This is a genomic window from Streptomyces sp. NPDC057424 (genome assembly GCF_042803315.1).
GTDB lineage: Bacteria > Actinomycetota > Actinomycetes > Streptomycetales > Streptomycetaceae > Streptomyces.
Genome location: NZ_JBHVCP010000004.1, coordinates 26502 through 83200 on the forward strand (window position 1 = coordinate 26502; position 56699 = coordinate 83200).

The window sequence follows — 56699 nt, forward strand, 5'->3', positions numbered from 1 at the left end:
GCCCGAAGCCGAGGCCAAGCCCACAGCCGACGCGAAGCCGAAGGCAGAGTCCGAGCCCGAGCCCGAGCCGACGCCCGAGGCCAAGCCCACAGCCGACGCGAAGCCGACGCCCGAGCCCGAGCCCGAGCCGACGCCCGAGGCCGAGCCCACAGCCGACGCGAAGCCGACGCCCGAAGCCGAGGCCAAGCCCACAGCCGACGCGAAGCCGAAGGCAGAGTCCGAGGCGAAGCCGAAGCCCGCGCCGAAGGCCGCCGCCAGCACGAAGGCGAAGCCCGAGACGACCTCTGAGGCCGTGGCCGAGGCCGACGCCGTGCCCGCCGAAGAGGCGTCCGCCGAGGCGAAGCCGAAGCCCGAGCCCAAAGCGAAGCCGAAGGCCGCCCCCAAGGCCACGCAGGCGGCCGAGGCCGATGCGGCCCCGGAACCCGCGGCCCCCGCACCCGCGGCCGCCGACGGCGACCAGGCCCCGCAGGGGCCACCCGCACCCGACGACGAAAGCAGCACGGGTGGTGCGGGTGGGAAAGACACGGCCGAAGGCGAAGCCGAGGCCGGCCCCGCCCTCCCCCTCACCCGCGTCAAGACCCACGCCCCCGGCCTCACCACCGCCTACAAGGCCGCCACCACCACCCTCGAGACCAACGCCCTCACCGGCACCCGAGCCAAGGTCTACCTCGTCCTCGACCGCTCCGCCTCCATGCGCCCGTACTACAAGGACGGCTCCGCCCAGGCCCTCGCAGAGCAGACCCTCGCCCTCGCGGCCCACCTCGACCCCGAGGCAACCGTCCCGGTCGTCTTCTTCTCCACCGAACTCGACGGCACCGGCGAGATCACCCTCACCGACCACGAGAACAAGATCGACGACCTCCACGCCGGCCTCGGCCGCATGGGCCGCACCAGCTACCACGCAGCGGTGGAAGCGGTCCTCGCCCACCACGGCAAGACGGCAGAACCCGCCTCCCCCGCCCTGGTGATCTTCCAGACCGACGGTGCCCCGGACGCGAAGACCCCCGCCACCCAGGCCCTCACCGACGCGGCCAAGACCCACCCCGCCGTGTTCTTCTCCTTCGTCGCCTTCGGAGACCCGGAGAACAAGGCCTTCGACTACCTCCGCAAGCTCAAGACCCCCAACACGTCCCACTTCCTCGCCGGCGAAACCCCCCGCGAGCTCACGGACAAGGAGCTCTACGAGGGCGTACTGGCGAACTGGCGCCCGTAACCCTCCCCGGCCCACCCGACGCCGCCCGCTTCCCACCTCGTAAAAGGGGAGGCGGGCGGCGTAGCCGTGTCAGCTACGATTTCAAGGTTCCGTAGACGACCGAGACCACGAGATCGTCACCCCGCGTAGCGACTTGGGAGCAGCCCGCGATGGCTCGACACCTCATCACCAGCGCCCTTCCGTACATCAACGGGATCAAGCACCTGGGCAACATGGTGGGGTCCATGCTCCCGGCGGACGTCTACTCCCGCTACCTGCGCCAGCGGGGCCACGAGGTCCTCTACATCTGCGCGACGGACGAGCACGGCACCCCGGCGGAGCTCGCCGCGAAGGAACAGGGCGTGCCCGTGGACGCGTTCTGCACCGAGGCACACCACCAGCAGAAGGCGATCTACGACGGCTTCAACCTGGCCTTCGACTACTTCGGCCGCAGCTCCTCCCCGCAGAACCACGAGATCACGCAGGAGATCGCCCGCGAGCTGAAGGCGAACGGCTTCATCGAGGAGCGTTCGATCCGCCAGGTGTACTCGAACGCCGACGGCCGCTTCCTGCCCGACCGCTACATCATCGGCACGTGTCCACACTGCGGCTACGACAAGGCCCGCGGCGACCAGTGCGAGAACTGCACGCGCGTCCTGGACCCGACGGACCTCATCGACGCCCGTTCCGCGATCAGCGGCAGCAGCGACCTGGAGATCCGCGAGACCAAGCACCTCTTCCTCCTCCAGTCGGCGCTGGCCGGCGAGGTCGAGGCATGGGTCGACGAGCGCGCCGACAACTGGCCGGTGCTGGCCTCCTCCATCGCCCGCAAGTGGCTCACGGAGGGCCTGCACGACCGCGCGATCACCCGTGACCTGGACTGGGGCGTCCCGGTCCCCGCGGACACCTGGCCGGACCTCGCCGCGGAGGGCAAGGTCTTCTACGTCTGGTTCGACGCCCCGATCGAGTACATCGGCGCGACGAAGGAGTGGGCGGACCAGGACCCGGAGAACCGCGACTGGCGCTCCTGGTGGTGGGAGTCGGATGCGAACGTCCACTACACGCAGTTCATGGGCAAGGACAACGTCCCCTTCCACAGCGTGATGTTCCCGGCGACCCTGCTGGGCACCCGCGCCCCGTGGAAGAAGGTCGACGTCATCAAGGCCTTCAACTGGCTGAACTACTACGGCGGCAAGTTCTCCACGTCCCAGCGGCGGGGCGTCTTCACGCACGACGCCCTCGACATCCTGCCCGCCGACTACTGGCGCTACTTCATGATGGCGAACGCCCCGGAGTCGGACGACTCGTCCTTCACGTGGGAACACTTCACCGCCACGGTGAACAAGGACCTGGCCGACACCCTCGGCAACTTCGTCAACCGCGTCCTGTCCTTCTCCAAGAAGCGCTTCGGCGAAGAGGTCCCGGCGGGCGCCGAGCCCGGCGATGCGGAGGCGAAGCTGGGTGAGGAGATCGCCCGGCTGCTCGCGGAGTACGAGTCCCAGATGGAGGCCATCCAGTTCCGCAAGGCGGCGGCCGCGCTGCGCGCCCTGTGGTCGGCGGGCAACTCCTACCTGGAGGAGAAGGCCCCCTGGCTGGAGATCAAGACCAACCCGGAGGGTGCCGCGCTCACCCTGCGTACGGCGATGAACCTGATCCACCTCTACGCGGTGGTCTCCGAGCCGTTCATCCCGACGTCGGCGAAGAAGATGCGCGAGGCGTTCTCCCTGGAGAACGACACGGCGGTCTGGGTCACCCAGGACGAGGCGAAGTCCCTCACCGCCGTCCCCGCCGGCACCCCCTTCACCATCCCGCCGGTCCTGTTCGCCAAGCTCACGGACGAGGACCTGGAATCGTACAAGGAGCGCTTCGGCGGCGAGTCCGCGTAACCCGCGCCGCACACCCACCCCCGGTCAGGGGCCTCTGTCCGTAGGATGGCGGAGGCACCTGGCCAACCACAGGGGGGATCACCCATGGCGCTCTTCGGCAACGCACACACCGTGAACCCGGCCTCGGCCCAGCAGGACTACGCCCGGCTCCTCGGCCACGGCGAGCAGGTCCACGCCGCGTTCCTGCTGATCCGCGACACCATCCTCTTCACCGACCGCCGCCTGATCCTGATCGACAAGCAGGGCATCACCGGCAAGAAGGTCGAGTACCACTCGGTCCCCTACCGCAGCATCACCCACTTCGCGGTGGAGACGGCCGGCACCTTCGACCTCGACGCCGAACTGAAGATCTGGATCTCCGGCACCCCGACCCCCATCGAGAAGACCTTCACCAAGGGCGTCGACATCTACGAGGTCCAGGCGATCCTGACCCAGTTCGTGGCGCGCTAACGGCTTTCCGCGGCGCAGGGCAGGAAGTCCGCCCACGCGCGGGGCGTGATCGCAAGCTGAGGACCCTCGACGTTCTTGGAGTCGCGGACGTGCACGGTGCCGGGGGTGACGGCAATCTCGACGCAGGAGTTGCCGTCATTGCCGCCGCTGTAGCTGCTCTTGAACCACGCCAGCTCGGAGGTGTCCCCGGCGGTGCTCTTGCGGATCATGTCTCTCCCAGCAGTAGCTCGATAAAGGCCAGCGACTCCCGCGGAAAGAGCGCCTGAGCCCGGATGGTGCCATACCGCAACTCAAGGACGCGCAGGTGTTTGAATTCGGAGATCGGCCGACCGTTGAACGCACCATCGGAGCGCCCCACGGCCGTGCCATCCGGGAACTTCAGCAACTCAATCCGACCGTCCAGGCCGGAGTGGGTGTCGCAGTCCATCGGCATCACCTGAAGCACGACCTTGTGCAACCGCCCCACCTCCAGCAGACGTTCAAGCTGCTGACGCCACGCCATTGTGCCTCCGATGGGACGCCGCAGGACCCCCCTCTTCCAGGACGAACCTGAGCGCTGGTGCGGGTGACCGATCGAAGACCGACTGCCGGGCGAGTCGAGCGGCCACCATGCGTTCCACATCGTCTGGTGAGTACGGCGGTTGCGCTGCCCCTATCACCGATCGTGCGTGTTCCGGCGTCTGCAGCAGCCCAGGGATGATGTGGCACTCGTACAGAGCGATCTCGACCGCCTTGGCCTCCAACTTGCCCAGCTCCCGAACCCTCTTCGGATACCGGACCTTCTTCACGTCCTCCCAAGCCGCAGCGACAAGCCCGCCCGCGTCCAGCACCTCGTCGGCCCGCTCCAGGTACTCCTGCCGCGGAAACCGCTTCCCGCCCTCGACCTTGTAGACCAGGTCCTCCCCGTATCCGACCGCCACCGCGAAGTCGGCTGCCCGCATCCCCACCGCCTCCCGCCGCAGCTTCAACTGCCTTCCCACCGTGGCGAGTACCGCCACGCCCCACTCGTCGTCCGGGTCCACCTCCCACCCCGGCTCATCGGCCTCGCTCTTGAGCCGCTGCACCTCTCCATCGACCGACATACCGCACCCCTCCGTCGTACCGCCGTGCCGTGCCGCAACGTCCTTACCCGTAGGCCCGCTTCCGGCTGTCCGGACAACGGCCGACAAGCCCTGGACAGTCACCCTACGTATCGACTTTGTCACTGGGCGCGGTAAGCAGGCACCCCCACGCTCAGTGACGTGAACCAGGAACAGTCGACCCAAGTCCTCGCGCCCACCGACCACTCCAGCGCCCAGGCGGAACGCGATCCAACACCTGGACCAGCGGAAACGGCACGAGAACCGGAACCCGACCGCGTGTGCTCCGGTGCCGTCGGCGGTCTTCTCAAGGACCACTGGAGAGAAAGAAACCGCACCAAGCCCCACCCCACCCGCCCACGGCTCACGCTCACGGCTCACGCTCACGGCTCGCCCTCACCCGCCCGAGTGAACATCACCAACTGAGCTGGATTCGGCACCGGTTGCCTGCCCTACGCTCAGCGCAACACCAAGCAGCACGGCACGACAACCCCAGACATGCAACGGCCCTCGCCGGGACTGGCATCCCAGTGCGAGGGCCTGACCACCAAGGAAAAGCACCTTCCCGATGGACACCCAAAACACTAGCGTGCGCCCGCACGCCCAGTCCCGTAACAGCGGCAAAAACCACCCGCACCGGCGGACTCAGCACACGCAGACGAACGCCCGCCCCGGCGGCGTCATCCACGACAACGCCCGCCACACCACCCGCTTCACGGTGATCGGCAACCACCTCACCCAGCACCCGGACCTGTCGCTGCTGGCGATCGGCCTGGCCTGCCACATCCAGTCGCTGCCCACCGGCGCCGGCGTCGGCATCAAGACCCTCGCCGCCCGTTTCCCCGAGGGCCCGACCCGGATCTCCGCCGCCCTCCGCGAACTCGAGGCCCATGGCTATCTCCGCCGCACCCGCGAGCGCACGGCGACCGGCCGCATCGTCACCCGCACCGTCTCCTGCAACCAGCCGGGCCGCCGACGCGACGGCGACCCGTCCGAAACGGCACCGGCCAGGCCCCCTGCCCGCCGAGCGGCCGGCGCCCCGCAGCAGGAACCCGCACGCCGCCGGGCCCTCCCTGCCGTACCGAAGCCCGCGTACAGCTCCCCCGCCCTGCTCCAGGCGGCCACCGACGTCCTCGCCGGCCTCCGCCGCACGGACCCCCGCCTGCTGCTCTCCGCCACCGACGCCGAACACCTCGCCCCCGGAGTCGCCGCCTGGCTGGAGCGGGACCTCACCTCCACCGCCGTACGTCAGGCCCTGACCAGCGACCTGCCGGCAGAGCCCTTGCGCCGCCCGGCCGCGCTCCTCGCCCACCGCCTCACCGCCGGGCTCCCGCCCCTGCCGCCGTACCGCACGCCCGAACCGCCCCCGCCCGCCCGGCACCCACTCCGCAACTGCGACTCCTGCGACCGCGGCTACCGCGGCCCCGACCCACACAACTGCCAGGGATGCGCGGAGAAGCGAACGCCATGACCATCACACCGGACACCACACGGCAGGCCGCCTGTCGCCACTACCGCCCCATACGGGACTTTCTCCCTCCATGGACGGCACCGGTCTGCCACTCGGGCGGCGCCGTACAGCCTCGGGCGCGAGGGCCGCGACTTCCTCGAACTCGGCCCCCTAGATGGCCAGCAACGCCGCGAGACGGGCAGCGGTCCGCTCGCCCGCCCGCTGCCTGATCAAGCCCTCCTTGGCAGCAGCGCGGAGCCTGACACCCGAGGTGGACACCTCACCCCTCGTCACCCGTGCAGTGACCACGACGGGGTTCATGCCGCCATAGCCACCGCCGGCAACGACACGGATCGTCCGCTGGTCCGCACCGGGTTCAGAGACGGCGTCGACCGTTCGCCCTGCTCGTCCCAGCACTTGGGCGACGCGCTCGACGGCGTCTTCGAACGGCAACGCGACGACCAGGTCGATCTCGTGAACGTTCTTCCTCATCAGCTTGGCGACGAACCGGGTCAAGCCGCCGCCACCCCCACCGGCAGCAGCCAGAGCGGCAAGCTCATCGGCCAGGATCTCGTCCTCACGCTCGTCCACGCGCCCCCCATTTATCGCTTCGCCGACCGCGCTTCCCATGTAACCAGCTGCCCGCCCGCCCCGCACCGCCCGATCGGGGCGCGGCCTTCGGTCTCCCACCCCGGACCACCGCGCGACCCCGATCCAACGGCTCATCAATTCCCCTGGCACATCGAGTACTTGATGTAGGGCGGAAGGCCGGCGGGCCGGTCCGGGCAGGGGCCCGCGCACGATGTGCGCGGGCCCTCTCGCCGTGCCTCAGTCCGTCCCGGTCAGCCGAAGGGCCTTCAGCACGCCAGGGCTCAGAGCCACGTCGTTGTGCCGCTCCCGGAAGAGTGAACGCAACCAGTTCATCGGATGCGCCCTCTCCGCTGGACCTAGCTTGCGCACATGGTCACATCAACCCATGAGAGCTCGCACCGGATCTTCCAGGACCATCCGGAGGTTCTCGCTCCCGTCTTCGAGGCATTGGGTCTGCCACCGCCCGCAAAGGCGACCATCGAGGCCCTCACGCCCGACGCCACGGAGATCAAGCCGCTGGAGCGCCGGGTGGATACGGTGCTCAAGGTCGAGCCGTCCGAGGGAGACGGCTTTCTCATCGCCGTCGAGGCACAGACCGCTCGGACCCCTGGCAAGGGATTCAGCTGGTCCTATTACGTGGCGCACCTGCACGCGAAGTACGGCATGCCCGTGCTGCTCGTCGCCGTCTGCAAGAACCGGTCGACCGCGTCCTGGGCGGCGGGACCCTTCGAGTGTCGCGTCCGAACGTGGACGACGCAGAGCACCCGCCCCTTCGTGCTGGGCCCCGACAACGTTCCGGAAATCACCGACGAGTCCGTGGTAGCACGGCAACCGGCGCTGGCCACCTTCTCGGCCATCGTCCATAGCGACAGCGCGAACGCGGCCGCCATACTGGAATTGCTGGCCCGCGGGATGCGGTCGTTCGACAGAGCCACAGCGAAGTACTGGTGCGAATGGCTGGAAGTCGGACTGGAGAACACTCCGGTCCGGGAGACATGGAGAGAGCTGGAGAAGATGGTCGCCACTTACTTCCCGGGCAGGGGAACCCTCTTCGAGGAGACGTACCTGGAGGGCAAGGCCGAAGGCAAGGCCGAAGGCAAGGCGGAGGGCAAGGCCGAGTCCATCCTGAGCGTGCTGGACAAGCGCGGCATCCCCATCCCCGAAGCCATCCGCGACCGCATCACCACCTGCACCGACCTCGACACCCTCACCCTCTGGTTCGACCGCTCCCTGACGGCCACCACCGCGGAGGACCTGTTCGCCGACGGGTGATCGGAGCGCCCACAGCCCGGGCCCGCCCGGCTGCCCCGTCACCGCCACGCTCTCCGCACCCGAGCCCCTTCCGGGTCAACGGGTTGGATAGAAGTCCATTTATGTGACTATGGGGCGGACGACTTGTACGCGTCCGCCCCACCCGTCTCCCTCACCGGCGAACGCGCCCGCCGCGAACGAACCGCCGACACCTGCCGCGACCACCGCACCGGCGCCCGCGGCGACGCCCTTGCGGCGTGTCAGATCCCTTTTGGGTTTCGGCCCTTGGGCCGTCTCCTGTCCCGTCATGGGAAGGGAAGCTGGGGAGCGTGCCCGTCAGGATCCTGAGTGAGGGCTGGGTATGAACCCTGGGTACGAAAGCGGCTCGGAACCGGCGCCGGTTCCGAGCCACTCCCGAGCGGTCGCCTACTTCGGCTGTGGCTTGCGCACCGACAGGTGCAGCTCCTTCAGCCGCGCCTCCTCCAGCTCCGTCGGCGCGCCCATCATCAGGTCCTGGGCGTTGCCGTTGAGCGGGAAGGCGATGGTCTCGCGGATGTTGGGCTCGTCGGCGAGCAGCATGACGATGCGGTCGACGCCCGGGGCGATGCCGCCGTGCGGCGGGGCGCCGAAGCGGAAGGCGCGCAGCATGCCGGCGAACTTCTCCTCGACGGTCTCGCGGTCGTACCCGGCGATCTCGAAGGCCTTGAGCATGATCTCCGGCTCGTGGTTCCGGATCGCGCCGGAGGACAGCTCGACGCCGTTGCAGACGATGTCGTACTGCCAGCCGAGGATGTCCAGCGGGTCCTGGGTCTCCAGGGCCTCAAGACCGCCCTGCGGCATGGAGAACGGGTTGTGCGAGAAGTCGATCGCGCCGGTGTCCTCGTCCTTCTCGTACATCGGGAAGTCGACGATCCAGCAGAACCGGAAGACGCCCTCCTCGAAGTGCCCGGCACGCTTGGCGGCTTCCACCCGCACCGCGCCCATGATCTTGGAGACCTCGTCGAACTCGCCCGCGCCGAAGAAGACCGCGTGGCCGGCGGCCAGGGAGAGGCGCTTGGTCAGCTCGGCGACGTTCTCCTCGGTGAGGAACTTCGCGATCGGGCCGGTCAGCGAGCCGTCCTCGGCGACACGGACCCAGGCCAGGCCCTTGGCTCCCTGCGAGACGGCGTAGTCACCGAGCTGGTCGAAGAACTTGCGGGGCTGGCCGGACACGTCCGGCACGGGCAGGGCCCGCACGTGCTTGCCGGCGAACGCCTTGAACTCCGAGCCCTCGAAGATGTCGGTGATGTCGACGAGTTCGAGCTGGGCGCGCAGGTCGGGCTTGTCGGAGCCGTACTTCAGCATCGCCTCGCGGAACGGGATCCGCGGGAACGGCGAGGTGACGTGGCGGCCGTTGCCGAACTCCTCGAACAGCTCGGTCATGAGCTTCTCGACGGGCTGGAAGACGTCCTCCTGCTCGACGAAGCTCATCTCGATGTCGAGCTGGTAGAACTCGCCCGGCGAGCGGTCGGCGCGCGCGTCCTCGTCCCGGAAACAGGGCGCGATCTGGAAGTACCGGTCGAAGCCGGAGATCATCAGCAGCTGCTTGAACTGCTGGGGCGCCTGGGGAAGGGCGTAGAACCTGCCCGGGTTCAGGCGGGAGGGGACGACGAAGTCACGGGCGCCCTCGGGGGAGGTCGCGGACAGGATCGGCGTCGCCATCTCGTTGAAGCCCAGCGCCGTCATCTTGTGGCGAATCGCCGAGATGACCGACGTGCGCAGCAGGATGTTGCGGTGCATGCGCTCGCGGCGCAGGTCCAGGAAGCGGTACTCCAGGCGCCGCTCCTCGTTGACCCCGTCCTCGGTGTTGATCGTGAACGGCAGCGGGGCGGCCGCGCCGAGCAGTTCGACCTCGCCGACCTCGACCTCGATCTCACCGGTCGGCAGCTCGGGGTTGATGTTCTCGGCGCCCCGGGAGACGACCTTGCCGTCGACACGGACGGTCGACTCCTTGGAGAGCTTGTCGAGGGCCTCGTAGGCGGGGGTGCCGGGACGGGCCACGAGCTGCGTGATGCCGTAGTGATCGCGCAGATCGATGAAGAGGATGCCGCCCAGGTCGCGCCGATTGTGCAGCCAGCCACTCAGCCGGACGTCGCTGCCGACGTCAGAGGAGCGGAGCTCGCCGCAGGTGTGGGACCTGTACCGATGCATCGTCGTTCATCCAGTCTTCGCTGATCGGGGTCTGTGTTTCACGTGAAACGCGTCCCCAGCGTACCGGGCAGGCGAAGATCGGCTCTCCACAGTTGTCGATCGAGCACCCGGTCACCGTTGTTCGGGCGCGCGTCCACTATCAGTGGCAGTGTTCGACCGCCTCTTCTTAAAGTAGGGCAATGCGCACTGGCGAGCCTCTGCCCGCCGTGGGGGAGGCTCTCGCCGCCCTCGCGACCGGCCTGTGGCACTGGGACACCGCCACCGGACTGGTCACGGTCGATGCCGAGGCAGCCCGGTTGCTCGGGCTGCCCGCCGAGCAGGTCAGCCTCACGGAGGCCCAGGCCCGGGCCCGGCTGCACCCGGTCGACTGGAACGAGATCACCGGCGTGATCCAGCTGGCCGTGGCCGAGGGCACCCTCGCCGAGGTCCGGATCCGGATCATGGACGAGCAGGGCCGGGTCGTCCGGATCGTCCGCAGCCGCTCCAAGCCGTCCTTCGACCGGGCCCGCAAGGCGTACCGGCTGATCGGCACGCTCCAGGAGGTCACCGAGCCGACTCCGGGCACCCCGGCCGGGCGCAGCGCGGTCACCGGGGACTGGCGACGCTCACGGGAGGCGTTCCTGCTGGACGCGGGCCGGGCACTGGCCGAGGCGCGCTCCACCCAGGAGGTCCTGCGGGTGACGGCGAATCTGTCGATGCCCGGGTTCTCGCCGGACGGGCTGGCGGTGTTCGGGGTCTCGGGGGATCACCTGACGATCATCGGCCACCACGGGCAGCAGCGAGGCACGGAGAGCCCCTTCTCGGACATGCCGCTGGACACGGACTACCCGGCCGCCGAGGTGGTGCGGACCGGCCGGGCCGTGTACCTGTCCTCCGCCGAGCAGTACAAGGCCCGCTATCCGCTGACCTGGCCGCTCGCCGAGCGCTTCGGCCGCCGTTCCTGGGCGTTCCTGCCACTGACCGTGGCCGGGCGCACGATGGGAGCGTGGATGGCGGCGTTCACCTACCCGGTCGCGTTCACCCCGGACGAGCGGTCCGTGCTGGCGACGGTGGCACGCATGCTGGCGCAGGCCCTGACGCGCGCCGGCGTGGCCGAGAGCGAACGCGCCCTGACCGACGGCCTCCAGCGCACGATGCTGCCGAGGCTCGGCCCGCAGCGCATCCCGGGTATGAGCGTCGCCGCCCGTTACGTCCCCACCGGCGGCGGCCTCCAGGTCGGCGGCGACTGGTACGACGTGATCCCGCTGCCCAGCGGGCGGTTCGCCCTGGTCATCGGGGACGTCCAGGGCCATGACGTGCGGGCGGCGGGGCTGATGGGCCAGTTGCGGATCGCCCTGCGGGCCTACGCCTCGGAGGGCCACCGCCCGGACGCGGTGCTGACGCGTGCCTCCCGATTCCTGCACGGCATCAGCGACGAGGACCCGGCCGACCCGCGCTTCGCGACCTGCGTGTACGTCGAGGTCGACCCGGCGACGGGAGTGCTGGACATCGCCCGTGCCGGGCACCCGGACCCGGCGATCCGGATGGCCGACGGGACGGTGCTGACGCGGCCGACGTCGGGCGGTCTGCCCCTGGGCATCGACCCGGATGCCGACTACCCCACGACCCGCCTCGAGCTGGAGCCCGGCGAGACCATGCTGATCTGCACGGACGGCCTGCTCGAGACCGGCGGCCACGACCTGGACACCGGCTGGCGGCGGCTGCGCGTGATCCTGGAGGACCACAAGGGCGATCTGGAGGAACTCGCCGACGCCCTGGTGCAGGCCGTGCACGGGCCGTCCTCGCACCACACCACCGGCCCCCTGGCGGACCGGCGCGAGGACGACATCGCGATGCTGCTGCTGAGCCGGGACGGAGACGGGTGCGGCTGCGGTGACGCGATGACCGTGCGGCCTCCGGTACGGCGCTCGGTGCTGACCGTGGCGCAGGCAGAGCCCGAGCGGGTCGCGGTCGCCCGGCAGCAGCTGCGCGAGCTGCTGCATGACTGGGTCGCGCCCGACCAGGTCGACTCGGCGGTGCTGCTGCTGTCCGAGCTGCTGACGAACGTCCTCGTGCACACCGACTCCGACGCACTGCTGGTCGCCGAGATCACGGGCGAGGTGGGCGGGCGGCGGCTGCGCATCGAGGTCACGGACGGCGGCGACGACCTGCCGCACAAGCGCAGACCCGGGGAGCTGGCGTCCTCCGGCCGCGGCCTGGTGCTGATCGAACTGCTCGCGCACGCCTGGGGGGTCGACCCGCGCGGCGAGGGCAAGAGCATCTGGTTCGAGCTCTACGAGTCCGTGGACGGCTCGGGCGACGGCTCCTGGTCGCCGTAGCGGGTGCGCAGCTCCTGGACGACCCCGAAGGCCGCGGCGGTGAGCGGCACGGCCAGCAGCATGCCGAGCACTCCGGCGACGGACGCCCCGGCTGTGATCGTCACCATCACCACCGCCGGGTGCATCTGCACGGTCCGGCTCTGGATCATCGGCTGGAGGACGTGCCCTTCCAGCACCTGCACCGCGAGGACCACGCCGAGCGCCCACAGCGCGATCACGAATCCCCGGTCGGCCAGCGCCACCAGCACGGCCAGGGCTCCCGAGATGAAGGCGCCGAGGTAGGGGATGTAGGCGCCGACGAAGACCAGCGCGCCCAGCCCGGCCGCGCCCGGCACGTCGAGGACGAGCAGTCCCACGGTGATGAGCAGGGCGTCGATGAGGGCGATGAGGGTGGTGCCGCGCATGAACCCCTCGACGGCCCTCAGGGCCCGCCGCGCCATGGCCTCCAGAGTGTCGGCCGACCCGCGGGGCGACAGGGCCCGCAGCGTCCCGGCGGCCCTGTCGGAGTCGCGCAGGAAGAAGAAGACGAGCAGCAGCGCGAGGACGGCCATGGCGATGGACTCGCCGACCACGCTGACGCCGCTGATCACGCCGGAGGCTGCCGTACCGCCGAACTTGCCCAGCAGCTCCCGGGCGTTGGTGGCGAGGTCGTCCAGCGAGGTGCCGGCCGCGCCGAAATGGTCGGAGATCCCGCGGGCGGCCTGTTTGAGGGAGGCGACGATCTCGTCACCCGTGTCGATGAGCGCGGCGACCACGATGTACACGGCCCCGCCGACCACGGCGACCACCGCGACACAGGTGAGCCCGGCCGCGACCGACCGGTTCACTCCGGCCTCCACGAGCCGCCGGTGCAGCGGCCCGAGCAGCGCCGTCCCCAGCAGCGCGAGCAGCACGGGCACGACGGCGGTCCGGAACTCCACGACCAGCCGGATCCCGACGTAGACGACCCCGGCGACGAGCAGCGCAACGGCACACCAGGCGGCGAGGCGACGGGCGGCTTCGGGGAGCAGCGGGGTGAAGGCCTGCACAGGTCCACCCGACCACGCGCCTGGCGGGCCGTCCCGTCAGGACGGCCCGCCAGGGTGACAGGGCGTCAGCGGCCCCGGGTGCCGGTTCAGTCCTGCGGACCGCTCTCCGTCATCCCGTGCACCGCCGGGACCGTGCCCAGGCGGCCCTTCTGGAAGTCCTCGAAGGCCTGCTGGAGCTCTTCCCGGGTGTTCATCACGAATGGACCGTAGTGGGCCATCGGCTCGCGGATCGGCTGCCCGCCGAGCAGGACGACCTCGAGGTCCGGCGTGTGGGAGTCCTGCTTCTCGTCCGCCCGCACGGTCAGGGAGCCGCCCGCGCCGAAGACCGCCGTCTGGCCGAGGTGGATCGGGCGGCGCTCGGCACCGACCGAGCCCTTGCCCGCCAGCACGTACGCCAGCCCGTTGAAGTCCTCCCGCCACGGCAGGGTGAGCTCCGCACCCGGCGCCAGCGTCGCGTGGACCATCGTGATCGGGGTGTGCGTGATGCCGGGGCCCGCGTGCCCGTCCAGCTCACCGGCGATGACCCGCAGCAGCGCGCCGCCGTCGGGCGTGGTCAGCAGCTGGACGTTGCCGCCGCGGATGTCCTGGTAGCGCGGGGGCATCATCTTGTCCTTGGCCGGGAGGTTCACCCACAGCTGCAGGCCGTGGAAGAGCCCGCCGGACATGACCAGATGCTCCGGTGGCGCCTCGATGTGCAACAGGCCCGAGCCCGCGGTCATCCACTGGGTGTCCCCGTTGGTGATGGTGCCGCCGCCGCCCTGGCTGTCCTGGTGGTCGAAGATCCCGTCGATGATGTAGGTGACGGTCTCGAAGCCGCGGTGGGGGTGCCACGGGGTGCCCTTGGGCTCGCCCGGCGCGTAGTCCACCTCACCCATCTGGTCCATCATGATGAACGGGTCCAGGTGGCGGTAGTTGATTCCCGCGAACGCCCGGCGCACCGGGAAGCCCTCGCCCTCGAAACCGCTCGGAGCGGTCGTGACGGTGAGCACGGGACGTGCCACGGCGTCAGCCGGCGCGGTCACGCGGGGCAGCGTCAACGGGTTCTCGACGGTCACTGCAGGCATGTCGGTTCCTCCTCGTGTACGCCCAGTTTAGTTGAGCGTTGAACTTCCTGCCACCCCAAACAGAGAAAACCGGGAGGACATTCCCGCCCCGGGGGACGGCGCAGCGAACCACGGGAGACCGGCACGGCGAAAGGCCGCCACCCCACGGCGGGGGACGGCCCTCGTACGTCCGCGTCAGGCGACCAGTTCGGGCTCCTCACCCACGGCCCCGGCAGGTTCCGGCTTGCGGTCCCGCATCACCAGCGTGGCCACGACCGCCGCGGCCAGGACTCCGAACGCACTGATCGTGAAGGTCGTCGACATCGAGGCGGCGAAGGCCTCCCGGGCCGCCCGCACCAGCCCCGTGTCGCCATCGGCGACGGCCAGGGCTCCGCCGATGGACTCCCGGGCCTGCTCGGGGGCGCCGGCCGGCATCTCGTCCGCGTACCCGCCGGTGAGCAGGGAGCCGAGGATCGCGATACCGAGGGCGGTTCCGGACTGCTGGATGGTGTCGTTGAGGGCCGAGCCGACGCCCGCCTTGTCCTCCGGGATGGTGCCCATCAGCGCGGCCACCGCGGCCGGCATCGCCAGGCCGGCCCCCAGCCCCAGGATCCCCAGCGCCACGGCCGGGACCGCGAACCCGCTGTCCGCGGTGAGCGTGGTCAGCAGCCCGAAGGAGACGGCCATCAGCAGCATCCCGCCGAGGATGACGAACCGGTTGCCCACCTTGACCGCGAGCTGTGCCCCGGCCGCGTTGCCGGCCAGCGCGGCCACGGCCAGAGGCAGGAAGGCCAGGCCCGCCTTGACCGCGGACCAGCCGAGGACGAACTGGAGGTACTGGGTCAGGACCAGCAGCAGGCCGGCGTTGCCGATCTGGACGAGCGCCAGGGAGAGCGAGCCTCCGCTGAAGTTGCGGTGCCGGAAGAGGACCAGCGGGACCATCGGCGAGGGGGCCGCCTTCTGCCGGATCACGAAGCCGGCCAGGGCGGCCACCGCGACGGCCAGGACGAGGAGGGAGCGGCCCTCGAACGCACCGTGCTGCGGGATCTCGATGATCCACCACACCAGGGCCGTCATGCCCACCGCGGACAGCACGGCGCCCAGCGGGTCCGGCTTCTGCCACGGCGCCTTCGACTCCGGCATCAGCAGCACACCGGCCAGCAGGGCGAGAGCGACGATCGGGACGTTGATCAGGAAGACGGCCTGCCAGGCGAAGTGGTCGATGAGCACCCCGCCGAGCACCGGGCTGCCGACCAGCCCCAGCATCGACACCGAGCCCCACGCGGCCATCGCCTTGGGCCGCTCGTCCTCGTCGAAGACGGTGATCAGGATGGACAGGGTCGAGGGCATGATCAGCGCCCCGCCGACGCCCATCGCGATCCGCACCGCGATCAGCTCACCGGGAGTGGAGCAGAACACCGCCCCCAGCGAGGCCGCCCCGAACAGCAGCAGCCCGATCAGCATCACCTTCCGGCGCCCGAAGCGGTCCCCCAGACTGCCCGAGGTCAGCAGCAGTCCGGCGAAGACCAGGGTGTAGGAGTCGAGGATCCACTGCATGTCCTGGGCGCTCGCCCCGAGATCCTCGGTCAGCGCGGGCACCGCGACGGTCAGCGCCATGTTGTCGACGACCAGCACCAGCGTGCTGAGGCACAGCACGATCAGGATCCACCAGCGGCGTGGGTTGCGAGTATCCATTCCGGTTCCCCTCCTGCGAACACCGTTCCTGCGATGCGCACACTGTACGCACAGCGGAACAGCGTGCGCAATCCTGGAGTTCTGTACGCTGACTGCGCACGCTGTTCGCACGAAGGCGGCTCGACGATCCACCAGGGAGGACACTCATGACCCGGAGCACGAAGAAGGCGGCCCCGATCCCGTCCGTCTGGGCCCGTGAGCAGCGCCGGACCGACCAGCCCGCGCTCAGCCGGGACGCGATCGTGCGCGAGGCGATCGCGATGCTCGACGCCGAGGGCATCGAGGCGCTCAGCATGCGCAAGCTCGGCGCCCGCCTGAACGCCGGCGCGACCTCGCTGTACCGGCACGTCGCCACGAAGGACGAGCTGATGGAGCTCGCGGTGGACGAGGTCGCCGCCGAGATCCACGTCCCGCCGGCCGACAGCCCCGACTGGCGCGCGGCGGTGACCGAGGCGGCCGGGTCCTTCCGTACGACGGCGCTACGGCACCCCTGGCTGACCCTGGTCCTGGGCCAGGCGGGGCTCGCCTACCTCGGGCCCAACTACATGAGCTTCTCCGAGCGCCTCGCGGCCCTGTTCACCGCGGCGGGGTTCCCCGAGCCGGGCCGGGCGATCGAGACCGTCTTCTCGTACGTCATGGGCATGAGCAACGCGGAGGCCGCCTGGCTCACCACGGTCGCCCGGTCCGGCGAGACCGAGGCCGGCTTCATCGCCCGCCTGATGCCCGCGGCACAACGGGCCGCGGCGGACCACACCCACCTGGCCATTCCGCACTCGGAGGCCGAGGAAGCGACCACCGACCCCGTCGCCCTGCGCGACATGAAGTTCGCCTACGGCCTGGAGGTCGTCCTGGACGGCCTGGCTCTGCGGCTGCCGAAGCAGTAGAGGTCAGCCGCCATACATCCGGCGCATCGCGAACTCGACCATCTGTTCCACGGCCTTCGCGTCGAAGACCATGCGGTGCTCGCCCTCCATGTCGAGGACGAAGCCGTAGCCGGTCGGCAGCAGGTCCAGCACCTCGGCGCCGGTGATCACGAAGTACTTGGACTCCTTGCCCGCGTACCGGCGCAGCTCCTTGAGCGTACTGAACATCGGGATCACCGGCTGCTGGGTGTTGTGCAGCGCGAGGAAGCCGGGGTTGTCGCCGCGCGGGCAGTACACCTTCGACGTGGCGAAGACCTGCTGGAAGTCCTCGGCGGCCATCTGCCCGGTGGTGAACGCGCGCACCGCGTCCGTCAGGGAGGGCGGGGACGGCTCGGGGTACAGCGGCGGCTGCTGCCCGTACCCGCCGGACATCGGCTGCTGCGGAGGGGCGTACTGCGCTTGCGGGCCCGCTGTCTGGTCGTAGCCGTACATGGGCGCAAGCGTACCGAGAGCGACCGGGCGCCGGGCCGGGACGGGCTCCCTGGCAGAACCGACAGCGGCTTGACAGCGAACCGACAGCGGCCGCCCTGGCTTCCCACAGTTGCCGCTCCTAGCGTCTGCCGTGCACGGGCGAGCACCTGACACGGCAGCACACCAGCAAGGAGACAGCCATGCACCGACACCACGACGACGAGGTCCACGAGCACGACCGAGGTCTCTCCCACGACCTCCCCGTCCTCGCCCGCCGCCGCATGATTCGGCTGCTGGCCGGCGCGAGCCTGGTCCCACTGGTGGGCTGCACCTCGGACGAGGGCACCTCGGCGTCCTCCTCCTCGTCTTCTTCCTCCTCGGCCGCCTCGTCCGGCGAGTGCGCGACCATCCCGAACGAGACCGCGGGACCCTACCCCGGCGACGGCTCGAACGGCGTGAACGTCCTGAAGGAGAGCGGTGTCGTCCGCAGCGACATCACCAAGAGCTTCGGCGACTCCGCGGGCGGCACCGCCGAGGGCGTTCCCCTGACGGTCACGCTGACGGTCGTGGACGCCGCCTCCGGCTGCGGCACGCCGAAGAAGGGCGCCGCCGTCTACCTGTGGCACGCCGACCGGGACGGCAAGTACTCCCTGTACTCGGACGGTGTCACGGACGAGAACTACCTGCGGGGGGTGCAGGAGACGGACGACCAGGGCCAGGTCACGTTCAAGAGCGTCTTCCCCGGCTGCTACGACGGCCGCTGGCCGCACATTCACTTCGAGGTCTACGGCAGTCTGGCCGACGCCACGGCGGCCACCTCCATCACGAACACCTCGCAGCTCGCCTTCCCGAAGGACACCTGCGAGGAGGTGTACAGCGCGGAGGGCTACAGCCAGAGCGTGACGAACCTCGACCGGGTCTCCCTGGAGACGGACAACATCTTCAGCGACGGCTACGGCCGGCAGCTGGCGGCGATGAAGGGCGGCGCGACGGAGGGCTACACGGCGTCACTGACCGTTCCGGTGTGACCTGTCACAGATGAGGGATCGGGGTTGCTTCTTATTACCGACGGGTAGCATCATCGTAGCTACTTGTTGGTACGTGAACTAGCGCGAGGATCCAGTGCCTCGCCGATCTCTCTAGGGAGCCGGGAGCCGTCGCCATGGGGCACTACAAGTCGAATCTCCGCGACATCGAGTTCAACCTCTTCGAAGTACTCGGGCGCGACAAGGTGTACGGCACCGGCCCGTTCGAGGAGACCGACGTCGAGACCGCGAAGAGCATCCTGGAGGAGATGACCCGCCTCTCGGAGAACGAGCTGGCCGAGTCCTTCATCGACGCCGACCGCAACCCGCCGGTCTTCGACCCCGAGACCAACACCGCTCCGGTCCCGGCCTCCTTCAAGAAGAGCTACCAGGCCTTCATGGACTCCGAGTACTGGCGCCTCGGCCTGCCCGAGGAGATCGGCGGCACCACCTCGCCCCGCTCCCTGATCTGGGCGTACGCCGAGCTGATCCTGGGCGCCAACCCGGCCGTCTGGATGTACTCCTCGGGCCCGGCGTTCGCCGGCATCCTCTTCGAGGAGGGCAACGAGGTCCAGAAGCACATAGCCAAGGTCGCCGTGGAGAAGCAGTGGGGCTCCACCATGGTGCTCACCGAGCCCGACGCGGGCTCCGACGTGGGCGCCGGCCGCACCAAGGCCGTGCAGCAGGAGGACGGCTCCTGGCACATCGAGGGCGTGAAGCGCTTCATCACCTCCGGTGAGCACGACATGTCGGAGAACATCCTCCACTACGTGCTGGCCCGCCCCGAGGGCGCCGGCCCCGGCACCAAGGGCCTGTCCCTCTTCCTCGTCCCGAAGTACCTGTTCGACTTCGAGACCGGCGAGCTGGGCGAGCGCAACGGCGTCTACGCCACCAACGTCGAGCACAAGATGGGCCTCAAGGCCTCCAACACCTGCGAGATGACCTTCGGCGACCAGCACCCCGCCAAGGGCTGGCTGATCGGCGACAAGCACGACGGCATCCGCCAGATGTTCCGCATCATCGAGTTCGCCCGCATGATGGTCGGCACGAAGGCGATCTCCACGCTGTCCACGGGCTACCTGAACGCGCTGGAGTACGCCAAGGAGCGCGTCCAGGGTCCCGACCTCGCGAACTTCATGGACAAGACCGCGCCCAAGGTCACCGTCACCCACCACCCGGACGTACGCCGCGCGCTGATCACGCAGAAGGCGTACGCGGAGGGCATGCGCGCCCTGGTGATGTACACCGCCTCGATCCAGGACGCGATCCAGATCAAGGAGGCCGCGGGCGAGGACGCCGCCACCGAGCACGCGCTGAACGACCTGCTCCTGCCCATCGTCAAGGGCTACGGCTCCGAGAAGGGCTACGAGCAGCTCGCCCAGTCGCTGCAGACCTTCGGCGGCTCCGGCTTCCTGCAGGAGTACCCGATCGAGCAGTACATCCGGGACTCCAAGATCGACACCCTCTACGAGGGCACCACGGCGATCCAGGGCCAGGACTTCTTCTTCCGGAAGATCGTCCGCAACCAGGGCTCCGCGCTGAACTCCCTCGCCGAGGACATCAAGAAGTTCCTGGCCCTCGGCACGGGCGGCGAGGAACTGGCCGGCGCCCGCGAGCACCTCGCCAAGGCCGCCGTCGAGCTGGAGGCCATCGTCGGCCTGATGCTGACCGACCTCGCGGCCACCGAGCAGGACGTCAAGAACATCTACAAGGTCGGGCTCAACACCACCCGCCTGCTGATGGCCTCCGGTGACGTCGTCGTCGGCTACCTGCTGCTCAAGGGCGCCGCCGTCGCCGCCGAGAAGCTGGAGACCGCCTCCGCCAAGGACAAGGCCTTCTACACCGGCAAGATCGCCGCCGCGAAGTTCTTCGCCGCGAACGTCCTGCCGGGCGTCACCCTGGCCCGCAAGGTCGCCGAGGGCGTCGAGCTGGACCTGATGGAGCTGGACGAGGCCGCGTTCTAGACGCCTCACGTCCGCTGTTCGAGGGCCTGTTCCCTTCCCAGGGGAACAGGCCCTCGTCCGTCGTTAAGGTGTCCCCATGACCGAACCAGCCCGCTTCGACCGCGGCCACACCGACGACCTGATGACCTTCCTGGCGGCGAGCCCCACGCCGTACCACGCCGTGGCGACCGCCGCCGAGCGGCTGGAGAAGGCCGGCTTCAGGCAGGTCGCCGAGACGGACGCGTGGGACGGGACCACCGGCGGCAAGTACGTGCTGCGCGGCGGCGCGATCGTCGCCTGGTACGTGCCGGAGGGCGCCGCGCCCCACACACCCTTCCGGATCGTCGGCGCCCACACCGACTCCCCCAACCTGCGCGTCAAGCCGATCCCCGACAGCGGGGCGCACGGCTGGCGCCAGGTCGCCGTGGAGATCTACGGCGGACCGCTGCTCAACTCCTGGCTGGACCGCGACCTCGGCCTCGCGGGCCGGCTGACCCTGCGCGACGGCTCGACGCGCCTGGTCAACGTCGACCGGCCGCTGCTGCGCGTGCCGCAGCTCGCCATCCACCTGGACCGCTCGGTGACGGCGGACGGCCTCAAGCTCGACAAGCAGCGGCACCTGCAGCCGGTCTGGGGCCTCGGCGGCGACGTGCGCGACGGCGACCTGATCGCCTTCCTGGAGGAGACGGCCGGGATTCCCACGGGCGAGGTCACCGGCTGGGACCTCATGACGCACTCCGTGGAGCCGCCCGCCTACCTGGGCCGCGACCGCGAACTGCTGGCCGGCCCGCGTATGGACAACCTGCTGTCGGTGCACGCCGGCACGGCCGCCCTCGCGGCCGTCGCCTCCTCCGCGTCGCACCCGGCGTCCATCCCGGTCCTGGCCGCCTTCGACCACGAGGAGAACGGCTCCCAGTCGGACACCGGCGCGGACGGACCGCTGCTCGGCAACGTGCTGGAGCGCTCGGTGTTCGCCCGTGGCGGCTCCTACGAGGACCGGGCCCGCGCCTTCGCCGGCACGGTCTGCCTGTCCTCCGACACCGGCCACGCCGTCCACCCCAACTACGCGGAGCGGCACGACCCGACGCACCACCCGCGCGTCAACGGCGGCCCGATCCTCAAGGTCAACGTCAACAACCGCTACGCCACGGACGGTTCGGGCCGCGCGGAGTTCACGGCGGCCTGCGAGGCGGCCGCCGTGCCCTTCCAGTCGTTCGTCTCCAACAACTCCATGCCCTGCGGCACCACGATCGGCCCGATCACCGCCGCCCGGCACGGCATCAGGACCGTCGACATCGGCGTGGCCATCCTGTCGATGCACAGCGCACGCGAACTGTGCGGCGCGGACGACCCGTTCCTGCTCGCGGGCGCGTTGACGGCGTTCCTGAAGAGGTAGAACAGGGCAGTACCGCATGGGTGTTCGCCGCGGGGGTACCTGGTGTGCGGGGCCGGAACGTCCGGACCGTACAGGGAGGCGACACTCATGGGCCTCGGCGGATGCATCATCCTCATCGCCGTGGGAGCCATCCTCACGTTCGCGACCGACTGGGACATGCAGGGGGTCAACCTCGACCTGGTCGGCATCATTCTGATGATCGTCGGACTGATCGGCGTCACCACGTTCAGCAGCATCGCCAGGCGCCGGCGCGTGGTGGTGCCCCCCACGACCCAGGTCGTCGAGGACCCGGCGGCGCACCACCACCGCCGCGACGGGTACAGCGACGGATACGGGGTCTGAACCCTCCCCGCCCCAGCGGCAGGGGATGCGCGGCTCGGGTGCCTCCTGGAGCAACGCTCCAGGAGGTCTTGCGCGCCATGGGCAGCAGCCGGAGACCAGCCCTCAGCCCAGCTCATGTCCCGCCGTGGCATCCACATGACCCGGGACGTCGTCGTGCCGGTCGCCCACCGTCAGGCTGCCCGCCGGTTCGAACATGAGATCGCGGCCGGGGCCGTACGGCTTGTGGTGGCGGCCCGGAGCGGGCTCGGTAGCGCCGCCAACCTGCGGGCGCGGCTGCGGCGGGCGACCGGGCTCAGCCCGTCGGCCTACAGGCGGCGTTTCGGAAGCGGCGGCGGGGAAGCCCTGGTGTCATGAGATTCCTCGTGTACGACCGGCTCCTCGGCTTCGGTGACGACTACTGGATCGAGGACGACCGCGGCAGCAAGGTGTTCCTCGTCGACGGCAAGGCCCTGCGGCTGCGGGACACCTGGGAGCTGAAGGACACCCAGGGGCGCGTCCTCGTGGACATCCACCAGAAGATGCTGGCCCTGCGCGACACCATGGTGCTCCAGCGGAGCGGGGAGCCGCTGGCGACGATCCGCAGGAAACGGCTGTCGCTGCTGCGCAACCACTACCGGGTGTCCCTGGCCGACGGCAACGAGCTGGACGTCAGCGGCAAGATTCTCGACCGGGAGTTCGCCGTCGAGTACGACGGCGAGCTGCTGGCGGTGATCTCCCGGCGGTGGCTGACGCTGCGGGACACCTACGGCGTGGACGTCGTCCGCGAGGACGCGGATCCCGCACTGCTGATCGCGGTGGCCGTGTGTGTGATCCACCTGGCGGAGAAGGAGCGGGAGGACTGAACCGCCCGAGCCTCAGGGCCGTCGAGGAGGTTCGAGCCCCAGCATGCGGTCCTTCAGGGCCGGGAACTGCTCCCGGGTCGTCGCGACCTTCCCCGGGTCGAACTCCACCGTGAGGACCTCCTCGCCGGCACCGGCCTGAGCCAGCACCGCGCCCCACGGGTCGACCACGATCGAGTGACCGGCCTGGGGAACTCCGGCGTGCGTCCCGGCCGTTCCGCACGCGACGACGAACGACTGGTTCTCCACCGCCCGGGCCTGGGCCAGCAGCGTCCAGTGGGACCGGCGGCGCTCCGGCCAGCCCGCCGCCACCACGAGCGTCTCGGCACCGGCGTCGACGAGACCGCGGAAGAGCTCGGGGAAGCGGAGGTCGTAGCAGGTGGAGATGCCCAGGGTCGTCGCGGGCAGGCGCACCGTCACCAGCTCCGTGCCCGCGCCCATGAGCACGGCCTCGCCCTTGTCGAAGCCGAAGCGGTGGATCTTGCGGTAGGCGGCGGCCAGATCGCCGGAGGGGGAGAAGACCAGGGAGGTGTTGTAGAGGGGTCCGTCAGGGTCCCGTTCCGGGACGGAACCGGCGTGCAGCCACACGCCCGCGTCGCTCGCGGCCTTCGCCATCGCCTCGTACGTCGGCCCCTCGAGCGGCTCGGCCTCGCGCCCGAACTCCTCATAGGCGAAGGCACCCGTGGTCCACAGCTCCGGCAGGACGACGAGGTCGGCCCCGGCCTGCTCCCGGACCATGCCCGCCACGCGTCGGCGGCGCGCTTCGACCGATTCGTCCTCGTTTACGGCGATCTGGATCACAGAGGCGCGCACACTACCACCGTCCTGGCATTCAAGCCGTCCACACGGGCCTACGATCGTCACACGAAAGCACTGCCGGGGTGCCTCACAGCAGCGTAACTTAGCTCGCAAGACGCCCGCCGACAGCCGCCACCTCCCACTGGCAACGCCGCCACCACCTGCCCGTGACCGAACCGCCGAGGGGTCCCGTTCCGTGAGTCTGCATCCCACCCTCCAGCCCTACGCCGACGCCTGGACCCACTCCATCGAAGCGATATCCGAGCTGCTCCAGCCGCTCACGGAGGCCGAATGGAACCGGCGGACGCCGTGCCCGGGGTGGTCGGTGCGGGACGTGGTCTCCCATGTGATCGGTCTGGACTGCGAGATGCTCGGCGACCCGCGGCCCATCCACAGCCTTCCGCGCGACCTCTTCCACGTCACCAACGAGCACCAGCGCTACATGGAGATGCAGGTCGACGTGCGCCGCCACCACACGGCCCCCGAGATGACCTCCGAGCTCGAGTACGTGATCATCCGCCGCAACCGGCAGCTGCGGAACGAGTCGCGTGACCCGGGCACGAAGGTGCGGGGGCCGCTCGGCAGCGAGCTCACCCTCGAGGAGTCGATGCGGCGGCACGCGTTCGACGTGTGGGTGCACGAGCAGGACCTGCGCACGGCCCTCGGCCGGCCCGGCAGCCTCGACTCCCCCGGCGCGCTGGTCGCCCGTGACGTGCTGCTCGGCGAACTCCCGCGCGTGGTGGCCGAGGACGCGCAGGCGCCGCGCAGCTCGGCGATCGTCTTCGACGTGCACGGGCCCGTCGAGTTCCTGCGCACGATCCGCGTCGACATCCAGGGCCGCGGCACCCTGGAAACGGCCCCGGCCCTCGGCCCCGCCGCCACCTTCACCCTCGACTGGGAGACGTACGTCCGCCTGGCCTGCGGCCGCGTGACCCCGGAGGCGGTGTCGGACCGGCTGAAGACGGAGGGCGACCCGGAACTGACGGCGGCGATCCTGGGCAGCTTCACGGTGACGCAGTAGGGACGGCCGACCCGGCTGCGGGCATTCCCGCACCGGGTGGGCGCGGCAGCACCCCGCCACACCGCTGCGCACCCACCCGGCACCGGCCCCCGCACCGAGCACCGGAAAACCCGTGCCCCGGCCCCGCTCCCGCCCGTAGCGTCCGTGGGCATGACCCCACCCCACCGCACCCGCCTGACCTTCCACGGCCCGTTGTCCGAAGCCCGGGCGGACGCCCTCGTACAGCGCCTCACCCGCCACCACCCCACCACGGTCCTGGACATCGGCTGCGGCTCGGGCGAACTGATGCTCCGCATCCTGGCCACCACGCCGGAGGCGACCGGCACCGGAATCGACCTGGACACCGACGACCTGGCGCGAGGGCGGAAGGCCGCCGAGGACCGCGGACTGGCGTCCCGGGCCGCTTTCCTGGAGGAGTCCGCCACCGGAACCACCCACGGCCCGGCCGACCTCGTCCTGTGCGTGGGAGCGAGCCAGGCCCTCGGCGGCCGGCTCCCCGAGGCCCTGGGGGAGCTCCGCCGCCTGGTCACCGACCGCGGCCGCGTCCTGCTCGGCGAGGGCTTCTGGCAGCGCACGCCCACCCCGGACGAACTGTCCCGCATGTGGCCGGACGCCGCCGCCACGGACCACCCCGACCTCGCGGCACTCGTCGGCCTGGCCGTCGACGCGGGGTTCAGGGTGGAGTGGACGGAGACCGCGAGCCTCGACGAGTGGGAGCAGTTCGAGTCGGGGTACCTCGCGGACACCGAGGTGTGGCTCGCCGGGCACCCCGACCACCCCTCGGCGCCGGAGACGCGCGAGCGCGCCGACCGGCACCGCGCCCGGTGGCTCACCTACCGCGGCGTCCTCGGCCTGGCCTACCTCACCCTCGTACCGGTGGCGGCCCGGTGACCCAGGGCCTGTCGTTCGGATCAGGTCGCGGACGCGGGGCCCGGCACGCGCATCGGCGTCGAGAAGCACCGCCGATTCCCCGCGGCCTGATCCGAACGGCAGGCCCTACACCGGCACGTGCACCGTCTCCACCCGGCTGGCCACCAGCCGCTCCCGCTCCCGCCGAGCCGCCTGCCTGCGCAGCCGCAGGATCTGGGAGACCCCGGCCGCCTGGAGCACGAACACCACCGAGAAGGCCAGGGAGTAGTCGCCGCCGGTCGCGTCCAGGAGCACACCGATCGCGAACAGGGTGGTCATGGAGGCCACGAAGCCACCCATGTTGGTGATGCCCGAGGCGGTGCCCTGCCGTTCGGGCGGGTTGGCCGGGCGGGCGAAGTCGAAGCCGATCATCGACGCCGGTCCGCACGCCCCGAGCACCGTGCACAGCACGATCAGCAGCCACATCGGGGCGTGCGCGCCCGGGTAGGCGAGCGTCGCCGCCCACAGGGCGGCCGTCGTGCCGACCGTCCCGAGCGCGAGAGGGAGCCGCGCCCCGTGGTGCCGGGCGACGATCTGACCGTAGACCAGGCCCACCACCATGTTCGACAGGACGACGAGGGTGAGCAGTTCACCGGCCACCGCCCGGGACAGCCCCTGCGCCTCGACGAGGAACGGCAGGCCCCACAGCAGCAGGAACACCATCGCCGGGAACTGGGTGGTGAAGTGCACCCACAGGCCGAGCCGCGTCCCGGGCTCCCGCCAGGAGGCGGCGATCTGCCGCCGTACGTAGGCCGCGCCCTGGTGCGGGAGGGGCTCCGGCTCGTGGCCCTCGGGGTGGTCCTTGAGGAACAGCAGCACCAGGGCGAGCACCACGGCCCCGGCGAGCGCGCTGCCCGCGAACGCCGCCGTCCAGCCGATGCCGTGCAGCAGCCGGGCGAGGACGAGCGTGGAGACCAGGTTGCCCGCCATGCCGACCAGTCCCGCGAACTGGGCGACCAGCGGCCCGCGCCGGGCCGGGAACCAGCGGCTGCCGAGACGCAGCACGCTGATGAACGTCAGCGCGTCACCGCAGCCGAGCAGCGCCCGGGAGGCGAGCGCCGTGCCGTACGAGGGGGAGAAGGCGAAGCCCAGCTGCCCGGCCGTGAACAGCACCGCGCCGAGCGCCAGCACCTTCTTGGTGCCGAGCCGGTCGACCAGCAGGCCGACGGGGATCTGCATGCCCGCGTAGACCAGCAGCTGGAGGATGGAGAAGGTCGAGAGGGCGGAGGCGTTCACATGGAAGCGGTCGGCGGCGTCGAGGCCGGCCACGCCCAGTGACGTGCGGAAGATGACCGCGACGAAGTAGACCGAGACACCCGTGCCCCAGACGGCCAGGGCTCTGCGGCCGCCCGGCGGGTCGCCCGGTGTCGCGGTGGCGCTCAACGGACTTCCCCCCGGGCCAGGTGTGAGAACCAGCCGACGTGCCGGTGGACGACGCCGACGGCCGCGTCCGCGTCGCCGGAGCGCAGCGCGTCGAGGATCTCCTCGTGCTCGGCGAGGGTCTTGGCGATGCGGTCGGGGTGGGAGTGCATGACGGCGACGCCCATGCGCAGCTGGCGGTCGCGCAACTGGTCGTAGAGGCGGGAGAGGATCTCGTTGCCGCCGCTGCGGACGATCTCGGCGTGGAAGCAGCGGTCGGTGACGGCGGCCCCGGCGAGGTCCCCGGCGGCGGCCTGCTTCTTCTGCCGGGCCAGCAGCTCCTCCAGGCGCTCGATGAGCCCGGCCGGCGCGGGCACGGCCTTGCGCGCCGCGTGCTCCTCGACGAGCAGCCGCGTCTCGACGACGTCGGCGATCTCCTGTGCGGAGACGGGCAGGACGAGGGCGCCCTTCTTCGGGTAGAGCCGGATCAGCCCTTCTGCCTCCAGCCGGAGCAGCGCCTCGCGGACCGGCGTGCGGGAGACGCCCACGGCTTCGGCGAGCTCGCCCTCGGTGAGGAGGGTCCCGCCCTCGTAGCGGCGTTCCAGGACGCCCTGCTTGACATGGGCGTAGACGCGGTCGGCGGCGGGCGGTTGCTTCACGGCCAGGGTCATGCCGACAGCATAGATACAACAGGTACGCATGAACGGATACGTCCAGTATGCGGACTCGAATGTCACACATCTGTGGCAAAGCGAGGGCCCGCCTCGGCAACGGCAGCACCACGTGTGCTAGTTACGAGTCAGACACGTGCGGCCTCATTCCCCTCGTCCTCAACTCGGCCGCACCCTTGGGGCACTCGACACAATCGGGGTACTTCACTTGATAACCGGCATTCAGGGCACCCGTCCCCGCAGAGCCGCGGCCGTCGCCGTCACCACCGGCGCCATGCTCGCGACCGGCGCCCTCACCGTCGCGCCGGCGCAGGCCGCCTCGGCGCCCACGATCGCCGCCAAGGGCGGCTACGTGATGAACAGCGCGACCGGCAAGTCGCTCTACACCAAGGCTGCCGACACGCGCCGTTCGACCGGCTCGACCACCAAGATCATGACCGCTCTGGTGGTGCTGAAGCAGTCGAACCTCAACCTGAACAGCAAGGTCACGGTCCAGAAGGCGTACAGCGACTACATCGTCGCCAACAACTGGGCCTCCAACGCCAAGCTGATCGTCGGCGACAAGGTCACCGTCCGCCAGCTGCTGTACGGGCTGATGCTGCCGTCCGGCTGCGACGCGGCGTACGCCCTCGCCGACAAGTTCGGCTCGGGCTCGACGCGGGCGAAACGCGTGAAGTCGTTCATCGGCAAGATGAACACCACCGCCAAGAACCTGGGTCTGAAGAACACCCACTTCGACTCGTTCGACGGCATCGGCAAGGGCTCCAACTACTCCACACCGCGCGACCTGACGAAGCTCGCCGGCGCCGCGATGAAGAACTCCACGTTCCGCACGGTCGTCAAGACGAAGAAGTACACGGCGAAGACGACCACCAAGTCCGGCGGCACGCGGACGATGGCGCCGTGGCAGAACACCAACCCGCTGCTCGGCAGCTACTCCGGCGCGATCGGCGTGAAGACCGGTTCCGGCCCGGAGGCGAAGTACTGCCTGGTCTTCGCCGCCACCCGCAGCGGCAAGACGGTCATCGGCACGGTGCTGGCCTCGACCAACGCCACCACCCGCAAGTCGGACGCGACGAAGCTGCTCAACTACGGCTTCACCAAGTAGCACGACCGAGGGGGCTCTGCCGCACACCGCGGCAGAGCCCCCTTCGTCATGGGGTTGTCATGTGGAGGTGCGCTGACGGCGCTCCAGCGCCCGGGCCGCCTTGCGCCGGCCGCCCGCCAGCACGTTCACCGGGGAGCCGGCACCGGCCCCCGGCTCCAGCCGCCAGCCGCGGATCCGCGCCGCGACCTGTGCCAGCCGCTGGTCGCCCGGCCGTACGTCGACGCAGAACAGCGACTCGTCGGGCGTACGGTCGTCGCCGCCCCAGCGGACCACGCCGTCGAGCTCGGCGAGAATGTCGCGGATCACGACCTCCTGCTGCGGGAAGAAGCCGCCCCGGGCGCCGCGCGGGTAGGAGCCGGGCCGGATCCGCACGGCCGTGCCGGACGCCAGGTTGGACTCGGGCCTGCTCCTGGCGAGCCCGGCGGGGTCGTGCCAGCCGACGACATCGCCCCGGCGCAGCGGGTCGACCTCGTAGTGGAACCGGCGCACGAGGTGGACGAGGACGGTCTCCACATCGCCCATGCGCACGGCGACGCCCTTGAGCGGGGTGCCGGGGACGGGGCGGGTGTAGACGGTGCCCCCGTCGTCGGCGACGGTCTCCATCTCCCAGCCGTTGCGGGAGCGCGAGCCCGCCAGCACGCGCCGGCTCCGGTCCTGCGCGCTGCGCAGGGCGTCCCGCACACGGCCCGGGATGGGGTTGTTCGCGTCGGCGTACGCCTGGGACAGGAAGTGGGGCAAGGGCAGGGCCGCAACGCCCACGGCGCCGCCGACCGCGGCGACACGGCCGAGCAGGGCACGGCGGGACAGGCCGCGGCGGTGGACGGCACCGGGCGCCGGCGATCTGCGGGGGATACGGGGAAGGCTGAGCTTCAACGGAGTCTCTTCCTGAAGTTCTTGCTGAAGTTGTCTGCGCACAGGCGCTCAGGCGTTGCGGAGGACGCTGTTGTACTTCTCGAAGATCTGGTAGACGGCCAGGCTCTGGTGCGTCTGGGACTCCACGTCGGGGTCCCAGGCCCGGTAGCGGCGCAGGAGTTCGGTGATCTCGAACTCGACGAGGTCGAGGCGCATCGACCGCGGGGTGGTGACGCGGTCGCCGGGGGGCAGCCGGCCGCCGGGCCTGCCCCGGGTGCCCCACAGGTGGATCAGGGCCGCGGTGCGCACACTGAACGCGTTGTCCTTGTTCAGCCGCTGCCACACGGTCCACAGGTCGGTGTCCTCGGCCGGGTCGCGGCGGTCGCCGGTGGTGAAGCCCCAGCCGATGCAGTGGTTCCAGGCCTGGATGGCGTCGCCCGCGCTGATCTCGCCGATGCCGGTGTGCGAGTCCCTGACGGAGCCGGAGCCCGTGAGGTGGTGGTCGGCGACCTGCTGGTCGGTGGACTGGGCGGCCAGGCCGTAGTCGCGCATGGCCCAGTAGACGGCCGTCTGGATCAGCGCCTTGCGCATCGTGTACGTCGTCGACAGCTCGGTGATCAGCCCGTCCTGCTCCTGGATCGCCGCGACGGCCTGCGCGTTGGTGTAGAGCCGCGCGTCGCCGCCGATGCCGCCCGTGTCCGGACGGCCGATCGACCGCATGTAGCGCGAGAGGTCGGCCCGCAGCGCCGGCACCTGGCGCGCGTCGAAGGCGACGTCCGGGACGGCGGGCCGCGGCCGGTCGAACGAGCCCTGCCCGGTGTCCCGCCCCGAGGCGATGTCGGCATCGATCTCGAGCTGCCCGTCGCCGGAGCCGAGGGTGCGGATGACGAACTGGTCGTAGGCCCAGTCCCGCGGCAGCGGGTGCCCGGCGTTGCCCTCGAAGCCCGAGGACATGCCGGCGACGAAGCTCGCGGTCGAGTAGCCGGCCGCACCGACCTGCGCGCACACGCTGCGGGAGCCGTAGACGCCGATCTCGTACGGGTGGCCGGAGTCCGCCATCGCCTCCTTGATGCCCTTGAAGTGGGGCAGGACGTTCGCGGTGATCTCGGCGTCGATCGCGTCGAAGTCGACGGCGAAGAAGATCCGGCTCCCCCGCCGGAAGCCGTGGTCGAGAGCTGCGTTGACCGCCGCGTAGCCGGCGGTCCGCCCGGCGACGTAGTCGAAGTCCGAGGCGTCGTTGTTGACGGTCTGGTAGATCGGGAAGCAGCGCAGGCCCTGCTGGGCGATGGTGGCGAGCTCGCCCGGCTGGATGGCCTTCTCCGGCAGGGAGGTGGCGCTCGGGTTGGTGAGGTAGCGGCCGACGTACGTGATCCCGGCCGCCTTGAGCGAGGCAGCACGGGCCGGGGTGATCCTCGCGATGGTGTCGCAGGCCTTGGCGGGGCGGGACTGGTCGCCGAAGGACGCCAGCAGGGAGGCGAAGGTGGCGAAGTCGCCCTCGCCCGTGGCCGGGAGCGCCGCGAAGGTCTGGAAGGCCCGGACGGCGGCGGCCAGGGAGGAGTCGAAGGTGTCGGTGAGGGCCGCGGGCCGCCGGTTGACGACCATCCCGGCGGAGAACAGCTGGACGAAGACGCCCTGGTCGCCCTGGGCCACGGGGTGCGACTTCAGGCCCGACTGGGTACCGGGCCCGAAGTTGCCGTTGGCGGTGCCGTCCGCCATGCCCAGCTCGTACTGCACGCCGAGGAGCAGTGCCTTGAGGGTGCCCCTGGACACGAGCCCGTCGCAGGCGATGACGTAGAAGTCCTGCCGGTTCAGGTAGCGGCCGTTGAGCCACTGCTGGACGGCCCTGACCTGCCCGGTGCCCGAGGCGCCGGGGACGTACGAGTCCATCGTCAGCAGCGCCTTGACCACCTTGGGCGTCAAGCCGGCCCCCGGGAGAGCCTGTTCGACGCCCATGTCGGTCTTGAGCCGGGTGACGGCCGCCCGCACCCGTGGGCCGTACGTGCCGTCGAGGTCGCCGCCGTCGTAGCCCTTGCAGGCGAGGCCGGCCTGGATGATGCGGCAGAAGTCGGGCGAGGGGACGGTGTCCGCGTTGAGCTCGGGGTACTTGGCGGTCAGGGTGCTGAGCGTGGTGGGGCCGAAGTTGTCGGAGAGCGCTGTGATGCCCAGCTCGTACTGCAGGGCACGGGTCAGGGCGTACATGGTCGCCCAGTCGGCCTCGCCGCTCTCCTGCACGGTCGTGCCGATACGGCTGCCGTAGACGGAGTTCACGAATCTCTGGGCTTTGAGCACCATCGCGTCGCGCATGGGGGGTTCACTCACTTTCGAGGGAGTGACCGCGCCCGTCGCAGCCCGCAACCGGGCTCCCCCGGGACGCCGGGCGAGTGGTCGGTCTCGTGGTGAGGTTGATCGTATGTCCGGATAAACCGCCTACTGTGCGGTAGTTGGGCGGATTCGAGGAGTCTCTTGTGACCCTCGGCGCACCGCCGGTTCATCCGGGGCGGACGCCGGACGCCGACGGCCCCCCGCCCGGAGGGGCAGGGGGCCGCCGCAGTGGGATCACGCCCAGGTGATCAGGCGTTTCGGCTGCTCCAGGATGGCCGCCACATCGGCGAGGACCTTCGAGCCCAGCTCGCCGTCGACCAGGCGGTGGTCGAACGACAGCGCCAGGGTGGTGACCTGACGGGGCTTCACCTTGCCCTTGTGGACCCATGGCTGGGGCTTGATCGCACCGACCGCCAGGATCGCGGACTCGCCCTGGTTGAGGATCGGCGTGCCCGTGTCCACGCCGAAGACGCCGACGTTGGTGATCGTCACCGTGCCCCCCTGCATCGCCGCCGGGGACGTCTTGCCGTCCCTGGCCGTCGCCACCAGCTCGCCCAGCGACTCGGCCAGCTGCGGCAGGGTCTTGGCGTGGGCGTCCTTGATGTTCGGCACGATCAGGCCACGCGGCGTCGCGGCCGCGATGCCCAGGTTCACGTAGTGCTTGACCACGATCTCCTGGGCGGCCTCGTCCCAGGACGCGTTGACGTCCGGGTGGCGCCGGATCGCGACGAGCAGCGCCTTCGCGATCAGCAGCAGGGGGTTCACGCGCAGGCCCGCGAACTCCTTGTCCGCCTTCAGCTCCTCGACCAGCTTCATCGTGCGCGTCACGTCGACCGTCACGAACTCCGTGACATGCGGCGCGGTGAACGCCGAGCCGACCATCGCCGCCGCCGTCGCCTTGCGGACACCCTTGACCGGGATGCGGGTCTCGCGCGCGGTGTCGTACGACGCCGGAGCCTGGGCCGCGGCCGGGGCGGACACGGCCGACGGCTCGGGGGCCGCCGGGACGGCGGCGACCGCCGCGTGCACGTCCTCGCGGGTGATGATGCCGTCCGGACCGGTCGGGACGACCGTCGTCAGGTCGACACCCAGGTCCTTGGCCAGCTTGCGGACAGGGGGCTTGGCCAGCGGGCGTTCCGTACCGGCCGGAGCGGGCGGAGCCACCGGGGCCGTCGCGGCCGGGGCCACCGGCGTGTGGCCGTTCAGCTCCGCCTGGATCGCCGGCGAGGCCTGCTGGACCGAAACCTCCGGGCCCTTGCGGGGGCGGCGGCGGGTGGACGAGGTGGCCACCCCGTAACCCACCAGGACCGGCTGGCGTCCCGAACCCGCCGCCTTCGGCTCCCCGGCGGGCTCGGCCGCCGCGGGCTGCTCGGCGGCGGGCGCGGGCGCGGCGCTGCCGCCGCCCACGTCCACCGAGATGATCGCCGTGCCCACGTCGACCGTGGTGCCTTCGGGGAAGTGCAGGTCCCGGACCACGCCGTCGTACGGGATGGGCAGCTCCACGGCCGCCTTCGCCGTCTCGACCTCGCACACCACCTGGCCGTCGGTGACCGTGTCACCGGGCTGGACGTACCACTTGAGGATCTCGGCCTCGGTGAGCCCCTCGCCCACGTCGGGCATCTTGAACTCGCGCACGGACGCTTCCGTCATCGTCGTCACGACCCTCTCCTCAGTACGCCAGCGAGCGGTCGACGGCATCCAGGACCCGGTCCAGGTTCGGCAGGTACTCCTCCTCCAGGCGGGCCGGCGGGTACGGGGCGTGGTAGCCGCCGACCCGGAGCACCGGGGCCTCCAGGTGGTAGAAGCAGCGCTCCGTGATCCGCGCGGCGATCTCCGCGCCGGACCCGAAGAACACCGGGGCCTCGTGGACGACGACCAGGCGGCGCGTCTTCTCCACCGATGCCTGGATCGAGTCGAAGTCGAGGGGGGAGACCGAGCGCAGGTCCACCACCTCCAGGTTCTTGCCCTCCTCGGCGGCCGCGTCCGCGACCTCCTGGCAGAGCTTCACCATCGGGCCGTAGGCGGCCAGGGTGAGGTCGGTGCCCTCACGGACCACCTGGGCCTTGTGCAGCGGGCCCGGGATCGCCTCCGTGTCGACCTCGGCCTTGTCCCAGTAGCGGCGCTTGGGCTCGAAGAAGATCACCGGGTCGTCGCTCTGGATGGCCTGCTGCATCATCCAGTACGCGTCCGACGCGTTCGACGGGCTGACGATCTTCAGGCCCGCCACGTGCGCGAAGAGCGCCTCGGGCGACTCGGAGTGGTGCTCCACCGCGCCGATGCCACCGCCGTACGGGATGCGCACGACGACCGGGAGCTTGACCTTGCCCAGCGAGCGGGCGTGCATCTTCGCGAGCTGCGTGACGATCTGGTCGTACGCCGGGAAGACGAAGCCGTCGAACTGGATCTCCACCACCGGGCGGTAGCCGCGCAGGGCCAGGCCGATCGCCGTGCCGACGATGCCCGACTCGGCGAGGGGTGTGTCGATGACGCGGCTCTCGCCGAAGTCCTTCTGCAGGCCGTCCGTCACCCGGAAGACGCCGCCGAGCTTGCCGACGTCCTCGCCCATGATCAGGACCTTGGGGTCGGACTCCAGGGCGCGGCGCAGCGACTCGTTGATCGCCTTGGCCAGTGCCATCTTGTCGGCCATCTCAGTTACCCCCCTCGTCGGCGAACGACGCCTGGTAGGCGGCGAACTGGGCGCGCTCCTCGTCGACGAGCGCGTGTCCGTCCGCGTAGGCGTTCTCGAAGATCGCGAAGTGGTCCGGGTCCGGCATGGCACGGACCGCCTCGCGCACTCGTTTGCCCAACGCCTCGGACTCGGCCTCCAGTTCCTCGAAGAATCCCTCGTCCGCGTGGTTTGAGGCCTCCAGATACCGGCGAAGGCGCAGGATCGGGTCCTTGGCCTCCCAGGCCTGGCGCTCCTCGTCGCCCCGGTAGCGGGTCGGGTCGTCGGAGGTGGTGTGCGCGCCCATGCGGTAGGTGAACGCCTCGACGAGGGTCGGGCCCTCGCCGCCGCGGGCCCGCTCCAGGGCCCACCGGGTGACCGCGAGGACGCCGAGCACGTCGTTGCCGTCCACCCGGACGCCGGGGAAGCCGAAGCCCTGGGCGCGCTGGTAGATCGGCACGCGGGACTGCTTCTCGGTGGGCTCGGAGATGGCCCACTGGTTGTTCTGGCAGAAGAACACGACCGGGGCGTTGTAGACCGCGGAGAAGGTGAACGACTCGGCCACGTCGCCCTGGCTGGAGGCGCCGTCCCCGAAGTACGCGATCACCGCGCTGTCGGCGCCGTCCTTGGCGACGCCCATCGCGTAACCGGTGGCGTGCAGCGTCTGGGAGCCGATGACGATGGTGTACAGCTGGAAGTTGTTGCTGTTCGGGTCCCAGCCGCCGTTGTTCACGCCGCGGAACATCCCGAGCAGGTTGGCCGGGTCGACGCCGCGGCACCAGGCCACGCCGTGCTCGCGGTAGGTCGGGAAGACGTAGTCGTCCTCCCGGGTGGCCCGGCCGGACCCGATCTGGGCGGCCTCCTGGCCCAGCAGCGACGCCCACAGGCCCAGCTCTCCCTGGCGCTGCAGGGAGGTGGCCTCGGCGTCGAAGCGGCGGGTGAGCACCATGTCGCGGTAGAGGCCGCGGAGCTCTTCCGGGGTGATGCCGGCGACGTACTTGTCGTACTCGGCGTTCTTGACGCGCTTGCCCTCGGGCGTCAGCAGCTGCACGAGCTGAGGCTCGGCGCCGGCGTCCTTCTTTGCGGTCGTGCGGGTGCGCTTGGTGCCGGTGGTGCCGGTGGTGCCGGCCTTGCTTCCGGCGCTGCGTCGCGGTGTGCGCGCGGCAGTGCTCTCCACGGTCACGTGTGCTCCTCCGTCGGTCCGGCTCCCGGGGTTGCCGGTGGGCCTGGGGGTCCCCCCTCGCTCGCTTAGAGCGTGGGGGAGCGGCTCACCTGAACTCGACCACCGGGGCACGGGGTGGGTGCCACTCGGCCGGGAACAGGCGTGACAGGTGCCCCGGCGAGCGCCCTGCAACAAGCACGTTACCCAGTGCGCCACATTTCTGTGAAACCCCTCCTGACCTGCGATTTTGCTTGGATATCCAAGTAAATCGGGAGGGCGTGGAAGGGGCCCTGGTCACAGCCTTGCAGGAGGCCGGAGCAACCGCACGTTAACCCGGTGACCCAGGTCACGGGAAGAGTCCTCTTGTCGGCGCGCCCAAACGGCACGCGCGCGTGGGCCCCGTTTCCGGACCCCACGCGCGCGTGGATCATGCGTTTTCTTTACCTGTCAGTTGCCGCCTTCGCCGCCCGAGCCGCCGACGACGCCGGTCGCGCCACCCGCGTCGGTGCCGCCCGTGTCGTCCGGCGGCGTCTCCGGGTCCGTGGGCGGCTCGCCGGTCGGCTCGCCGGTCGGCTCCGCGGTCGTCGGCTGGTCCGACGGCTGCCCGGTGGGCGACTCGGGGGCGCTCTGCGACGGCGTGTAGGACGGCGTGTACGACGGTGTCCAGTTGCCGTTGCCGTTGCCCGTGCCGGTCCCGTCGTCCGTGGACGTGTCGGTCGGCTCGTCGGTCGGCTCGTCGCTCGGGGTCTCGCTGGGCGTCTTCTTCTCGGTCGTCTGCGAGGTGGTCGGCGACTGCTTCGTGCCGGGGCCGTCCTTGTCGCCGCCGGTGTTCTGCAGGGCCAGTGCGACGCCCGCGGCGACGGCGATCACCGCGAGCACGGCGAGGATCCACAGCTTGCCGCGGCCGCTGCCCTTGTTGCCGTGGCCCTCGAAGCCGCCGTCGTCTCCGCCGCCGTAGCCACCCCCGGGCAGGATCGGCGCGGGGATCTGGGTGGTGCCGGAGGCGTCCCCGGGGTGGCCCATCACGGCCGTGCCGGCGAAGCCGCCCGACGGGGTGTGCCGGCCCTCGTGCATGTCGACGGGGCCGGTGTTCCAGGTGCCGGTGTGGCCGCCCTGGTCGTAGAGCATCTGGAGCGCGTACTGGACCAGCCCGCGCATCTCCTCGGCCGTCTGGAAGCGGTCGTCGGGCTCCTTGGCGAGGGCGCGCATGGCCAGGCCGTCCAGCTCCGGCGGGCAGGCGTCGGAGACCTCGGACGGCGGGGTGGGGATGTCCTGGACGTGCTGGTAGACCACGGAGAGCGGGGTCTCGCCGGTGAACGGCGGGCGCAGCGAGAGGAGTTCGTAGAGCAGGCAGCCCGTCGCGTACAGGTCGGAGCGGTGGTCGACGGCCTTGCCGAGCGCCTGCTCGGGGGAGAGGTACTGCGGGGTGCCCATGACCATGCCGGTCTGCGTCATCGTGGTGGACGCGCCGTGCAGGGCGCGGGCGATGCCGAAGTCCATCACCTTCACGGCACCGTTGTGCGTGATGATGACGTTGGCGGGCTTGATGTCGCGGTGCACGATGCCGTGCTGGTGCGAGTAGGCGAGCGCCTCCAGGACGCCCGAGACGATGATCAGCGCCTGCTCGGGCCCGGGTGCCTCCGCGTTCAGCAGCAGGTCGCGGATGGTGCGGCCCTCGACGATCTCCATGACGATGTACGGCACGGACTGGCCGCCGACGACGTCCTCGCCGGAGTCGTACACGGCGACGATCGAGTGGTGGTTGAGACCGGCCACCGACTGGGCCTCGCGCGTGAAGCGCGCCTTGGACACCGGGTCTTCGGCGAGGTCGGAGCGGAGCAGCTTGACGGCGACGGTGCGTCCGAGGCGGACGTCCTCGGCTGCGAACACCTCGGCCATGCCGCCCCGGCCGAGTCTGCGGGTCAGCCGGTACCGGCCGTCCCCGACCAACCCGCCGTTACCCCAGAGCTCCGGCGCGTCCGACATGCCGCCGCCAGTCGCCTCGGGGTCGGACGGGCCCTGAGCGCGCTGCTGCTGTGCCATCAGTCCTCGCCGTCGTTTCTGCCCGCGGTGCGCGCGGTGTTGTTACGGTCTCCGTCGGCCACGCTACAGCCTCCGCGCAAGCCTCCGGTCCGAGAAGGGGTGCCGGGACCGGCACGAGACAGACCGGCCATGAAACCTTCACTCCGTACCGTCGTGCAAATTCCGTGTCCCTGCCGCACACCCCCTGTAACGCTTCCGCGACGCTTCTTTCGCGTACGGTCACGGAACGGGCACCGAGCTTGACGTGTCACTGCCCTGGGGCAGACTTGGCCGGGAATGGCGGTTTGGATCAACGACGGATCATTGGCAGTCGGCGGCGCCAGCAGGGGCTACGGGGGACAGGGAACATGAGCCAGGACGGCGCACAGGGCCAGTACACGGGGCGGGCGCTCGCCAGTGGCCGCTATCAGCTGCGCGACCTCCTCGGCCAGGGCGGTATGGCCTCGGTGCACCTCGCGTACGACAGCGTGCTCGACCGGCAGGTCGCCATCAAGACACTTCACACCGATCTCGGACGGGAACAGGCCTTCCGCGAGCGGTTCCGCCGCGAGGCCCAGTCCGTGGCCAAGCTCACGCACACCAACATCGTGTCGGTCTTCGACACCGGCGAGGACACCCTCGACGGCATGACGACGCCGTACATCGTCATGGAGTACGTCGAGGGCCGCCCGCTCGGCTCGGTCCTCGACGAGGACGTGCGGCAGCAGGGCGCGATGCCCGCCGACAAGGCGCTGAAGATCACCGCGGACGTGCTGGCCGCTCTGGAGATCAGCCACGAGATGGGCCTGGTCCACCGCGACATCAAGCCGGGCAACGTGATGATGACCAAGCGCGCCGTGGTCAAGGTCATGGACTTCGGCATCGCCCGCGCCATGCAGTCCGGTGTGACGTCGATGACGCAGACCGGCATGGTCGTCGGCACCCCGCAGTACCTCTCGCCGGAACAGGCCCTCGGACGCGGTGTGGACGCCCGCTCCGACCTGTACTCCGTCGGCATCATGCTGTTCCAGCTGGTGACCGGGCGGCTGCCGTTCGAAGCGGACTCGCCGCTGGCCATCGCGTACGCGCACGTGCAGGAGGAGCCGCCGGTTCCGTCCTCGGTCAACCGCGCCCTGCCCCCGGCCGTGGACGCGCTGATCGCCCGCGCGCTGAAGAAGAACCCGAACGAGCGCTTCCCCAGCGCCGAGGCCATGCGCGACGAGTGCCTGCGCGTGGCGGCGTCCTTCAACGCCGCGCCGCCGAGCATCGTCCCGGGCACGCAGGCCCCGAGCGGCGCGGGCGTCGGCTCGGCCGTGTTCCCGCCCGTCGACCAGGCCACCCCGGCGCCCCCGGGCCAGGTCCAGACGCCGTACCAGCCGACCCCGCCGCCGAACCCGTACGGCACGCCCGCCCCGACGGGGCCGTCCCCGGCGTACGGCTATCCGCAGCAGGGCGGCTACCAGACGCCGTCCCCGGCGGCCTACTCCCCGCAGCCCGGCCCGTCGACGCCGCCGCCGTACAACCTGACGCCTCAGACCGCGGTGGCCTCCTCCGGCGGCGGCAGGAACAACAAGCCGGTGATCATCGGCTCGGTCATCGTGTCCGTCGTCGCGGTCGGCGGCCTCGTCACGGCACTGCTGCTGAACGGCGGCAGCGAGGACGACAAGGGCGGCGGCGCGAGCGCGTCGGCCTCGGCGGAGAAGGAGCCCGGCTACCGCGGGCCGGATACCACGAAGACGATCGACACCGAGGAGTGCACGGAGCCGCGGGAGTCGTACAACGACCCCGACAAGATCCAGATCCCTGACTTCAAGTTCAAGAACATCAAGTCGGTCAAGGCCTGTCTCCAGGCGGCCGGCTGGGAAGTGAACGAGAAGAAGGTGGACGAGAACACCTACGGGGACGGCACGGTCATGAACCAGTTCCCGTCCGCCGACACCGACGTCGACCCGGAGGACATGCCCGAGATCGAGCTCAGCGTCTCGACGGGCAACCCGCCCTCCTGACGGGTCCGCTGACGCGGAAGGGCCCGGCAGCTTCGGCTGCCGGGCCCTTTGGTGTGCGGATCGCGGCCGTCTACAGGTAGGGGCCGCCGGACCGGCCGCCCGGATGCTGCTCGTCGAGGCCGTCCCCGACACCCGGCGGGAGCGCGCGGCGCATCTGCTCCAGCTGGGCACGGGCCGCCATCTGCTGGGCGAACAGCGTCGTCTGGATCCCGTGGAAGAGCCCCTCCAGCCAGCCGACCAGCTGGGCCTGCGCGATGCGCAGCTCCGAGTCGCTGGGGGTCACCTCGTCCGTGAAGGGCAGCGAGAGCCGCTCCAGCTCCTCGACCAGCTCGGGCGCCAGACCGTCCTCCAGCTCCTTCACCGAGCTGGCGTGGATGTCCTTCAGCCGGACCCGGCTGGCCTCGTCCAGGGGAGCCGCGCGCACTTCCTCCAGCAGCTGCTTGATCATGCTGCCGATCCGCATGACCTTCGCGGGCTGCTCCACCTGTTCCGTGACCGGGGTCTCGCGGGAGTCCTCGTCTCCGCCACCGCCGCCGAGCGCCATGCCGTCCTGGCCCACGACCAGGATCTGAGGGTTCTCCGGCGACCTTTCGTTCCTCGGCATCTCCATGTCGCCATTCTCTCGCACGCCTGCACCTCACCTCCGTGGTGCCCCCACGTGAGGCTGATCCACCGTGCTGGAGGAGACGAGTCGGTCAGCCTACGGGTTGCTCCCGCGGGGGTGTTTCCTCCTCGCGGATGAAACGGCCAGGCGGGCCTCGCAGTGGTCCAGCCGGCGGACCTCGGCCTCGGCCTGGAAGGCGCGCTGTTCCAGGACGAGCAGCCGGGCCAGCTCCCCGGGGTGCTGCGGCGCGCGGACCAGGGCCTCGGCACGCTGCCGCACGTGGTCGTGCGGCGTCCGCGCCACGTACCGCCGCCGGGCCTCGACGACCTCCCGTCCGACGGCGTCCGCCCGAGAGCACTGACCAGCTTGATCGCCGGCTCGTCCCGGGCGACCGGTCCGTCCCGTTCCAGGCGGCCCACGTCGTGCCGGACCTGCCCGATGTTCAGCGGCCAGGTGCCGCCGGTGCGGGCCTCGAAGTGCGGGCCTCGAAGTCGGTGCGCGGGCGGGAGCCGCAGCGAGGGCCGGCCGCCAGGAGTGCCGGCAGCCCGTGACGTATCGGCATCACCGGGTTGCGCAGCGATTCCATCCGTCGGCCGAACCCGGAGTGCCGGGAGTCCGGGGCGGTGTGAGGCTGATTGCCTGATATGACCGGAACTTGCCGTTTCTGCCCTACCGGGCGCACGGCGGGAGGGGGTCACCCACGTGACTCCATGGCAACGCGCACTGCGGGCGACGGCACTGGTGCTCGCCCTGGGGGCGGGCGCGGTCGTCTCACCTTACGGATCCGTCCCGTCCTACGGGGCTGCGCTCACCTACGAGGAGGCAGCCGGGGAAGGGGCGACGGAGGAGGCGGGGCCCGGCCCCGTCGCCGCCCCGTCGCCCAGGCCCGCTGCATCGGCCCCCTCGCCCCTGGCTGCCCCATCGGCCCGGTCAGCCCCGTCGCCCCGGGCAGCGCCATCGGCCCGGTCCGCCGCGTCCCCTCTGGCGGCCCCCTCGGCTCTGGCGGCTCCCTCGGTCCCCTCGGCTCTGGCGGCCCCGTCGGCTCTGGCGGCCCCTTCGGTCCCCGGTGACCCCTCACGGGCCGGGAGCCGTGAGCCCTCACGGGCCGGGAGCCGGGCGGGAGAGGGCCGTGTGCGGCCGGGGCGGCCCGAGGACGCCGGGGAGAGGCCGGGCGTCGCCGACGCCACCGCCGTCCCCGAGGCGCCCCGGGAGACCGTCCCGGTGCCCTCCGCCCCGGAGGAGCAGCCCGTGCGAGAGGCCGCGACCGCCGAACGCCCCGTCGGCCCGGTCCTGCGGATCCTGCCCCTGGGCAGCGGCCTGCTCCTGATCGGACTGGGGCTGGGCCTGGCGTTCGTCGCGCTGCGACTGCGAAGGGTCTAAGGGCGGCTTCGGTCACTTCGCGAGTGCGAGGGGCTGCCGCCCGGGGCAGTGGGGCTGCCGCCCGGGGCCGGGGCGTGCCAGGGCCATGGGTCCGCCGGGCCCAGCCCCGCCCCCGGTCGGGGCAGGGTGCCGCGGGCCCGGCGGTGGGGGGTCAGTCGGTCTGCGGGGCGATCAGCAGGACCTTGCCCACGTGGCCGCTCTCCTCCACCACCCGGTGCGCGGCGGCAGCGTCCGGCATCGGGAGTTCACGGTCGACGACCGGCCGCAGGTGGCCGCCGGTGAACAGCGGCCAGACGTGTTCGCGTACGGCCGCGACGATGGCGGCCTTCTCCTCCGGGGGCCGGGCGCGCAGGGACGTCGCGCTGATGGCGGCGCGCTTGGCCAGCAGGGCGCCGATGTTCAGCTCGCCCTTGACGCCGCCCTGCATACCGATGATCGCGAGCCTGCCGTTGACGGCGAGGGTCTTGACGTTGCGCTCCAGGTACTTGGCGCCCATGTTGTCGAGGATGACATCGGCGCCGGCCCCGTCCGTCGCCTTCCTGACCTCCTCGACGAAGTCCTGCTCGCGGTAGTTGACCAGGATGTCGGCGCCCAGTTCGGCACACCGGTCCAGCTTCTCCCTGGTGCCCGCGGTGACGGCCACCCGCGCACCGACGGCCTTGGCGAGCTGGATGGCCATGGTGCCGATGCCGCTGGAGCCGCCGTGCACGAGCAGGGTCTCGCCGGGGCGCAGGTGGGCGATCATGAAGACGTTCGACCAGACGGTGCAGGCCACCTCGGGCAGCGCCGCGGCCTGCGTCAGGCCGACCCCCTCGGGCACGGGCAGCAGCTGCCGGGCCGGGACGGCCACCTTCTCGGCGTAGCCGCCGCCGGAGAGCAGCGCGCACACCTCGTCGCCGATGTTCCAGCCGGAGACGCCGGGGCCGATTCCGGCGATCCGCCCGGAGCACTCCAGGCCGGGGTAGGGGGACGCGCCGGGGGGCGGTTCGTAGAACCCCTGCCGCTGCAGGATGTCGGCCCGGTTGACGGCACCGGCCGCCACCTCGACCAGGACCTCGCCCTCGCCGGGCACGGGGTCCAGGACCTCGTCCCAGACCAGCGCCTCGGGCCCACCAGGTTCGGGAATCGTGATCGCATGCATGGTGTGGACCGTACTGTTCTTGAGGGCTGAGCGGGAGTGAGTCCTGTCGTCCCCGGACCGAGTCCGCTCCGTCCCCGGACCGCCGTGCCTACGCCGTTGACCCGGTCTCGGCGAAAACCCATGTGCACGACCGATGAGTTTGCGCGACGGTAAAGGTCTCTCCATGCGTAGCCCAAGCACGCGGAAGGACCCGAAGCATGAGCACGCAGATGTCCGGCCTGGCGATCGAGACCGCGGGCCTGGTGAAAACGTTCGGCGAGACGAGGGCCGTCGACGGAGTCGACCTGTCCGTGCCCGCGGGCACGGTCTACGGCGTCCTCGGCCCGAACGGCGCCGGCAAGACCACCACCGTGAAGATGCTCGCCACGCTCCTGCGGCCGGACGGCGGCGAGGCGCATGTCTTCGGCCACGACATCGTCCGCGAGGCGGACGATGTGCGGGGCCGGGTGAGCCTCACCGGCCAGTACGCGTCGGTGGACGAGGACCTCACCGGCACCGAGAACCTGGTCCTGCTGGGCCGGCTCCTCGGACACCACAAGAAGGCGGCCCGGGACCGCGCCGGTCAGCTCCTGGAGGCCTTCGGTCTCACGGAGGCGGCAGCGAAGCAGGTCAAGCACTACTCGGGCGGCATGCGGCGCCGCATCGACATCGCCGCTTCCATCCTCAACACCCCCGACCTGCTCTTCCTCGACGAGCCGACGACCGGCCTGGACCCGCGCAGCCGCAACCAGGTCTGGGACATCGTGCGGGCCGTGGTCGCGCAGGGCACCACCGTGCTGCTGACCACGCAGTACCTGGACGAGGCCGACCAGCTCGCGTCCCGGATCGCCGTCATCGACCGCGGCAGGGTGATCGCCGAGGGCACCAAGGGCGAGCTGAAGTCGTCCGTCGGCGCCGGATCCGTCCATCTGCGCCTACGAGACCCCGACCAGCGCGATCTCGCGGCCGACCTGTTGCGCCGCGCCCTCGACGCGCAGGTGCAGCCGGAGCCCGACCCGGTGGCCCTCACCGCCCGCCTCGGTACGGCGGCGAGCGACGACTCCGCGGCCGAGCAGGCCTCCCGCGCCCTGGGCGAGCTGGCCCGCGCCGGGATCACCGTCGACAACTTCTCGCTGGGCCAGCCCAGCCTCGACGAGGTGTTCCTCGCCCTCACCGGGCACGACACGCACGACTCCTCCGACCGCTCCGACGACCCGAAGGACGAGGTGGCGGTATGAGCACCGCGACGACCACCGAGAGCAAGGAGCTCGCCCCGGTCAGCGCCGAGTCCCTCGCCGCGCTGCTCGTCTCCAAGGAGCGGCCGCCGCGCCCCAGCGCGTGGTCGGCCTCGATGACCTTCGGCTGGCGGGCGATCCTCAAGATCAAGCACGTGCCGGAGCAGCTCTTCGACGTGACGGCGTTCCCGATCATGATGGTGCTGATGTACACGTACCTGTTCGGCGGGGCGCTGGCCGGTTCGCCGAAGGAGTACATCCAGTTCCTGCTGCCGGGCATCCTCGTGATGTCGGTCGTGATGATCACGATGTACACGGGTGTCTCCGTCAACACCGACATCGAGAAGGGCGTCTTCGACCGGTTTCGCAGCCTGCCGATCTGGCGGCCGTCGACGATGGTCGGCTATCTGCTCGGCGATGCCCTGCGGTACACCATCGCGTCGGTCGTGATGCTCACCGTCGGGATGATCCTCGGCTACCGGCCGGACGGCGGGGTCGCCGGTGTGCTCGCCGGGATCGCCCTGCTGGTGGCCTTCTCGTTCGCCTTCTCGTGGATCTGGACGATGTTCGGGCTGATGCTGCGCACCGAGAAGTCGGTGATGGGCGTCAGCATGATGGTGATCTTCCCGCTCACGTTCCTGTCCAACGTGTTCGTGGACCCGAAGACCATGCCGGGCTGGCTGCAGGCGTTCGTGAACAACAGCCCCATCACCCATCTGGCGTCGGCGGTGCGCGGCCTGATGGGCGGCGACTGGCCGGCCGACGAGGTCGCCTGGTCACTCGGCTGGGCGGCGCTGTTCGTGCTGGTCTTCGGGCCGGTCACGATGCGGCTGTACAACCGGAAGTAGCCCTCGGCGCTTTCGGGCCCCTCGAGGCCCCGGCCGGCCGTCGCGCACCGGAGAGTGCGCGACCGGCCGGCCGTTCGCTCTGCTCGTCAGGTGCTGCGGGGCATCGGGGGCATCGGGCGGATGTCCGGCGCGACCTGGGTGGCCGGTGTCTTCCGCACGATGGTGATGAGCCGGTCGGTCAACTCCAGTTTCCCGACGGCCGCATCGTCGTAGCCGAGCACCCGGTGACCACGTATGACGCTCACGACCAGGTCGGCGACCTCCCTCGGCGTCCTGCCCACCTCGGCCTTGACGACCGGCCGCTCCACGATGTCGAGCCCGCTGCCCTGCTGGATGAGGTCCTCCAGCACCATGCCGGCCGACGGGCTGAGCACGGAGAGGCCGAGCAGACGGCCGGCGGCGCTGGCGCTGGTGATGACGGCGTCGGCACCGGACTGCTTCAGCAGCGGCGCGTTCTCCTCCTCGCGCACGGCGGCCACGATGTTCGCCCCGCGGTTGAGCTGCCGGGCCGTCAGCGCCACCAGGACCGCCGTGTCGTCGCGCTGGGTCGCGATGATGATCTGCCGCGCCTTGTGCACCTCTGCCTGTTTGAGCACCTCGCTGCGCGTCGCGTCCCCGACGATGCCCGCGTACCCCTCGGCGGTCGCGGCGTCGATCACCTTGGAGCTGGGATCGACCACGACGACCTGTTCCTTCTTCAGTCCCGTCGCGCAGACGGTCCGGATCGCCGACCTGCCCTTCGTGCCAAAACCGATGACGACGGTGTGATCGCGCAACGTGGACCTCCAGCGGGTCAGTCGCCACTCCTCCCGAGTGCGTTCGGTGAGGGCTTCGAGCGTGGTACCGACCAGGATGATCAGGAACAGCACACGCAGGGGCGTGATGACGAGGATATTCGTCAGCCGGGCGCCGTCACTGGCGGGAATGATGTCACCGTAGCCGGTGGTGGAGAGAGTGACGGTCGCGTAGTAGAAGGCGTCGAGGAGGTCGACGCCGCCGCCCGCGTTGTCGGTGTAGCCGTCGCGGTCGGCGTAGACGATCAGCGCGGTCGAGACGAGGACCGCCAGTGCCATCGACAACCGTCTGGCGACCTGGCGGACCGGGTGCTCCACCAGTTTCTTCGGGAGCTTCACCCGATGGGTCACCAGATGCTCGTCGGCCTGGCGGGCGATCGCGTCCTGGCCCGGAAGTTTCACGTGAAACACACCCCGATTCCTCCGGACGCCCAGGGCAGGTCGAGCAGTTCCGCCTCCTGCCCAGGTTCAGAGCCGCCCGGTGGTACGACGGCCAGCGCGTCGGCGGCCGCGATGCCGCGCAGCATGGCGGGGCCGTTGTAGTGCAGCGGCACGGCCTCGTCGCCGCGCAGGACGACAGGGACGAGCCGGGTGTCGTGCGGGTGCCCGTGCACGGCGTCCCGGAGCGGCAGCGTGTACGGCTCCGGGGCCGGACGGGCCGCGAGGATCCGCAGCAGCGGCTCCGCGAGCGTCAGCAGCCCGGAGACGGCGGCGAGCGGGTTGCCCGGCAGGCCGACGAGGTGCTGGGTCTCCGTGGTGCGGGCCAGCAGCATGGGGTGGCCCGGGCGCACCGTGACGCCGTCCACGAGGAGTTCGGCGCCGATCCGGCGCAGGGTGGGGTGGACGTGGTCGACCGGGCCCGCCGCGGTGCCGCCGGTGGTGAGGATGACGTCGGCGTCGGAGGCGGTGATGGCCTCGTGAAGGGCGTCGGCGTCGTCGCGGACGCGCCGGACGGCGGTGACCTCGGCGCCGAGCGCCCGCAGCCAGGGCGGCAGCATGGGGCCGAGCGCGTCCCGGATCAGGCCGTCGTGCGGCAGGCCTGTGGCGAGCAGCTCGTCGCCGAGGACGAGGACTTCGGCGCGGGCCCGGGGGACGGCGGTGACGGTGTCGTATCCGGCCGCCGCCGCGAGACCGAGGACGGCCGGGGTGACGAGGGTGCCGACGGCGAGGAGCTGGTCGCCGGTGCGGCATTCCTGGCCGCGCGGGCGGATGTCCTGCCCGGGGACGACGTCCCTGGTCGCGTACAGGCGGCCCTTGTCGTCGGTGCGGCCGTGCTCGCTGCGCAGGACTGCGCTGGTGTCCGTGGGGATGCGGGCGCCGGTGGCGATCCGGACGGCCTCGCCGTCGGTGAGGGGCGCGGGCGCGGCGTGCCCGGCGAGGACGCCCTCGTCCCTTACGTGCCAGGGAGCGGGGCCGCAGACCGCCCAGCCGTCCATCGCCGAGGTGTCGAAGGAGGGGAGGTCGGTGAGGGCGTCGAGCGGGGCGGCGAGGGTCAGGCCGAGGGCGGTGCCGAGGGGCGCGGAGACGGGGGCCCGGCGGGCGGCCCGGATGGCGTTGCGGCCGGCGCGTTCGGCGAGGACCCGGGCCTCGGGCCAGGGGGTGGCACGGTGGCGGGTGCCCGGCCCGGCTGGGGGGTCCGGCCGGCGGTGGGTGCGGGCGCTGTCCGTCTCGCCTCGCGCCTCGGGGTCGGGCAGGTGGTTGCCGTTGCTGTTCATCACGAGGGCGAGCACCTCCTCGACGTCGAGGTCCTCGGCGTCCTCACCGGCTCGGGCGCCGTGCGGGGTCATCCGGCGTCCGGGCGGGTGTCGGGGGTGGCGTCGGGAGCGACATCGCCCCGAACTCCGGAGGGCTCGGGCCCGGTGCCGGAGGGCTGGGCCTCGGGGGTGCTCTCCTGCGCCCAGCGGGCGGCGAGGGCAGCGGCCTTGCGGGCGGCTTCGGCGACCGCCTCGGGGCCTCCGCCGGCCTGCGCGGCCGCGTAGCCGACGAGGAAGGTGGTCAGCGGCGCCGCAGGCCGGGCCACGCCGTGGGCGGCGTCGCGGGCGAGGTCGAGCAGGCCGCGGGTGTCGACATCGAGGTCGACCCCCAGTTCGTCCTTGACGGCGGAAATCCATTCATCCAACACGTGTCCATGCTCCCTGATACGTGCCCTTGCGGTGGCGATGTCGTCCCAGGTGTCGCAGTCGAAGGACGCGACCGGGTCGGAGACGCGGGTGAGGTTCAGCTCGGCGGTGAGACGCCGCAGGGGGAGACCGGCGAGAGCGCCGTGCCGGTCGGCGAGGTGCACGAGTTCCTCGCGCAGCCGGGGCGCTCGGTAGGCGGCCACGAGCGGCTGGTCACGGCCGTCGGGGTCGGTCAGCAGCGCGCCGTCACAGCCGCTCGCCCGCAGCGCGCCGAGCAGGCGGCCGACGGTCGGTTCCTGAAGGAACGGCAGATCGGCGGAGAGCACCACGACGTACTCGGCGGTGGTGTGGCGGAGCCCGGCGCCGAGCGCGGCGAGCGGTCCGCCGCCGGGCGGGTCCTCGCGGGCCCAGGTCACGAGCCGTGCGGTCGGCCGGGGCGCGGCGACGACGACGGTGCTCCGGGCACCGCCGCAGGCGGCGAGGACACGGTCGAGCAGGGCCCGCCCGCCCACGCGCACACCGGGCTTGTCCGTGCCGCCGAGGCGCCGGGCGGCACCACCGGCGAGCACGACGGCGTCGTACCCGGCGGGGTCCGCGCCCTGCGGCGGGCCGGTGCCGACGCCGGGTTCACCGGGGGGCTCGTAAGCGGTCACCCCCCGAGTATGCGTTCCCCCGCGATCACAGGGAACGCGGGGGAAGGAACACGATCATCGTCCGGCCCCGCGGGCCGGACGGGAAGCACCGCGTCCGCACGGTTCAGTGCGTCCGTGAGAGATCACTGCGTCCGCACGGGCCAGCGCGTCCGCGAGCGAGGCTCAGAGCGTCCGCAGCAGCACCGCCGGTTGTTCCACGCAGTCCGCCACGTACCGCAGGAAGCCGCCCGCCACGCCCCCGTCGCACACGCGGTGGTCGAAGGTGAGCGAGAGCTGGACGACCTGCCGCACCGCCAGCTCGCCCTCGTGCACCCATGGCTTGGGGACGATACGGCCGACGCCGAGCATGGCGGCCTCGGGGTGGTTGATGATCGGGGTGGAGCCGTCGACGCCGAAGACGCCGTAGTTGTTCAACGTGAACGTGCCGCCGGTGAGTTCGCCCGGCGTCAGTGTCCCCGTCCGGCCCGCCTCGGTCAGCCGGGCGAACTCTGCGGTCAGCGACTCGGCGTCCCGCGCGTGCGCGTCCCGTACGACCGGGACGACGAGGCCCCTCTCGGTCTGCGCCGCGAAGCCCAGGTGCACATGGTCGAACTGGACGACCTCCCTGGCCTCCGCGTCCACCGTGGAGTTGAGCTCGGGGAAGCGGGCGAGGGCCGCGGTGCAGATCCGGGCCAGCAGGGCCAGGAGGGAGATCTTCGGTCCGCCGGCCGCGTTCATGGCCGCGCGCGCCCGCATGAGCTCCGTGGCGTCGGCGTCCACCCAGCAGGTGGCGTCCGGGATCTCGCGGCGACTGCGCGCCAGCTTGTCGGCGACGGCGCCCCGGATGCCCTTGAGCGGGGTGCGGACCTCGCCGGGGGCCGCTGTCGCGGAGGGACGGGAGCCGGGGGCCGGGCTCGGTGCCTGCGGCACCCGCGGGTGCGGCTCGGACGCCGGTGCCGTCGTGGTGCTCCGGCCGGCGGCGCGCAGGGCGTACTCCACGTCCGCCCGCAGGATCAGCCCGTCGGGGCCGGAGCCGGTCAGCTCCCGCAGGTCCAGGCCGTTCTGCCGCGCCAGCCGGCGCACCAGTGGCGAGATCACGGGGACGGGTCCGTCCTGCGTCGCCAGGCCGCCCGTCTGCCCGTTCACCGTGCCCGCGGGGCTTCCGGCCTGCGCGTTCACCGGGGCCGCTGCAGCCTCGGCCCGCCCGTTCACCGCCCCCGCGGCTCCGGCGGCCCCGGCCGGACCGGCTGTTGTGGACGCGCCGGAGACCGGCCGCTCCTGCCGTACCCGGCGGCGCCGCGCGGGCGCCTCGGAGGTGCCGTACCCGACCAGGACGTTGCCCGAGCCCTCGGAGCCGGTGTCGCCGGCGCCGGAGGCCGACCGCTCCCCCACCGCCACCGTGATCAGCGGTGCCCCGACGGGCAGTTCCGTGCCCTCCTCGCCGAAACGGGCCGTGACCACACCGCCGTAGGGGCACGGCACCTCGACCATGGCCTTGGCCGTCTCGACCTCGACGACCGGCTGGTCGATGGCGACCACGTCACCGACCTCGACCAGCCACCGCACGATCGCCGCCTCGGTGAGCCCCTCACCGAGGTCCGGCAGCTTGAACTCCAGCACCTGTGCCATCAGCTCTCGGCCTCCCACTGCAGACGCCCCACGGCGTCCAGGATCCGGTCCACACCGGGCAGGTGGTGGCGCTCCAGCATCGGCGGCGGGTACGGGACGTCGAACCCGGCAACGCGCAGCACCGGCGCCTCCAGGTGGTGGAAGCAGCGCTCCGTGACGCGGGACGCGATCTCCCCGCCCGGGCCCCCGAAGGAACCCGACTCGTGGACGACGACCGCGCGTCCCGTGCGCCGCACCGAGGCGCACACCGTCTCGTCGTCGAACGGCACCAGGGAGCGCAGGTCGACGACTTCGAGGTCCCAGCCCTCGGCCCGGGCCGCCTCGGCCGCCTCCATGCAGACGGGTACGGACGGCCCGTACGTGATGAGCGTGGCGCTCCTGCCCGGGCGCCGCACCACCGCGCGGCCGATGGGTTCAACGGGCGCCGGCTCCTCGGGGTTCCAGGAGTCCTTCGACCAGTACAGCCGCTTCGGCTCCAGGAAGACGACCGGGTCGTCGGAGGCGATGGCGGCGCGCAGCAGCCCGTAGGCGTCGGCGACGGTGGCGGGCGTGACGACATGGAGCCCCGGAGTCGCCATGTAGTACGCCTCGGAGGAGTCGCTGTGGTGCTCGACACCGCCGATGCCGCCGCCGTAGGGGACACGGATGGTGATCGGCAGGGGCATCGCGCCGCGGGTGCGGTTGCGCATCCGGGCCACGTGGGAGATGAGCTGCTCGAACGCCGGGTAGGCGAACGCGTCGAACTGCATCTCCACGACCGGGCGCAGGCCGTACATCGCCATGCCGACGGCCGTGCCGAGGATGCCCGCCTCGGCGAGCGGGGTGTCCGTGCAGCGGTCCTCGCCGAACTCCTCGGCGAGTCCGTCGGTGACGCGGAAGACGCCGCCGAGGGTGCCGACGTCCTCGCCCATGACGTGCACGGCGGGGTCGGCGGCCATGGCGTCGCGCAGCGCGCGCGTGAGGGCCTGCGCCATGGTGGCCGGCTTGACGGCGACGGTGGTCATCGGTGCGTGCCCCCTTCCGGTGCGGTCCCGGCCTCGGCCTCCAGCTCGGCCCGCAGCTGGTCCCGCTGCTCGCGCAGTTGCGGGGTGGGCTCGGCGTAGACGTTGCCGAACAGGTCCATCGGGTCCAGGACCGCGTCCTGGTTCATCTGCTCGCGCAGGGCCGCCGCCATGGTCTCGGCATCATGCCGGGCGGCCTCGATGCCGGCCTCGTCGAGCAGGCCCCGGCCGGTCAGCTCGCGCTCCAGCAGCCGGATCGGGTCGTGCTCGCGCCAGGTCTCGACCTCGGCGTCGCCGCGGTAGCGGGTCGCGTCGTCGGCGTTGGTGTGGGCGTCGACGCGGTAGGTGATCGCCTCGACGAGGGTGGGGCCGCCGCCCGCGCGCGCGTGGCGTACGGCGTCGGAGAGCACCTCGTGGACTGCGGCGGCGTCGTTGCCGTCGACCAGGCGGCCGGGCATGCCGTAGCCGACGGCCTTGTGGGCCAGCGACGGGGCGGCGGTCTGCTTGGCGAGCGGGACGGAGATCGCGAAGCCGTTGTTCTGCACGAAGAAGACGACCGGGGCCTGCCAGACGGCGGCGAAGTTCAGCGCCTCGTGGAAGTCGCCCTCGCTGGTGCCGCCGTCGCCGACCATGGCCAGCGCGACCACGTCGTCGCCCTTGAGGCGGGCGGCGTGCGCGAGGCCCACGGCGTGCGGCAGCTGGGTGGCGAGCGGGGTGCACAGCGGGGCGACCCGGTGCTCGCCGGGGTCGTAGCCGGTGTGCCAGTCGCCGCGCAGCAGTGTGAGCGCCTCGACGGGGTCCACCCCGCGGGCCACCACGGCGAGGGTGTCGCGGTAGCTCGGGAAGAGCCAGTCGCGCTTCTCCAGGACCATCGCGGCGGCGACCTCGCAGGCCTCCTGTCCGGTCGTGGAGGGGTAGACCGCGAGACGGCCCTGCTTGGTGAGGGCGGTGGCCTGCGCGTTGTAGCGGCGGCCCTTCACCAGCTGCGCGTACAGCGCCCTCAGCAGCTCCGGGTCGGCCTTCGCGGCCGCCTCGGTGCCGAGCACGCGGTACGGCTCCGCATCGGGCAGCAGCGGCGCGGGATCCGTGCGGGGCTGCCAGGCGGGCGGCGGGGTCGGCCGGTACGCGCCCCGCTGCTCCATGACCGTCATGACGGCACCTCCTCGTGGGAGCGGCTTGGAGAGGCGCGTCGGCTGTGATGCGCCTCACCTACCGATTGTTCGGTCGCCGGCACATTTTGGCTACGGGTGGCCTCAGGCTGTGGACAAACGGTTCTCCACAGCCTGAGATGGACGCAGTACGTCCATGGCAGGGAGGTCGGCGCAGGTGGCATCTGAACAAATGGCCGAACGGCAGGACGACAGCGCCGCGCTGCCGCCGCCGCGCCCCCTGGACGCCATTGATCAGGACATCCTGCGCATGCTCCAGGCGGACGGCCGCGCCTCGATACGGTCGGTCGCCGAACAGGTCCACGTCTCGCGCGCGAACGCCTACGCCCGCATCAACCGGCTCGTCGAGGACGGCGTCATCCGCGGCTTCGGAGCCCGCGTCAACCACGAGCGGGCGGGCCAGGGCACGTCCGCGTACATCACCCTGAAGATCGTGCAGAACTCCTGGCGCACGGTGCGCAAGGAACTCAGACAGCTGCCCGGCGCCTCCCACATCGCCCTGGTGGGCGGCGACTTCGACGTGCTGCTGCTGGTACACGTGTCCGACAACCGGGCGCTGCGCGAGCTGGTGCTGACCCGGCTCCAGGCGATTCCGCAGGTGCTCAGCACACGCACGCTGCTGGTGTTCGAGGAGGAGGACCTGGAGCCGCAGGGGTGACTCAGGCGGCCTTGCGCAAGCCCCCGATGGCCAGCTGCACCACCGCGTCGGCCACTTCGCGCTCGCCCATCCCGCGGCTGTCCGGCCGGTACCACTCGACGATCGAGTTGATCATGCCGAAGACCAGCCGGGTCACCAGCCGGACCTCTATGTCGGCGCGCACGTCCCCGTCCGCTGCGGCCGCCTTGAGCAGGTCGGCGACCCGGTGGTCGAAGTCGCGGCGCCGCTCCAGGGCCCACCGCTCGGTGTCGGTGTTGCCACGCACCCGCAGCAGCAGGGTCACATAGGGCAGTTCGGTGATGAGCACCTCGACCATGCGCCGGACGACGTACTCCAGGCGGTCGGCGGCGCGCCCCGCGCGCGCGTGCTCCTCTTCCAGGATCCCGAAGAGGCCGTCCAGGGCCCGGCTGACGGCCCGGCGCAGCAGCTCCTCCTTGCCGGCGACGTGGTGGTAGATCGACGACTTGGAGATGCCGGCCGCTTTGGAGAGGTGCTCCATGGAGGTGCCGTCGTAACCGCGCTCGTTGAACACCTGGACGGCGACGGACAGCAGCGTGTCCGGGGTGTAGGTGTCGCGCTTGGCCGTGGTCATGAGGCTGTGCCTTCCCGCGGGTCGGAGGCGTGGGCGTGGCGGTACAGCGCCAGAGACGGCGCGTAGCGCCCCGAGGGGTCGCGCCGGTGCAGGTCGTCCAGGAGCACGTAGGCCCAGGTGCGGCCGAGCCTGCGGCTCCACTCGAAGGGGCCCAGGGGGTAGTTGACGCCCAGGCGCATCGCGGTGTCGATGTCCTCCTCGGTGGCCACGCCCTTGGCGACCGCGTCGTGCGCCAGGTCGATGATCCGCGCGACCGTACGGGCGACGATCATGCCGGGCAGGTCGCCGATGACGCTGACCCGCTTGCCGAGCGCCTGGAACAGGCCGGTGGCCTCGGCGAGGGTCTGCGGGGCGGTGTCCTGGGAGGCGGACAGGGCGATCCTGGTGGCCTTGCGGTAGTCCAGGGCGAGGTCGAAGTAGACGAAGTCCGGGTACTCCACGGCGGTCTGCCCGTCGGCGAGGACGAGCCGGCCGCCGCCCGGGAGCAGCAGACACGCCCCCTGGTCCTCGTCGCCTCCCTCGTCACGGACCGGGATGCCCGCCTCGCGGATCAGCGCGAGCAGCTCGGCGGCCGGTCCCAGATCGCCCTCGGCGACGACATACGCGGGCGGCTGCCGCTGCTCGGCGGTGTCGGGCTCGGGGCGCTCGGCGCCGTCCCGGTGGTCGTACCAGCCGTGGCCGGTCTTGCGGCCGAGCCGGCCGGACTCGACCAGGCGCCGCTGGGCGAGGGACGGCGTGAAGCGCACGTCCTGGAAGAAGGACTGCCACACCGACTGCGTGACGGACTCGTTGACGTCCTGGCCGATCAGGTCGGTCAGCTCGAACGCGCCCATCCGGAAGCCGCCCGACTCGCGCAGCACGGCGTCGATCGTGGCCGGGTCGGCGCCCTGCGCCTCGTAGACCGCGAAGGCCTCGGCGTAGAAGGGCCGGGCGATGCGGTTGACGATGAAGCCGGGGGTGTCCGCGCAGGCGACCGGCGTCTTGCCCCAGGCGCGGGCCGTCTCGTACGCGCGCGTGGCCGACGAGACGTCGGTGGCGAACCCGGAGACGACCTCGACCAGCGGCAGCAGCGGCGCCGGGTTGAAGAAGTGCAGCCCGACGAAGCGGCCGGGCACGCGCAGGGCGCCGCCGATGGCGGTGACGGACAGCGAGGAGGTGTTGGTGGCGAGCAGGCAGTCGTCGGAGACGATGCCCTCCAGCGCGCGGAACAGGTCCTGCTTGACGTCCAGCCGCTCCAGGACGGCCTCGACGACCAGGGCGCAGTCGGCGAGCTCGGGGAGGTCCTCGGCGGGCAGCAGCCGGGCGCGGGCGGCGTCCCGGTCGGGGCCGGTGAGCCGCTCCTTCTCGACGAGCCGGTCCAGGCGGGCACCGATCGCGTCGGCCGCCTCCCTGGCCCGCCCGGGAGCGGTGTCGTACAGCCGTACGGGATGGCCCGCGACCAGCGCGACCTGGGCGATTCCCTGGCCCATGGTGCCGGTGCCGACGACGGCCACGGGACTGCTGAGGTCGAGTGCTGTCATGTGCGCGATCCTCCCGCACGGGGTTTTCCACAGATGCGGCGGACCCCCTTGAACCGACCGATCGTTCGGTTACTCTAGCTCTGTCCGAGTGTTCCTGCCCAGGTTTCTGCCCAGGTCATGAACTCGACGAAGAGTTCTTGAGACGAGGAGATGGTCACCCATGACCGCCGCACTCTCGGCGCACGAGCTGATCGCCCGGCACCGGTCCACCCTCGACCAGGCGCTGGAAGCGATCCGCACGCGCGCGTACTGGTCCCCGCACCCCGAGCACCCGAAGGCCTACGGGGAGAACGGCAGCCTGGACGCGGCGGCGGGCAAGGCCGCCTTCGACGCCCTGCTCGGCTCCCGCCTCGACCTCGGCCAGCCGGGCACGGACGACTGGGTGGGCGGAGAGACGTCCCCGTACGGCGTCGACCTGGGCGTGACGTACCCGCACGCGGACCTCGACGTGCTGCTGCCCGCCATGAAGGCCGGGCAGCGGGCCTGGCGGGACGCGGGCGCGGAGCAGCGCGCGGTGGTCTGCCTGGAGATCCTCAAGCGCATCAGCGACCGGACGCACGAGTTCGCGCACGCCGTCATGCACACCTCCGGTCAGGCGTTCATGATGGCGTTCCAGGCGGGCGGGCCGCACGCGCAGGACCGCGGCCTGGAAGCGGTGGCCTACGCGTACGTGGAGCAGGCCCGCACGCCCGACAACGCCGAGTGGACCAAGCCGCAGGGCAAGCGCGACCCGCTGGCCATGTCCAAGCAGTTCACACCCGTCCCGCGTGGCATCGCCCTGATGATCGGCTGCAACACCTTCCCGACGTGGAACGGCTACCCGGGCCTGTTCGCCTCCCTCGCCACCGGCAACGCGGTCCTGGTCAAGCCCCACCCGCGCGCGGTGCTGCCGCTCGCGCTCACCGTGCAGGTCGCGCGCGAGGTGCTCGCCGAGACCGGCTTCGACCCGAACCTGATGGCGCTGGCCGCCGAGCGGCCCGGCGAGGGCATCGCCAAGACGCTCGCCCTGCGCCCCGAGATCCGGATCATCGACTACACCGGCTCGACCGAGTTCGGCGACTGGCTGGAGGCCAACGCCCGCCAGGCTCAGGTCTACACGGAGAAGGCCGGCGTCAACACCGTCGTCGTCCACTCCACGTCCGACTACAAGGGCATGCTCTCCAACCTGGCGTTCTCGCTGTCCCTGTACAGCGGCCAGATGTGCACGACCCCGCAGAACCTCCTCGTCCCCCGCGAGGGCATCTCCACGGACCAGGGACCCAAGTCCTACGACGAGGTGGTCGCGGACCTCGCCAAGTCGGTGGACGGCCTGCTCGGCGACGACGCCCGGGCCAACGCGCTGCTCGGCGCGATCGTCAACCCGGACGTGAAGGCCCGGCTGGAGGCCGCGGCGGGACTGGGCGAGGTCGCCCTGGCCTCCCGCGAGATCACCAACCCGGACTTCCCGGGG

Annotated in this window: 48 protein-coding genes and 2 pseudogenes (1 of these 50 only partly in view); 22 read left to right on the forward strand and 28 right to left on the reverse strand. The window is 71.2% G+C overall.

Annotation, left to right across the window (positions count from 1 at the left end):
• From ACFU3E_RS05255 to ACFU3E_RS05265, 3 genes are all read left to right on the forward strand, one after another.
• A partial coding sequence (locus ACFU3E_RS05255) for a VWA domain-containing protein (protein ID WP_384152334.1) occupies positions 1–1213 on the forward strand: 1213 nt, incomplete at its 5' end.
• A gap of 149 nt (positions 1214–1362) precedes the next feature.
• On the forward strand, positions 1363–3078 hold the full coding sequence (metG, locus tag ACFU3E_RS05260) for a methionine--tRNA ligase (protein WP_384152337.1): 1716 nt from the start codon (positions 1363–1365) through the stop codon (positions 3076–3078).
• A gap of 84 nt (positions 3079–3162) precedes the next feature.
• Positions 3163–3528, forward strand: a complete 366-nt coding sequence (locus tag ACFU3E_RS05265) for a PH domain-containing protein (RefSeq protein WP_248502888.1) — start codon at positions 3163–3165, stop codon at positions 3526–3528.
• On the opposite strand, the gene ACFU3E_RS05270 is transcribed toward ACFU3E_RS05265, so the two are convergent.
• Both ACFU3E_RS05270 and ACFU3E_RS05275 read right to left on the reverse strand, forming a co-directional pair.
• The gene (locus ACFU3E_RS05270) at positions 3525–3737 is read right to left on the reverse strand and encodes a DUF397 domain-containing protein (protein WP_384152340.1); all 213 of its coding nucleotides are present in this window, start codon (positions 3735–3737) and stop codon (positions 3525–3527) included. The two genes, ACFU3E_RS05265 and ACFU3E_RS05270, sit on opposite strands and share 4 nt — an antisense overlap.
• Positions 3734–4610, reverse strand: a pseudogene (locus ACFU3E_RS05275) (helix-turn-helix domain-containing protein). The gene ACFU3E_RS05270 and the pseudogene ACFU3E_RS05275 overlap by 4 nt, the downstream one beginning before the upstream one ends.
• 565 nt (positions 4611–5175) lie before the next feature.
• Here ACFU3E_RS05275 and ACFU3E_RS05280 point away from each other — a divergent pair.
• Positions 5176–6078: a helix-turn-helix domain-containing protein gene (locus ACFU3E_RS05280; protein ID WP_384152344.1), complete on the forward strand. Its 903-nt coding sequence runs from the start codon at positions 5176–5178 to the stop codon at positions 6076–6078.
• A 150-nt stretch (positions 6079–6228) separates the two neighbouring features.
• Here ACFU3E_RS05280 and ACFU3E_RS05285 read toward each other — a convergent pair whose 3' ends face one another.
• The gene (locus tag ACFU3E_RS05285) at positions 6229–6648 is read right to left on the reverse strand and encodes a hypothetical protein (RefSeq protein ID WP_384152347.1); all 420 of its coding nucleotides are present in this window, start codon (positions 6646–6648) and stop codon (positions 6229–6231) included.
• 369 nt (positions 6649–7017) lie between these two features.
• Here ACFU3E_RS05285 and ACFU3E_RS05290 point away from each other — a divergent pair, with 369 nt between their 5' ends.
• Positions 7018–7920: a hypothetical protein gene (locus tag ACFU3E_RS05290; RefSeq protein ID WP_384152350.1), complete on the forward strand. Its 903-nt coding sequence runs from the start codon at positions 7018–7020 to the stop codon at positions 7918–7920.
• A gap of 405 nt (positions 7921–8325) precedes the next feature.
• Here ACFU3E_RS05290 and aspS read toward each other — a convergent pair whose 3' ends face one another.
• Complete coding sequence (gene aspS / locus ACFU3E_RS05295; RefSeq protein WP_384152353.1) at positions 8326–10089, reverse strand: aspartate--tRNA ligase; 1764 nt, start codon at positions 10087–10089, stop codon at positions 8326–8328.
• A gap of 179 nt (positions 10090–10268) precedes the next feature.
• Here aspS and ACFU3E_RS05300 point away from each other — a divergent pair, with 179 nt between their 5' ends.
• Positions 10269–12407 carry a SpoIIE family protein phosphatase gene (locus ACFU3E_RS05300; protein ID WP_384152356.1) on the forward strand — a complete coding sequence of 713 codons (2139 nt, stop codon included), beginning with the start codon at positions 10269–10271 and terminating at the stop codon, positions 12405–12407.
• Here ACFU3E_RS05300 and ACFU3E_RS05305 read toward each other — a convergent pair.
• The 3 genes from ACFU3E_RS05305 to ACFU3E_RS05315 all read right to left on the reverse strand — a co-directional run bounded on the left by ACFU3E_RS05305 (position 12362) and on the right by ACFU3E_RS05315 (position 16173).
• Positions 12362–13435, reverse strand: coding sequence for an AI-2E family transporter (locus ACFU3E_RS05305; RefSeq protein WP_384152359.1), 1074 nt, complete (start codon positions 13433–13435; stop codon positions 12362–12364). The two genes, ACFU3E_RS05300 and ACFU3E_RS05305, sit on opposite strands and share 46 nt — an antisense overlap.
• 86 nt (positions 13436–13521) lie before the next feature.
• On the reverse strand, positions 13522–14499 hold the full coding sequence (locus tag ACFU3E_RS05310; RefSeq protein WP_384152362.1) for a pirin family protein: 978 nt from the start codon (positions 14497–14499) through the stop codon (positions 13522–13524).
• A gap of 174 nt (positions 14500–14673) precedes the next feature.
• Positions 14674–16173, reverse strand: coding sequence for an MFS transporter (locus ACFU3E_RS05315; RefSeq protein WP_384152365.1), 1500 nt, complete (start codon positions 16171–16173; stop codon positions 14674–14676).
• Between the two features lie 146 nt (positions 16174–16319).
• Here ACFU3E_RS05315 and ACFU3E_RS05320 point away from each other — a divergent pair, with 146 nt between their 5' ends.
• The gene (locus ACFU3E_RS05320; RefSeq protein ID WP_384152368.1) at positions 16320–17057 is read left to right on the forward strand and encodes a TetR/AcrR family transcriptional regulator C-terminal domain-containing protein; all 738 of its coding nucleotides are present in this window, start codon (positions 16320–16322) and stop codon (positions 17055–17057) included.
• A 3-nt stretch (positions 17058–17060) separates the two neighbouring features.
• Here ACFU3E_RS05320 and ACFU3E_RS05325 read toward each other — a convergent pair whose 3' ends face one another.
• Positions 17061–17528, reverse strand: coding sequence for an SseB family protein (locus tag ACFU3E_RS05325; RefSeq protein ID WP_190198038.1), 468 nt, complete (start codon positions 17526–17528; stop codon positions 17061–17063).
• Between the two features lie 179 nt (positions 17529–17707).
• Here ACFU3E_RS05325 and ACFU3E_RS05330 point away from each other — a divergent pair, with 179 nt between their 5' ends.
• The 6 genes and pseudogenes from ACFU3E_RS05330 to ACFU3E_RS05355 all read left to right on the forward strand — a co-directional run bounded on the left by ACFU3E_RS05330 (position 17708) and on the right by ACFU3E_RS05355 (position 23055).
• Complete coding sequence (locus ACFU3E_RS05330) at positions 17708–18535, forward strand: intradiol ring-cleavage dioxygenase (RefSeq protein ID WP_384152371.1); 828 nt, start codon at positions 17708–17710, stop codon at positions 18533–18535.
• A 134-nt stretch (positions 18536–18669) separates the two neighbouring features.
• Entirely contained in the window at positions 18670–20496 is a 1827-nt protein-coding gene (locus ACFU3E_RS05335) for an acyl-CoA dehydrogenase (protein ID WP_384152374.1), read from the forward strand.
• 76 nt (positions 20497–20572) lie between these two features.
• A complete protein-coding gene (locus ACFU3E_RS05340) occupies positions 20573–21871 on the forward strand; it encodes a M18 family aminopeptidase (protein ID WP_384152378.1) in 1299 nt (432 codons plus the stop codon).
• An 87-nt stretch (positions 21872–21958) separates the two neighbouring features.
• Positions 21959–22213 (forward strand): DUF6458 family protein, encoded by a 255-nt coding sequence (locus ACFU3E_RS05345; RefSeq protein WP_031137490.1) that lies wholly within the window; start codon positions 21959–21961, stop codon positions 22211–22213.
• Between the two features lie 198 nt (positions 22214–22411).
• Positions 22412–22567, forward strand: a pseudogene (locus ACFU3E_RS05350) (AraC family transcriptional regulator); the annotation flags it as partial.
• Complete coding sequence (locus ACFU3E_RS05355; RefSeq protein ID WP_384152381.1) at positions 22564–23055, forward strand: LURP-one-related/scramblase family protein; 492 nt, start codon at positions 22564–22566, stop codon at positions 23053–23055. The pseudogene ACFU3E_RS05350 and the gene ACFU3E_RS05355, both read left to right, overlap by 4 nt.
• A gap of 12 nt (positions 23056–23067) precedes the next feature.
• Here the strand turns inward: ACFU3E_RS05355 and ACFU3E_RS05360 are convergent, their stop codons facing one another.
• Positions 23068–23865, reverse strand: coding sequence for a carbon-nitrogen family hydrolase (locus ACFU3E_RS05360; RefSeq protein WP_384152384.1), 798 nt, complete (start codon positions 23863–23865; stop codon positions 23068–23070).
• Between the two features lie 181 nt (positions 23866–24046).
• Here ACFU3E_RS05360 and ACFU3E_RS05365 point away from each other — a divergent pair, with 181 nt between their 5' ends.
• Together ACFU3E_RS05365 and ACFU3E_RS05370 are read left to right on the forward strand one after the other, a co-directional pair.
• On the forward strand, positions 24047–24871 hold the full coding sequence (locus ACFU3E_RS05365; protein WP_384152387.1) for a maleylpyruvate isomerase family mycothiol-dependent enzyme: 825 nt from the start codon (positions 24047–24049) through the stop codon (positions 24869–24871).
• A 150-nt stretch (positions 24872–25021) separates the two neighbouring features.
• Positions 25022–25762 (forward strand): SAM-dependent methyltransferase, encoded by a 741-nt coding sequence (locus ACFU3E_RS05370; RefSeq protein ID WP_384152390.1) that lies wholly within the window; start codon positions 25022–25024, stop codon positions 25760–25762.
• A gap of 105 nt (positions 25763–25867) precedes the next feature.
• Here ACFU3E_RS05370 and ACFU3E_RS05375 read toward each other — a convergent pair whose 3' ends face one another.
• Complete coding sequence (locus ACFU3E_RS05375) at positions 25868–27163, reverse strand: nitrate/nitrite transporter (protein WP_384152393.1); 1296 nt, start codon at positions 27161–27163, stop codon at positions 25868–25870.
• Positions 27160–27810, reverse strand: coding sequence for a GntR family transcriptional regulator (locus tag ACFU3E_RS05380; RefSeq protein WP_384152396.1), 651 nt, complete (start codon positions 27808–27810; stop codon positions 27160–27162). Before ACFU3E_RS05380 ends, ACFU3E_RS05375 begins: the two co-directional genes overlap by 4 nt.
• Positions 27811–28018: 208 nt before the next feature.
• Here ACFU3E_RS05380 and ACFU3E_RS05385 point away from each other — a divergent pair, with 208 nt between their 5' ends.
• Complete coding sequence (locus ACFU3E_RS05385) at positions 28019–28918, forward strand: D-alanyl-D-alanine carboxypeptidase family protein (RefSeq protein ID WP_384152399.1); 900 nt, start codon at positions 28019–28021, stop codon at positions 28916–28918.
• 57 nt (positions 28919–28975) lie between these two features.
• Here the strand turns inward: ACFU3E_RS05385 and ACFU3E_RS05390 are convergent, their stop codons facing one another.
• From ACFU3E_RS05390 to ACFU3E_RS05415, 6 genes are all read right to left on the reverse strand, one after another.
• A complete protein-coding gene (locus tag ACFU3E_RS05390) occupies positions 28976–29791 on the reverse strand; it encodes a twin-arginine translocation signal domain-containing protein (RefSeq protein WP_384152402.1) in 816 nt (271 codons plus the stop codon).
• A 48-nt stretch (positions 29792–29839) separates the two neighbouring features.
• Positions 29840–32074, reverse strand: coding sequence for a glycoside hydrolase domain-containing protein (locus ACFU3E_RS05395; RefSeq protein ID WP_384152902.1), 2235 nt, complete (start codon positions 32072–32074; stop codon positions 29840–29842).
• Positions 32075–32326: 252 nt separating this feature from the next.
• A complete protein-coding gene (locus ACFU3E_RS05400; protein WP_384152405.1) occupies positions 32327–33751 on the reverse strand; it encodes a dihydrolipoamide acetyltransferase family protein in 1425 nt (474 codons plus the stop codon).
• Between the two features lie 10 nt (positions 33752–33761).
• Positions 33762–34739 carry an alpha-ketoacid dehydrogenase subunit beta gene (locus ACFU3E_RS05405; protein WP_384152408.1) on the reverse strand — a complete coding sequence of 326 codons (978 nt, stop codon included), beginning with the start codon at positions 34737–34739 and terminating at the stop codon, positions 33762–33764.
• A gap of 1 nt (position 34740) precedes the next feature.
• The gene (gene pdhA, locus ACFU3E_RS05410; RefSeq protein ID WP_384152411.1) at positions 34741–35940 is read right to left on the reverse strand and encodes a pyruvate dehydrogenase (acetyl-transferring) E1 component subunit alpha; all 1200 of its coding nucleotides are present in this window, start codon (positions 35938–35940) and stop codon (positions 34741–34743) included.
• Between the two features lie 426 nt (positions 35941–36366).
• A complete protein-coding gene (locus ACFU3E_RS05415; RefSeq protein ID WP_384152414.1) occupies positions 36367–37962 on the reverse strand; it encodes a protein kinase in 1596 nt (531 codons plus the stop codon).
• Between the two features lie 347 nt (positions 37963–38309).
• On the opposite strand from ACFU3E_RS05415, the gene ACFU3E_RS05420 reads away from it, so the two are divergent.
• Complete coding sequence (locus ACFU3E_RS05420) at positions 38310–39947, forward strand: protein kinase (protein ID WP_384152417.1); 1638 nt, start codon at positions 38310–38312, stop codon at positions 39945–39947.
• A 70-nt stretch (positions 39948–40017) separates the two neighbouring features.
• On the opposite strand, the gene ACFU3E_RS05425 is transcribed toward ACFU3E_RS05420, so the two are convergent.
• Complete coding sequence (locus ACFU3E_RS05425; RefSeq protein WP_384152420.1) at positions 40018–40557, reverse strand: bacterial proteasome activator family protein; 540 nt, start codon at positions 40555–40557, stop codon at positions 40018–40020.
• A gap of 90 nt (positions 40558–40647) precedes the next feature.
• Positions 40648–40854, reverse strand: a complete 207-nt coding sequence (locus tag ACFU3E_RS05430; RefSeq protein WP_384152423.1) for a hypothetical protein — start codon at positions 40852–40854, stop codon at positions 40648–40650.
• Between the two features lie 828 nt (positions 40855–41682).
• Between ACFU3E_RS05430 and ACFU3E_RS05435 the strand changes: the two genes are divergently transcribed.
• Complete coding sequence (locus ACFU3E_RS05435) at positions 41683–41931, forward strand: hypothetical protein (protein ID WP_384152425.1); 249 nt, start codon at positions 41683–41685, stop codon at positions 41929–41931.
• Positions 41932–42082: 151 nt separating this feature from the next.
• Here ACFU3E_RS05435 and ACFU3E_RS05440 read toward each other — a convergent pair whose 3' ends face one another.
• Positions 42083–43072: an NAD(P)H-quinone oxidoreductase gene (locus ACFU3E_RS05440; RefSeq protein ID WP_384152428.1), complete on the reverse strand. Its 990-nt coding sequence runs from the start codon at positions 43070–43072 to the stop codon at positions 42083–42085.
• Positions 43073–43269: 197 nt separating this feature from the next.
• Here ACFU3E_RS05440 and ACFU3E_RS05445 point away from each other — a divergent pair, with 197 nt between their 5' ends.
• Both ACFU3E_RS05445 and ACFU3E_RS05450 read left to right on the forward strand, forming a co-directional pair.
• Entirely contained in the window at positions 43270–44289 is a 1020-nt protein-coding gene (locus ACFU3E_RS05445) for an ATP-binding cassette domain-containing protein (RefSeq protein WP_384152431.1), read from the forward strand.
• Positions 44286–45134, forward strand: a complete 849-nt coding sequence (locus ACFU3E_RS05450; RefSeq protein WP_053670226.1) for an ABC transporter permease — start codon at positions 44286–44288, stop codon at positions 45132–45134. The genes ACFU3E_RS05445 and ACFU3E_RS05450 overlap by 4 nt, the downstream gene beginning before the upstream one ends.
• 86 nt (positions 45135–45220) lie before the next feature.
• Here the strand turns inward: ACFU3E_RS05450 and ACFU3E_RS05455 are convergent, their stop codons facing one another.
• From ACFU3E_RS05455 to pdhA (ACFU3E_RS05480), 6 genes are all read right to left on the reverse strand, one after another.
• On the reverse strand, positions 45221–46330 hold the full coding sequence (locus ACFU3E_RS05455) for a potassium channel family protein (protein WP_384152905.1): 1110 nt from the start codon (positions 46328–46330) through the stop codon (positions 45221–45223).
• Positions 46327–47715 (reverse strand): molybdopterin molybdotransferase MoeA, encoded by a 1389-nt coding sequence (locus ACFU3E_RS05460; protein ID WP_384152435.1) that lies wholly within the window; start codon positions 47713–47715, stop codon positions 46327–46329. The genes ACFU3E_RS05455 and ACFU3E_RS05460 overlap by 4 nt, the downstream gene beginning before the upstream one ends.
• A complete protein-coding gene (locus ACFU3E_RS05465; protein ID WP_384152438.1) occupies positions 47712–48701 on the reverse strand; it encodes an NTP transferase domain-containing protein in 990 nt (329 codons plus the stop codon). Before ACFU3E_RS05465 ends, ACFU3E_RS05460 begins: the two co-directional genes overlap by 4 nt.
• A gap of 162 nt (positions 48702–48863) precedes the next feature.
• On the reverse strand, positions 48864–50309 hold the full coding sequence (locus tag ACFU3E_RS05470) for a dihydrolipoamide acetyltransferase family protein (protein ID WP_384152441.1): 1446 nt from the start codon (positions 50307–50309) through the stop codon (positions 48864–48866).
• Entirely contained in the window at positions 50309–51313 is a 1005-nt protein-coding gene (locus ACFU3E_RS05475) for an alpha-ketoacid dehydrogenase subunit beta (RefSeq protein ID WP_384152444.1), read from the reverse strand. The genes ACFU3E_RS05470 and ACFU3E_RS05475 overlap by 1 nt, the downstream gene beginning before the upstream one ends.
• A complete protein-coding gene (gene pdhA, locus ACFU3E_RS05480) occupies positions 51310–52461 on the reverse strand; it encodes a pyruvate dehydrogenase (acetyl-transferring) E1 component subunit alpha (RefSeq protein WP_384152446.1) in 1152 nt (383 codons plus the stop codon). The genes ACFU3E_RS05475 and pdhA (ACFU3E_RS05480) overlap by 4 nt, the downstream gene beginning before the upstream one ends.
• 190 nt (positions 52462–52651) lie before the next feature.
• Between pdhA (ACFU3E_RS05480) and ACFU3E_RS05485 the strand changes: the two genes are divergently transcribed.
• Positions 52652–53137, forward strand: coding sequence for an Lrp/AsnC family transcriptional regulator (locus tag ACFU3E_RS05485; RefSeq protein WP_384152908.1), 486 nt, complete (start codon positions 52652–52654; stop codon positions 53135–53137).
• Position 53138: 1 nt separating this feature from the next.
• Here ACFU3E_RS05485 and ACFU3E_RS05490 read toward each other — a convergent pair whose 3' ends face one another.
• Both ACFU3E_RS05490 and ACFU3E_RS05495 read right to left on the reverse strand, forming a co-directional pair.
• A complete protein-coding gene (locus tag ACFU3E_RS05490) occupies positions 53139–53729 on the reverse strand; it encodes a TetR/AcrR family transcriptional regulator (RefSeq protein WP_384152449.1) in 591 nt (196 codons plus the stop codon).
• Positions 53726–55249, reverse strand: coding sequence for a 3-hydroxyacyl-CoA dehydrogenase (locus tag ACFU3E_RS05495; protein ID WP_384152452.1), 1524 nt, complete (start codon positions 55247–55249; stop codon positions 53726–53728). Before ACFU3E_RS05495 ends, ACFU3E_RS05490 begins: the two co-directional genes overlap by 4 nt.
• A 160-nt stretch (positions 55250–55409) precedes the next feature.
• Here ACFU3E_RS05495 and paaN point away from each other — a divergent pair, with 160 nt between their 5' ends.
• Positions 55410–56699 carry the 5' portion of a phenylacetic acid degradation protein PaaN gene (gene paaN / locus ACFU3E_RS05500; protein ID WP_384152455.1) on the forward strand. The gene runs 402 nt beyond the window's last position, so only the first 1290 of its 1692 coding nucleotides appear in the window; it begins with the start codon at positions 55410–55412; its stop codon lies beyond the right edge, outside the window.

What these genes read in the sequence shown, in the direction of transcription:
- ACFU3E_RS05300 (WP_384152356.1), top strand. Translation starts at nt 10,269, where the DNA reads ATGCGCACTGGCGAGCCTCTGCCCGCCGTGGGGGAGGCTCTCGCCGCC.
- ACFU3E_RS05475 (WP_384152444.1), bottom strand. Translation starts at nt 51,313, where the DNA reads ATGACCACCGTCGCCGTCAAGCCGGCCACCATGGCGCAGGCCCTCACG.
- ACFU3E_RS05325 (WP_190198038.1), bottom strand. Translation starts at nt 17,528, where the DNA reads ATGTACGGCTACGACCAGACAGCGGGCCCGCAAGCGCAGTACGCCCCT.
- ACFU3E_RS05315 (WP_384152365.1), bottom strand. Translation starts at nt 16,173, where the DNA reads ATGGATACTCGCAACCCACGCCGCTGGTGGATCCTGATCGTGCTGTGC.
- ACFU3E_RS05450 (WP_053670226.1), top strand. Translation starts at nt 44,286, where the DNA reads ATGAGCACCGCGACGACCACCGAGAGCAAGGAGCTCGCCCCGGTCAGC.
- ACFU3E_RS05425 (WP_384152420.1), bottom strand. Translation starts at nt 40,557, where the DNA reads ATGGAGATGCCGAGGAACGAAAGGTCGCCGGAGAACCCTCAGATCCTG.
- ACFU3E_RS05470 (WP_384152441.1), bottom strand. Translation starts at nt 50,309, where the DNA reads ATGGCACAGGTGCTGGAGTTCAAGCTGCCGGACCTCGGTGAGGGGCTC.
- ACFU3E_RS05345 (WP_031137490.1), top strand. Translation starts at nt 21,959, where the DNA reads ATGGGCCTCGGCGGATGCATCATCCTCATCGCCGTGGGAGCCATCCTC.
- ACFU3E_RS05420 (WP_384152417.1), top strand. Translation starts at nt 38,310, where the DNA reads ATGAGCCAGGACGGCGCACAGGGCCAGTACACGGGGCGGGCGCTCGCC.
- ACFU3E_RS05485 (WP_384152908.1), top strand. Translation starts at nt 52,652, where the DNA reads ATGGCCGAACGGCAGGACGACAGCGCCGCGCTGCCGCCGCCGCGCCCC.
- ACFU3E_RS05330 (WP_384152371.1), top strand. Translation starts at nt 17,708, where the DNA reads ATGCACCGACACCACGACGACGAGGTCCACGAGCACGACCGAGGTCTC.
- ACFU3E_RS05395 (WP_384152902.1), bottom strand. Translation starts at nt 32,074, where the DNA reads ATGCGCGACGCGATGGTGCTCAAAGCCCAGAGATTCGTGAACTCCGTC.
- ACFU3E_RS05265 (WP_248502888.1), top strand. Translation starts at nt 3,163, where the DNA reads ATGGCGCTCTTCGGCAACGCACACACCGTGAACCCGGCCTCGGCCCAG.
- ACFU3E_RS05495 (WP_384152452.1), bottom strand. Translation starts at nt 55,249, where the DNA reads ATGACAGCACTCGACCTCAGCAGTCCCGTGGCCGTCGTCGGCACCGGC.
- ACFU3E_RS05460 (WP_384152435.1), bottom strand. Translation starts at nt 47,715, where the DNA reads ATGACCCCGCACGGCGCCCGAGCCGGTGAGGACGCCGAGGACCTCGAC.
- ACFU3E_RS05340 (WP_384152378.1), top strand. Translation starts at nt 20,573, where the DNA reads ATGACCGAACCAGCCCGCTTCGACCGCGGCCACACCGACGACCTGATG.
- metG (WP_384152337.1), top strand. Translation starts at nt 1,363, where the DNA reads ATGGCTCGACACCTCATCACCAGCGCCCTTCCGTACATCAACGGGATC.
- ACFU3E_RS05380 (WP_384152396.1), bottom strand. Translation starts at nt 27,810, where the DNA reads ATGACCCTGGCCGTGAAGCAACCGCCCGCCGCCGACCGCGTCTACGCC.
- ACFU3E_RS05280 (WP_384152344.1), top strand. Translation starts at nt 5,176, where the DNA reads ATGGACACCCAAAACACTAGCGTGCGCCCGCACGCCCAGTCCCGTAAC.
- ACFU3E_RS05415 (WP_384152414.1), bottom strand. Translation starts at nt 37,962, where the DNA reads ATGGCACAGCAGCAGCGCGCTCAGGGCCCGTCCGACCCCGAGGCGACT.
- ACFU3E_RS05490 (WP_384152449.1), bottom strand. Translation starts at nt 53,729, where the DNA reads ATGACCACGGCCAAGCGCGACACCTACACCCCGGACACGCTGCTGTCC.
- ACFU3E_RS05320 (WP_384152368.1), top strand. Translation starts at nt 16,320, where the DNA reads ATGACCCGGAGCACGAAGAAGGCGGCCCCGATCCCGTCCGTCTGGGCC.
- ACFU3E_RS05440 (WP_384152428.1), bottom strand. Translation starts at nt 43,072, where the DNA reads ATGCATGCGATCACGATTCCCGAACCTGGTGGGCCCGAGGCGCTGGTC.
- ACFU3E_RS05370 (WP_384152390.1), top strand. Translation starts at nt 25,022, where the DNA reads ATGACCCCACCCCACCGCACCCGCCTGACCTTCCACGGCCCGTTGTCC.
- ACFU3E_RS05270 (WP_384152340.1), bottom strand. Translation starts at nt 3,737, where the DNA reads ATGATCCGCAAGAGCACCGCCGGGGACACCTCCGAGCTGGCGTGGTTC.
- ACFU3E_RS05290 (WP_384152350.1), top strand. Translation starts at nt 7,018, where the DNA reads ATGGTCACATCAACCCATGAGAGCTCGCACCGGATCTTCCAGGACCAT.
- pdhA (WP_384152446.1), bottom strand. Translation starts at nt 52,461, where the DNA reads ATGACGGTCATGGAGCAGCGGGGCGCGTACCGGCCGACCCCGCCGCCC.
- aspS (WP_384152353.1), bottom strand. Translation starts at nt 10,089, where the DNA reads ATGCATCGGTACAGGTCCCACACCTGCGGCGAGCTCCGCTCCTCTGAC.
- ACFU3E_RS05310 (WP_384152362.1), bottom strand. Translation starts at nt 14,499, where the DNA reads ATGCCTGCAGTGACCGTCGAGAACCCGTTGACGCTGCCCCGCGTGACC.
- ACFU3E_RS05355 (WP_384152381.1), top strand. Translation starts at nt 22,564, where the DNA reads ATGAGATTCCTCGTGTACGACCGGCTCCTCGGCTTCGGTGACGACTAC.
- ACFU3E_RS05405 (WP_384152408.1), bottom strand. Translation starts at nt 34,739, where the DNA reads ATGGCCGACAAGATGGCACTGGCCAAGGCGATCAACGAGTCGCTGCGC.
- ACFU3E_RS05335 (WP_384152374.1), top strand. Translation starts at nt 18,670, where the DNA reads ATGGGGCACTACAAGTCGAATCTCCGCGACATCGAGTTCAACCTCTTC.
- ACFU3E_RS05445 (WP_384152431.1), top strand. Translation starts at nt 43,270, where the DNA reads ATGAGCACGCAGATGTCCGGCCTGGCGATCGAGACCGCGGGCCTGGTG.